This window comes from Comamonas serinivorans (assembly GCF_002158865.1).
Lineage (GTDB): Bacteria > Pseudomonadota > Gammaproteobacteria > Burkholderiales > Burkholderiaceae_C > Comamonas_E > Comamonas_E serinivorans.
Window position 1 is genome coordinate 340,270 of sequence record NZ_CP021455.1, and the last position, 57,671, is coordinate 397,940.

Genomic DNA, 57,671 nt, shown 5'->3' on the forward strand with positions numbered 1-57,671 from the left:
CAAGGACCATGGCCTGGCCGAGAACGCCCTCGACTTCGCCGACAACGATGGCGAGAACCCCGCCATCCACATCACCACCGCGCCCGGCCTGTACGGCATGTACCAGCCCGACGCCATTGCCGCCTACCAGGCCGGCGACGGCAACACCTACATCGTCAGCGCCAACGAAGGCGATGCCCGCGCCTGGGGCGAGGGCACGCCCGCCTACTTTGGCGATGGCGCGGGCGGCGTCGGCGACCCCAGCAAGGGCTTTGTCGAAGAATGGCGCATCAAGCACCTGGTGCACAAAGACGGCTTCCTGCGTCGCGCCGATGACGACCTGCCCGCCCACCTGGCGGGCCTGGCCAAGGGCGCCTTGCTCAATCCCAGCGTGTTCGCGTGGTGCGGCGCCGTGGCGGGCAACCCGGGCGACTGCCGGGCCGATGACCAACTGGGTCGCCTGAAAGTGACCTGGACCCTGGGCTACCAAACCCACGCCGACGGCAGCCCCCGCCTGTTCAACCAGGACGGTGTGGCCGATCCCGCTGGCGACCGCCTGATGTACGACCGGCTCTACACCTACGGCGGCCGCTCCATCAGCATCTGGGACGCCAACGGCCAGCAGGTCTGGGATTCGGGCTCGGCCATCGAGTCCTTCCTGGCCAGCGCTGACTGCAAACTGGGCGCTGCCCGCAACGTGCCTTGCGCCGACCACTTCAACACCGGGCACGATGAAACCGCCCAGCTCGACGCCCGCAGCAGCGCCAAAGGCCCCGAGCCCGAAGGCCTGACCGTGGGCCGCCTGGGCGACAAAACCTTGGCCTTCATTGGCCTGGAGCGCATGGGTGGCGTGCTGGTCTACGACATCACCAACCCGCGCGCCCCCATGCGCATGGACTACCTGAACACCCGCGAGAACTGGACGCAGGCCTTCAGCGAAGACGAAGCGCCCGATGCCGCCGCCCTGAGCCGGCTGGGCGACCTGGGCCCCGAAGGCCTGCATTTCATCGCCCCCAAAGATTCGCCCACGGGCGAGCCCCTGCTGATGGTGGGCAACGAGGTGAGCGGCACCACGGCGGTGTACCGGCTGAAGCTGACGTACTGAGGTCGCACACCGGCCGCCGAAGGCCTGAACATCCCGCCCAGGCATCAGCGCGCCAGGTTCCGCGACCTGCTGGACGCCCGCCGCGCCGGTTCAGGCGCACCACGCACGGCACCTGCCGTGCCGTCGTGCGCCTCAACGGGTTGAACCGGCCTCAAGCCGATGGTGGAGAAGGGCCGCGGCATGGGCCGCATGTTGCTTGAGCCGGCACATGCGCCCTCTGGCCAACCGCCCATCCGCACGGGGCATGGGTGGCTCATGTGACATGAATATTGTCAGTATCAGGTGCTTCTCGTTCATCATCAAACGGAAAATGCATGATACTGCCATCAGCTGGGGTTGGCCGTGCGGGTCGAACGCTGAGGCGGCATCCACGCCGCAGCCAGGCTCACTCGGGCAGCAAGCGGCCAGACCGGCACTGCGGGTGCTTCACCCAATCCGTTTCGCTCGCCAGACAGTCGGACGCGCGCTCCAGCACCTCGATCTCCAGCACCGGCGCCGGCACGCCCCAGACCGTGGCCGTGCCCACCACGCGCCCCTCGATGTGCAACAGGGTGAAGGGCTGGACCAGCTGCCGCGGGTAGTGGCCCGGGCCACAGGCGACGACAGGGTGCAAGCCCCTGTCGTCACGCGGCCACTGCACCCAGCCGTCGGCATCGGTGTCACCCCAGCGCAGCGTGAAACAGTCGCGCCCCGCGTCGTCCGCTTCCACGCGGTCGACGCCGCCCCACCAGCGCACGCGCGCGCCCCGGGCCTGGGGCGCCAAGGCCTGTTCGCGCGTGAGGGGCTGGACGGCTGCGGGCGCTGCCGGCGAGGCGGGCGCCTGAGGCGCTGCGCCGCTGGTCGGCATTCCCGTTGGCGCGCCTGTCGGCAAGCCTGTCGGCGTACCTGTGCGCACACCGGGTGCGCTGGCAGGAACGGGCGCCGGCACCTGCGTGCAGGCCGCCAGCGCGGCCCCGCTCAGCGCCAGCACGGCCCAACGGCTGCGGTCAAATGCCCGGCGCGGCGGAGTGGACGTGGCGATGGGCAAAACGGGGGCGGTGGAAGACATGGCGCGGGCGAGAACCTGAACGGGTGAAGGGGGCTTGCATTCTCGCGTGGCAGTGCCACCGCCCCGCAGGGGGCCCGGCCGTCGACGGTGTGTTCCTCATCCCGGGCCGCGATGCCAAGGCGCTGCGTGCGCGGCTCAAGGCTGGGCATCACCGAGGGCTTGTCGAGCGAGCGGGCTGTGGCATCGGGTCCGCCTTGTTGCCAGCCAGGATGGTCCTGGCGCGTGCGCCACCGCGCGGCTGCTGGCGACGGTGACGCCCGCTGACGACCACGATCCCCGTCGGTGCCAGGCCATCGGCCCGGTCATCGGTGAACGTGCCGCGTCACCCGGTGCGGCCGTCGCGCGCCAGTCGCCGCAGCACGCCGTGCCCGGCCCGCACGCCGCTGGCCAGGGCGGCCGTCAGCAGGTAGCCGCCCGTGGGCGCTTCCCAGTCCAGCATTTCGCCGGCGCAAAACACATCGGGCCGGCTGCGCAGCGCCAGGTCATCGGTCAGCGCCTCGAAGCGTACGCCGCCGGCGGTGCTGATGGCCTCGGCCACCGGGCGCGGCGCGCACACGGTGATGGGCAGCGCGACCAGCGCCTGCGCCACGGCCTGCGGGTCTTTCAGCGCCTCGGGCGGCAGCCGCTCGTGCAGCAGCGCCAGGTGCACGGCCGTCAGGCCCAGCCGGCCTTTCAGGTGCGACGACAGGCTGCGCCCCCCGCGCGGGCGGGCCACCTCGGCCAGCACCTGCGCGGGCGTGCGCGTGGGCAGCAGGTTCAGGTGAAACGTGGCGTGGCCGTGGCGCGCCACCTCGTCGCGCAGCAGGCTGCTGGCGGCGTAGATCAGGCTGCCCTCCACCCCGGTGGCCGTCAGCACGAACTCGCCGCGGCGCTCGAAACGCCGGCCCCGGCTGTCGGTGAAGCTCAGCACCACGTTCTTCAGCGGCTGGCCCGCACCGCGCTCGGCCAGGTAGGGCGACCAGCCGCCGGGGGCCGGCGAGCCGGTATCTGTGGCAGTGGACGTGGCTTGCCCCGCCGCCGCGTTGGCACTGGGCCCGGCCAGGAGAGACCCGGCCGGGAAGGGCTTGGCCAGAAGAGGCCCGCCCCGGGCCGCCACGTCGAAGCCGCAATTGGCCGGCACCAGCGGCGCCACCGTCGCGCCCGCCTGCGTCAGCCACGGCACCCAGGCGCCGTCCGAGCCCAGGCGCGGCCAGCTGGCGCCGCCCAGTGCCAGCACCGTGGCCCGCGGGCGCACGGTCACCGGGCCGGTCGGGGTGTCAAAACACAGCGCGCCCGCGCCCGGCGGGCTGAAGGCGTTGCCCGCTGCGGCATCGGGGCCACCCGCCGCGACGTTGGCGCCGCCCTCGGGTGCCCAGCCCACCCAGCGGTGCCGCATGAACAAGCGCACCGGTACCGCGCCGGGTTCATCGGCTGCGCCCGACCCCGCCTGCGGCTGGCGCAGGCGCAGCAGCCAGGCGCGCAGCAGGGGCGCCGCCTTCATCTCGGTCGGAAACACCCGGCCCGAGCTGCCCACAAAGGTCTCCACCCCCAGCGCCGCCGCCCAGGCGCGCACCGCATCGGGCCCAAAATCGCGCAGCCAGCCCGCCACCGCATCGGCCGCACCCTCGTCGCCCTCGCCCTGCCGAAAGCGGCCCATGAAGGGCACCAGTGGCTCGCCATGCGTCAGGTTCAGGCCCCCGCGCCCGGCCAGCAGGAACTTGCGCCCCGCCGAGGCCGAGGCGTCGAACACCTGCACGGCCACCCCGGCGCGGGACAGCACATCGGCCGCCATGAGGCCGGCGGGGCCTGCGCCGACGATGGCGACTGCGTTGGGATCGGGTGAGGGCACGGGTCAATGCGGTGAGGCTGGACAGCGGGCGATTGTCGTGCAAGACATTGTTTGTCAGTGAGAAAGGGCTATTGGTTGGGTGTTGGCCGCATGCGCGTAACATGGCCGGCGCAGACATAACTGCTAGTGCCCACTTTGCCTCATGGAAAGCGGCTGAAGTGATTCTCGCCTGTGTCGCCAGGAAGGCCAGTCGGTGGCGTTCAGTTGGGCTTGCCGAGCGCAGCGGTAGCCTTTTGCGCGGAGAATGAAAATTATTAACTTATTGTCCCAGCTATCACATCGAATAAAAGGTTAGGTTTCACGCCAAGTGCTCGCTGGCGAAGTTCTGTACAAACAAGAGCATCATCCTCACTTGCTCCATCGAATACTCCGAGAATTCACCATGGGCGGCCTTGTTGCGAATATGAGCCCAGGAAGTGATCTGTTTTTGTACGAGCTTTGAATAGACATCAGCCTTGGCCAGTTGAGTATTCAGAGGATCGATGGTCAACGGCTTGCCAGAGTCGGCCAGGAGGGGCAGACCGCCCCGCTCAGAGAGCTTTCGTAGGCCGTCCTCGAGCACGGTGCCGATGATGACTGCAGCAGCATCCTTGTATCCTTCGTCTAGGAGGTATTCGCCCATATCCAGAAAGTCTGCAAAAACTTCAGCCTGAACAAGCGCCTTAAAATCCACGACGAGTCCTTGCTTGATGTCGTGCTGAATCGCCTTGGCCACTCCAAAAAGCTGAGTGAAATGTTCGTAGTGATTGCTGTGCAGGTTGTAAAAATTATTGTTATCGAGGGCCCTGCTATAGGACGCGAAGTGCTGACTCTTCTCGCCATATAGCTTCTGGATCAGTTGCCCAAGCCGAGTAACCCACATAGCGAGTTCGGCGAGTTCATCACCACCGATGCCCCTTGACGATGTAGATACGCTTCTATTGAGTTGTTGGCCAACCTGGACCAAGTCCTTGACTTCATTAGTGATTCGTGTGTCGAGCTTCTGCATTTTTGAAACCTAACGTTGGAGTTTGGCAGCTGCCGAAGGCAGTCCGCTAATATGACGGGTTAGCCGCCGCCAGATTATGCGGCCGCCTTCGCGATGGCAGAACCTTCAATCTTGAAGCCAGCGTGATTGAGGCGTTCGGCCAAGCGCGGGACGGTTTCCTTTACGTGATCGTTAAAACCGATGTAGAGAATGCCATCGGCATCAGAAGGCACCTGAAGGTGCCCCTTCTTCAAGATTGCCACATTCGGGCGCCCAAGCGCTGAGATGAGCATGCCCATTTCAAGTACCACGTTTTGCCGCGCACGCGGCTCCACCTTTGATTCGCCATCTCGCTTTGAGTAGCCCATGTCGTCGGGAGTCATTAAGACAATGCCGAACTTCGCTGCGTCTGTAGTCCCACCGATATGGCTTTCAAGAGCTTCGATGATGGTCATTCCGCCGCCACCTGTGTTTGCCAATACATAGGGATCTAGGCCAAGCTTGTGCAGCACAAGTTCGAGTTGCTCGCGTGCGACCGTATCGTGCCCATGCACAAGGAATACCTTGCTCTTCGGTTTCGCAGCGGCCGAGGGGGCTGGTGCCACTTGGGGCTCCGATATGGTCTCGGATCCAAGCATTTGCATCAGCTTCGCCTTGGGGGCCGCAGGGCCTTGAAAGGTGACGCGGCCTGTCGCTGTGAACCAATTGAGAATGCCGCCTTCTTTGCTTTTGAATTGCTTGCCATTTGCAATGTCAGACCACTGGCCAATGCAACCTGTGGTTGTGATCGTGCCTTGCAGCTCCTCGAATGTTCCCTTGAACTCCTGCATGCTGACTCCCGAATTTAGGTGATTTTGAGTAATTCCAATGTTGGCTGGCTCTATCGATGTAAGCTAATTATGGAATAAAGGCCAATATTTTCTCTTGGATAAGAATTTCAGCCCCTCGCAGCAGCGTTCCTATTGAGATATCTTCAGGTGAAGGATGACGGTGCTGCATAAAAGTGCTTTACTGAAGTTTTGCCTTCAACACCGCATTCACCTGCCCCGGGTTCGCCTTCCCCTTGCTCGCCTTCATCACCTGACCGACCAACGCGTTGAAGGCCTTGTCCTTGCCGGCCTTGTACTGCGCGACGTTGTCGGGGTTGGCGGCGATCACGGCGTCGATGATGGCTTCGAGGGCGCCGGTGTCGTTCATCTGCTTCAGGCCCTTGGCCTCGATGAGGGCGTCGATCTGTGCGGTGGCGGTGCCGACTTCGGCTTCACCGTCTTGCTCGCTCCACAGCGCGTCGAACACCTGCTTGCCGGCGTTGTGGCTGATGGTGCCGTCGTGGATGCGGGTGATGAGCGCGGCCAGTTGCGCGGCGGACACGGGCAGCTCGTCAAAGGCCAGCTCGTCCTGGTTCAGGCGGCGCGCGACTTCGCCCATGAGCCAGTTGGCGGCGAGCTTGGGCTGGCCGCTGGTGGTGGCCACGTCTTCGAAGTATGCGGCCATCGCCGTTGATTGGGTGACGATGGTGGCATCGTACTCCGGCAGACCATGGTCGCGGACGAAGCGCTGGGCCATGGCGCGCGGCAGCTCGGGCATGGTGGCCTTGACTTGCTCAACCCACTCGGGCGCGACGACCAGCGGTGGCAGGTCGGGGTCGGGAAAGTAGCGGTAGTCGGCCGAATCCTCTTTGGTGCGCATGGCTCGGGTTTCGCCGGTGTCGGGGTTGAAGAGCACGGTGGCCTGCTGAATGGGCAGGCCGTCTTCGAGCTGCTCGATCTGCCAGCGGATCTCGTAGTCGATGGCGATCTGCATGTTCTTGAACGAGTTCAGGTTCTTGATCTCGCGCCGCGTGCCCAGGGGGCCGCCGGGCTTGCGCACCGAGACGTTGGCGTCGCAGCGGAACGAGCCTTCCTGCATGTTGCCGTCGCAAATGCCGATCCAGGTGACGATTTTGTGCAGCTCTTTGGCGTAGGCCACGGCTTCGGCGGTCGAGCGCATGTCGGGCTCGGTGACGATTTCGAGCAGCGGCGTGCCGGCGCGGTTGAGGTCGATGCCCGACTCGCCTTCGAACTGGTCGTGCACCGATTTGCCGGCGTCTTCTTCGAGGTGGGCGCGCACCAGGCGCACGGTTTTCAGCACGGTCTGTTTGTCGGCGCCTTTGCCTTCTTCGAGGAAGAAGCTGACCTCGCCGCCCTGCACCACGGGAATCTCGAACTGCGAGATCTGGTAGCCCTTGGGCAAGTCGGGGTAGAAGTAGTTTTTGCGCGCGAAGATGCTGCGCGGCGCGATGTGCGAGCCCAGCGCCAGGCCGAGCTTGATGGCGCATTCCACCGCCGTGCGGTTCATGACGGGCAGCGTGCCGGGCAGGGCCAGGTCCACGGCGCAGGCCTGGGTGTTGGGCTCGGCGCCAAAGGCGGTGCTGGCGCGGCTGAAGATCTTGCTGTGTGTGGCCAGCTGGGTGTGCGTTTCAAAGCCGATGACGACTTCGTAGCCTTGGATGAGTTTGGCGGTGGTCATGATTCGGATGATGGGTGTGGTGCAGTATGGGGTGGTTGCCGTTTTCAAATCAACGGCGATGGCCTGATACTGGCTTTTGATCGGGGATGTCGACGCGCAGGAACAGCTGCAGCGGATCGGTGCCGCGCGAGGCCTGCACCAGCTGCGCCATGGGCTGCAGCTCGGTCAGCAGCGTGTGCAGCGCGTCGGCGGGCCACGGCTCGGGCGGGGGCGGCAGGGCGGATTTGCGCCAGCGCGCCACGGCCTGGGCGATGGCGGCGGGGTCCAGGTCGGCCAGCAGCGCGGTCAGCGCATCGGGCAGCAGCATGACCCAGGGGCCAACGGGCGCCGTGGGTTCGCTGGCCGGGATGTGGGCAAAGCCCACCTCGGTGTCGTCCATGGCGCGCGCGGCGCCGGGTGGCAGCAGCACGGCGAACAGCGCCAGCAGGTGCTGGTCGGTCAGGCCGCGCAGGTCCAGGTGCGGCCAGCCGCGCTCGGGCGGGTGCTCGAGCAGCAGGCCGCCGTGGCTGGCCTGGGCCAGCACGATGTGGGTGAGCAGGCTCATGCTGCGGGCTCCGTGGGGTTGACCTGCAGGCTCACGCAATCAGTATCCGGCTGGGCGCTGCTGGTGAAAATCGGTGACGACCTGATACTGGTGCGCCACGTTCAGCAGTTTGGCCTCTTGCAGGTGGTTGCCGATGAGCTGCAGGCCCACGGGCATGCCACCGTCGCCAAAGCCCACGGGCAGGCTCATGCCGGGCAGGCCGGCCAGCGAGGCGGGCAGGGTGTAGATGTCGGCCAGGTAGGCGGCCAGCGGGTCGGCCTTGGCGCCGGCCTGCCAGGCCACGGTGGGGGCGACGGGGCCGGCGATGACGTCGCACTGGGTGAAGGCGGCCTGGAAGTCGTCGGCGATCAGGCGGCGGATCTTTTGCGCCTGCAGGTAGTAGGCGTCGTAGTAGCCGTGGGAGAGCACGTAGGTGCCGATCATGATGCGGCGCTTGACCTCGTCGCCAAAGCCCTGGGCGCGCGACTTTTTGTACATGTCGATCAGGTCGTCGTACTGGGCGGCGCGGTGGCCAAACTTCACGCCGTCGTAGCGGCTGAGGTTGGACGAGGCCTCGGCGGGCGCGATGATGTAGTAGACCGGGATGGACAGCTCGGTGCGCGGCAGCGAGATCTCGACCAGCTGGGCGCCGAGTTGCTCGTACTGCTTGAGGGCGGCGTCGATGGCGGCGCGCACGTCGGCGGCCAGGCCGTCGCCAAAGAACTCCTTGGGCAGACCAATGCGCAGGCCATCCAGGCGCTCGTTCAGGCGGGCGCTGAAGTCTTCGGCGGGCACGTCCAGGCTGGTCGAGTCGCGGTCCAGGTCGGGGCCGGTCATGTGGCTGAGCAGCAGCGCGCAGTCTTCGGCACTGTGGGCCATGGGGCCGGCCTGGTCCAGGCTGGAGGCGAAGGCGATCATGCCGTAGCGGCTGGCGCGGCCGTAGGTGGGCTTGATGCCGGTGATGCCGCAGAAGGCGGCGGGCTGGCGGATGGAGCCGCCGGTGTCGGTGCCGGTGACGCCCAGCGCCAGACCGGCGGCCACGGCGGCGGCCGAGCCGCCCGACGAGCCGCCGGGCACGCGGCTCGCGTCCCAGGGGTTGTGCACCGGGGCGTAGGCCGAGTTCTCGTTGCCCGAGCCCATGGCGAATTCGTCGCAGTTGAGCTTGCCCAGCGTGACGGCGCCGGCCTCGGCCAGCCGCGTGACCACGGTGGCGTCGAAGGGCGATTGGTAGCCCGCCAGCATCTTGCTGGCCGCCGTGGTGGGGAAGTCGCGCGTGACGAAGATGTCCTTGTGCGCGATGGGCAGGCCGTCCAGCGGCAGGGCCTGGCCAGCGGCGATGCGCGCATCGGCTGCCTGGGCCTGGGCCAGCGTGGCCGCTTCGTTGAAGGCGAGGTAGGCGCCCAGTTCGGGGCGGGCCTGGGCGCGGGCCAGGAAGTGCTGGGCGGCTTCGGTGGCCGAGACCGCCTTGGCGCGCAGCTGGGCGGCCAGCGCGGTGAGACTCAGGGTGTGCAGATCAGCGGACATGGAATGCGTGCAAGCGGAAGCGTGGAAGGGCGCGGGTCGGCCAACGGGGGCACGGCGGGCGTGGCTGGATGGGCGGCGGCCAAGGCGACGAGGCGCAGTATGGGTGGGTTGCCGTTGTTCATGAAACGGCGGTGGCCTGATACTGCCTGTCGAATGTCATTCGATGACCTTGGGCACGAGGAAGTAGCCCTGATCGGCCGCGGGGGCGTTGCGCATGTTGGCCGTGCGGTTGTCGGGCTCGCTGACGGCGTCTTCGCGCAGGCGCAAGGCCACGTCCTGCACCGCGGCCGTGGGCTGGGCCAGGGGCTCGACGCCCGTGGTGTCCACCGCGCGCATGGCCTCGACGATGTTGAAGAAACCGTTGAGCGAGGCCAGCATGCGGGCGCTTTCCTCGGGCTGCAGGTCAAGGCGCGCCAGGTTGGCGATGCGCGCGATGTCGGTGGGGGTGAGCGACATGGTTGGAGGTGGTTGTCAAGCAGAAGGCCGGCAAGGCTTTGCGCCCGCCGCTGCAGGGATGCCTGCAGGGTGATGCGGTATTATCCCGCCTTTGGCGAAAGGCACGTCGGGTGCCGGAACGCCCCCCGAATTTTGTCCAACTTGACGGCATCTGCTGTGTTTGTCGCCTCTTTTGTCGGTTTTGCGGCCGGATCGCGCGTCACGATGGACTTCCACCACACCCTTTATTGATTGGCTGGGCAAGCGGCTGCCTTGGCGCAAGGGCGCGGAAGGTGGCAGGGCTGTGCCTGAAGAGGATTTTTCATGTTTGGAGCATTCCGTCGGTACCTGTCCACCGACCTGGCGATCGACCTGGGCACCGCCAACACGCTGATTTATGCGCGCGGCAAGGGCATCGTGCTGGACGAGCCGTCGGTGGTGGCCATCCGCCACGAGGGCGGTCCCCAGGGCAAGAAGACGCTGCAGGCCGTGGGCCACGAGGCCAAGGCCATGCTGGGCAAGGTGCCGGGCAACATCGAAGCCATCCGCCCCATGAAGGACGGCGTGATCGCGGACTTCGACACCACGCACCACATGATCAAGCAGTTCATCAAGATGGTGAGCCGCCACAACTTCTTCACCGGCCCGCGCATCATCATCTGCGTGCCCTGCGGGTCGACCCAGGTGGAAAAGCGCGCCATCCGCGACGCCGCCAGCAACGCCGGCGCCAGCGAGGTCTACCTGATCGAGGAACCCATGGCTGCGGCCATCGGGGCCGGCCTGCCGGTGAGCGAGGCCTCGGGCTCGATGGTGATCGACATCGGCGGCGGCACCACCGAAGTGGGCGTGATCTCGCTGGGCGGCATGGTCTACAAGGGCAGCGTGCGCGTGGGCGGCGACCGCTTCGACGATGCCATCATCAACTACATCCGCCGCAACTACGGCATGCTGATCGGCGAGCCCACGGCCGAGCTCATCAAGAAGAACATCGGCTCGGCGTTCCCGGGCTCGGAAGTGCGCGAGATGGAAGTGCGCGGGCGCAACCTGTCGGAAGGTGTGCCGCGCAGCTTCACCGTCAGCAGCAACGAGATCCTCGAAGCCCTGACCGAGCCGATCAACAACATCGTCTCGGCCGTCAAGACGGCGCTGGAAGAAACCCCGCCCGAGCTGGGCGCCGACATCGCCGAGCGCGGCATGATGCTGACGGGCGGCGGCGCGCTGCTGCGCGACCTGGACCGCCTGTTGGCCGAGGAAACCGGCCTGCCGGTGCTGGTGGCCGAAGAGCCGCTGACCTGCGTGGTGCGCGGCTGCGGCATCGCCCTGGAGCAGATGGACCGCATGGGCACGGTGTTCACGCACTGAGTTTTTTCACGCGAGGTGTCATGACGCAAGCGAGTTCGCCGCAGCCTGACCGCTGGGGCGCGCTTCGTCTGCCATGATCGTGCGCAGTCATGGCCCAGTCTCCTCCCCCGTTGTTCGACCAAGGCCCGTCGGCGCTGTCGCGCCTGATGGTGGCGTCGGCGCTCGCCCTGTTCCTGATGGTGGCCGATGCGCGCCTGGGGCTGGTGCAGCCGCTGCGCAGCGTCATCGCCACGGCGCTGACGCCGCTGCAGTGGGTGGCGCTGCAGCCCATCGAGTGGGCCGGCGGCCTGCACGGCTATCTGGGTGACCTGCACGAGGCGCAGGCCGAGGCCGCCAGCGCCCGCCAGCAGCTGGTGGCGCTGTCGACGCGCGCCAGCCAGGTGGAGCAGCTCACGCACGAGAACGACCGCCTGCGCGCATTGCTGGGCCTGAACGAGCGCCTGGACGTCACCGGCCAGGCGGCCGAGGTGCTGTACGACACCACCGACCCCTACACCCGCCGCGTGGTGATCAACAAAGGCAGCCTGCAGCGCGTGAAGGCCGGCTCGCCCGTGCTCGACGAGTCGGGCGTGTTGGGCCAGGTGACCCGCGTCTACCCCATGCTGAGCGAGGTGACCTTGCTGATCGACCGCGACCAGGTGATTCCCGTGCTGAACACGCGCTCGGGCGTGCGCGGGCTGGCGCATGGCGAACCCACGGTGGGCAGCGGCATGCTGGACCTGCGCTTCATGCCGGCCAGCACCGATGTGCAGGCGGGCGACCTGTTCACCACCAGCGGCATGGACGGCGTCTACCCGACGGGCCTGCCCGTGGCCAAGGTGCTGACGGTGGAAAAGCGCAGCGATTCGCCCTTCTTGCGCATCCGCATGGCGCCGCTGGCCACGGCCAGCGACGTACGCCACGTGATGGTCATCCCGCCCGTGACCCGACCCGACGAGCTGGACAGCCTGGAGGCCGAAGACCGTCAGGCGGCGGCCAGCGTGGCCGAGACACCCTCGCTGAGCAAGCGCGTGGTGGGGGCAGTGGCCGGCGCGATCCGGGCCGGCGCACCGACCGGCGCGGCCTCGGCAGCCGCACCGGCCCTGCCCGCGCGCCGCGGTGGCAGCGCCGAACCGGCCACGCCTGCGCCTGCTGCCGCGCCGGCCGCAGCCAGCAGCCCGGCGCCAGCGGCGCGTGCACCGGCCTCGGCCGCGCGGCGCGCGGCGCCCGTGCGCACGCGCGCCGCCTCGGAGACCTCGCGATGATCCTGCACCCCGGCCACGAGCAGCTGCTGCTGCCCGTCAAACCCGGCCTGATCTGGTTCAGCCTGTTCGTGGCGCTGGTGCTGAACCTGCTGCCGCTGGGCCGCGTGCTGTGGATGCCCGATTTCCTGGCCGTGGTGCTGGTGTTCTGGGGCGTGCACCAGCCGCGCCGCGTCGGCATCACGGTGGCCTTCCTCTTTGGCCTCGTCATGGACGTGCACCAGGCCGCGCTGCTGGGCCAGAACGCGCTGGCCTACTCGGTGCTGACCTTCCTGGCGATGGCCGCGCACCGCCGCCTGCGGTGGTTCCCGCTGGGGGTGCAGGCCGTGCAGGTGCTGCCCATCTTCCTGCTGGCCCAGGCCATCGTGGTGGGCCTGCGCGTGCTGGGCGGCGGCGTGTTCCCGGGCTGGCTGGTGTTTGCCGGGGCGCTGGCCGAGGCGGTCGTCTGGCCGGTGATCAGCCTGTTGCTGCTGGCGCCCCAGCGCCGCCCCCCCGACCCGGACAAAAACCGGCCCTTGTGAAGCCTGGACGGCTGCGGTTCAATCGGGGCCGGCACACCACTTCGGACAATCAACAGGCCCGGGCGCGATGCGCAGGGCCGAATGGCACATCGGAATTTGAGGCGTGGCTGAGTTTCACAACCTGGAGATCGAGCAAAGGCGCTACCGCTGGCGCGCGCTCGCCATGGCGGGTCTGGTGCTGGTGTGTTTCGGCCTGGTGCTGGCACGGCTGTACTTTCTGCAGGTGATCCGCCACGAGGACCTGTTGCAGCAGGCCGAGAACAACCGCACCGCCGTGGTGCCCGTCGTGCCCACGCGGGGCGAGATCGTGGACCGCAACGGCCTGCTGCTGGCGACCAATTACTCGGCCTACACGGTCGAGGTCACGCCGTCCAAGACCGAGAACCTGGACGCCACCATCGATGAAATCGCCAAGCTGATCGACATTTCGCCACGCGACCGGCGCGTGTTCAGGCGCTTGCGCGAAGACGCGCGCAGCTTCGATTCGCTGCCGCTGCGCTCCAAGCTCAGCGACGCCGAAGTGGCCCGCATCACGGCCAACCGCTACCGCCTGCCGGGTGTGGACGTGAAGGTGCGGCTGTTCCGCACCTACCCGTTTGAAGAGGCGGCCGGCCATGTCGTGGGCTATGTGGGCCGGATCAACCAGCGCGAGAAGGAGCAGCTGGAGGATTCGGAGGACGAGGCCAACTACCGCGGCACCGACGTGATCGGCAAGGTGGGCGTGGAGCAAAGCCACGAGCGCGAGCTGCACGGCACCACCGGTTACGAGCAGCTCGAAACCTCGGCCGGCGGCCACGCCGTGCGCCAGCTGCAGAGCATGCCCGCCACCACCGGCGATTCGCTCATGCTGACCATCGACCTGGGCCTGCAGAAGATGGTGGAGGACCTGTACGGCAACCGGCGCGGCGCGCTCGTGGCCATCGACCCGAACACGGGCGAGGTGCTGGCCTTCGTCAGCAAGCCGACCTACGACCCCAACCTGTTCATCGGCGGCATCGACCAGGAAAGCTGGGCCCTGCTCAACGAGTCCATCAACAAGCCGCTGCTCAACCGCGCCCTCAAGGGCGTGTACCCGCCCGGTTCCACCTACAAGCCCTTCATGGCGCTGGCGGCGCTGGAGACGGGCACGCGCAAGGCCAGCACGGTGATTCAGGATGGCGGCTCGTGGACCTTCGGCGGCCACACCTTCCGCTCAGGCCACGCGCTGGGGCCGGTTGACCTGCACCGCTCCATCGTCAAGTCCAGCAACGTCTACTACTACACCCTGGCCAACGAAATGGGCGTGGACAAGATCCACGACTTCATGAAGCCGCTGGGCTTTGGCCAGGTCACCGGCATCGACCTGATCGGCGAGTCGCGTGGCGTGCTGCCCAGCCGCGAGTGGAAGCGCAACACCTACAAGCGCGCCGCCCAGCAGCAGTGGTACGCGGGCGAAACGATTTCGCTGGGCATCGGCCAGGGCTACAACAACTTCACCATGCTGCAGATCGCGCATGCCATGACCATCATCGCCAACGGCGGCACCAACCGCACGCCGCACCTGGTCAAGGGCAAGCGGGCCGCCGCCAGCGCGCAGTTCGTCGACCTGCCGCGCGAGGCGGGCAAGCGCATGCCCTACCAGAGCGAGAACATGGCGCTGGTGCGGCGCGGCATGGTCGGGGTGACGCAGGAAGGCACGTCGCGCCGGGTGTTCGCGGGCGCTGCCTACACCAGCGGCGGCAAGACCGGCACGGCGCAGGCGGTGACCGTGGGTCAGAAGTCCAAGTACAACGCGGCCAAGCTGACGGAGTTCCAGCGCGACCACTCGCTGTACCTGGCCTTTGCACCGGCCGAGCACCCCCAGATCGTGGTCGCCGCCATCGTCGAAAACGCCGGCTTTGGCGCCGCAGCGGCCGCCCCGCTGGCGCGCCGCGTGTTCGACTATTGGCTGCTGGGCCAGTACCCCAGCGAGGTCGACATGGCCGCCATGCAGCGCGGCCAGGCCGGCAGCCCCATCGGCACACCGCGCGACGCCAAGGCCATGCAGCCCACCCCCGTGCGCAACGAGACGGGCACCGAGACAAGCCCCGAGGCGGCAGTGGTTTCGCACTGATGGGGTATGTGGCCACTTCCGTTTGTTGAACAACGAGAGTGACCCGATACCCATTGATAGATCATCCGCTGTCCACCGTTTCCAGGCCCGGCCGTTTGCGCGAGGCCTCGGTGAACGGTTGCAGCCAGGCCTGGCGGGGCGGCCGGTACAGCACGGTCAACGTCAGGCATGCATGTCGCGTGTTCCATGGAGCGGGTCGAACGCGCGGCGTCCACGGCCCTTGGATGCCGACGGCGGCTCACCATGCGCTCGGCGGGCCGGGCGCACGAGGTGCCGCCTGACCAGCCATCGTGGGCCGCATCCGCGGGCGCAGGACCCGCATCGACAGCCAGCGACGGGCCTCAGGCCCATGCAGGGTTGAGGGGGGCTTGCTGGCGCTGCCCGCACCGATCAGCGGAAGCCGGTTGCTTGCGGGCATGCGCAGGTCAATGGTTTGCACCAGTATGGTGCGACTGCCGTTTTTCACAGGACGGCAAGGAGCCGATACCCGGTGACACCGAGGCGTGTCGGGCTCTCGCCGCACTGCGCCGTGGACGCGGCGCGACAGATGGGGTTTTTCAGCAGGTCGCGGCGCGCTGACGCGCCTTGGCGGCCCGCATCACGGTGACAATGGGTCAACCACCGGTTCACCTTTGCGCACTTCAGCCATGGACACTCGACTGATCCCCAGCACCCTTCGCCGTCGCACCGCCATCCTGGGGCTGGCGGCCGCTCCCTGGACGCCGGGTTGGGCGCAGTCCGGTGGCCGCGCGCCCATCAAGGCGGCTGGCGTGTACACCGTGCCCTTCGAGCAGCAGTGGGTCAGCCGCGTGCACCAGGCCATGCAGACGGCGCGGCAGCGCGGCGCCATCCAGTACAAGGGGATCGAGAACATCCCGGCCCACCGCTACGCCGACACCGTGCGCAAGCAGGCCGAGCAGGGCTACAAGCTCATCATCGGCGAGGCCTTCGAGGCCGAAGAGGCCGTGCGCAAGGTGGCGGCCGAGTTTCCCGGCACGGCCATCGTGATGGGGTCGTCGGGCAAGCTGCAGGCGCCCAACTTCAGCGTGTTCGACAACTACATCCACGAGCCCTCGTACCTGGCCGGCATGTTGGCCGGTGGCATGACCCGCAGCAACCACATCGGCCTGCTGGGCGGCATGGCCATCCCCGAGGTGAACCGGCTGATGAACGCCTTCATCGACGGCGCGCGCGAGGTGAACCCGCGCGCGCGGTTCAGCACCGGCGTCATCAACAGCTGGCTGAACCAGCCCCGTGCGCGCCAGATGACCATGGCCATGGTCGATCAGGGCGTGGACGCGATGTTCGCCGCCACCATGGCCGGCGTCATCGAAACCGCGGCCGAGCGCAACATCCTGGCCTTCGGCAACATCATCCACCCGCAGCCGCAGTACCCGAACACGGTGGTGGCGTCGGCGCTGTGGCACATGGAGCCTACGGTCGATGCGGTCATCGCCGCCGTCCAGGCAGGTACCTACCAGGCCCGCGACCTGGCCTCGCTGTCGTTCATGCGCGCCAAGGGCGCTTCGCTGTCGCCGCTGGGCACGTTCGAGCGCAAGGTGGCGCCCGAGCTGCTGCAGCGCGTGCGCGCCAAAGAGGCCGACATCCTCAGCGGCCGCTTCGTGGTGCCGATCAAGGACGAGATCGAGCTCACGCTGCGCTGAGCGTCCATTCGCAGTCGGGATGGGGCGCGCCGGGCCAGCACCCGATCGACACCTGAGACCAGCGGATGCAAGCGGCGCGTTGGACGTGCTGACGCCGTTGCGGTCTGTCTGCTCGGTCAGACCTCGAGCTGAACCCGCCAGACCGGATGGCTCGTCCTCGTGGGGAGGCCGGCATGAACCGGGCGCAAAAAAGGGGCCGCTGGAGCCCCTGATCGTTGCGCCATTCGGCGGGTCAACGGTTCTTGGTGTTCTTCCGGGTGGCCTTTTTGGGCGCCGAGGTCTGCGAGGGTGCGGCTGCGCCGTCCACGCTCAGGCGGCCGCCGCCGCCCAGGCCCTGGCCACGGACGGTTTGCGCCTTGTAGTTGCGCAGCGAGATGACCATCTGGTTGTAGGCGTCGATGAAGGCGGCCGAGATGACCTTGCCCTGCGGCGTGTTCGAGTAGCCGCCCAGGCCACCGGCTGCGCCGCCGCCCATCAGGCCACCGAAGATGGACAGGTCGGTCTTGGAGGCGCTGCCTTGCGAGGCCGACACCTGCACGCCCGAGCGGTTGTCCACCAGGGTCAGCATGGTCGAGGCTTCGCGTGTCTTGGCGCTGCCGGCGATGGCACCCACTGCCCGCCCGCGGCTGCCGAACAAGCCGGCCAGGCCGGCCACGGCACCACCGGTGTTGTCTTCGTTGAAGATGATTTCGGGGGACAGGCCGTAGTCGGAGGCCACCATCTGGCCCTTGCCGAAATTGCTGCCCGAGCGCATTTCGCCCGATTGCATGAGGTCGCGTTCGCGGCTCATGGCGTTCATGCCGGCGGCACTGCGCTCAACCACCACGAAACAGTTGGACTGCTGCACCAGCAGACGCAACAGGTTGGCCGTGGGCGGCAGGCGGTATTCGTTGCGCAGGATGGTGTACCAGCCGGCGTTCTGGTTTTCGACCAGCGACACCGTGCCCATGGGCTCGGCACAGCGCTCGAGCGACGTGGTGGTGTTCTGGCTGCTGCTGCCCGCGGCGCCCCCGGTGACCTCGGAGTTGGGGTTGGCTGAGCCCATCTTCATGTTGGTGGTTTCGCAACCCGCCAGCAAGGCGGAGGCGCCCACCAGCGCGGCCAAGGCATACGTTCTCTTGAGCATGAGGTGTTCCTGATGAATGGCGGTGTCTGACGCGCCGGATGTCGCTGGATGTGGCGTTTGGCAACTGCCGCTGGCGCCGGGTTACTGCTTGGAAACAGTCGCAAAATTATAGGCAAGCGCCAGTCGATGCCAGGCAGGACCGCGACAGACCGCGTGGGGCCGGCCAGCGCGGCATCGCGGTCAGCCCCAGGCTGGAGACGATCGGCGCGGCGGCCTGGATGACGCTCTCGCCCGTGGCTGGCCGGGTGCCGGTCCGGTGGCGCCCATGCCGGCGCTTGCAGACGCGGCGCCCGTAAGATGCCCGGCTTGTTCAACCTGAGAGGAAACGCCATGCCCACCTACCACATCGAGATGATGGAGGGCCGCACGCTCGAGCAGAAGAAGCAGCTCGTCGAAGCCATCACCCGCGTCAGCGTCGAGGTGCTGGGCGGCTCGCCCGAATCGGTCGACATCCTCATCACCGACGTCAAGCGCGAGAACTGGGCCACCGGCGGCGTGCTGTGGTCCGAGAAGAAGTGATCGGGCCACCCGCGAACGGCCAGGGCGATCAAGTCAGCCGCTGAGGCCTCCGGGCATCGGGCCTCGCGGCCTCAATCCACCTCGATCTTTTCGCGCTGGATGACGGCCCCCCATTGCGGGATCTCCTTGGCGATGCGCTTGCCGAAGGCGTCGGCCGATTCGGTGAGCACATCGCCCTGCATGGTCAGCGTGGTCCGCACCTTGGGGTCGTGGGTGGCGGCGCGCAGGGCCTCGTTTACCTTGCTGACCACGGCGGGCGGCGTGCCGGCCGGCACGAACACGCCCATCCAGTAATTCACGTCGACGGGGTAGCCGGCTTCGGTCATGGTCGGGACGTTGGGCAGGCGGGCCACGCGCTTGGGGGCTGTGATGGCCAGCGGCTTGATCTTGCCGGTTTCAAAGTTGGGGGCCGAGTTGGGGATGTCGAACATGGCCTCGACCTCGCCGGCCATCAGCGCCATCTGCGCCGGTGCCTGGCCCTTGTAGGGCACGTGGATGGCTTCGAAGCCTTCCTTGTTGCCCAGCATGGCAAAGGTCAGGTGGGCCAGGTTGCCGAGGCCGGCCGAGGCGTAGCGCAGCTTGCCGGGGTGGGCCTTGGCCCAGGCGATCAGGTCCTTGGCCGACTCGATCTTGTTGGCCTTGGCCCAGGCCGGGTTCACCGCCAGCACGAACTGGCCTTCGATGATGGGCGTCACCGGCAGCAGGCTTTCGGCCTTGTAGCTGAGCTTGCGGTACAGCTGCGGGTTGACGGTGATGCTGCTGGAGTTGGTCATCAGCAGCGTGTGGCCGTCGGGCGCGGACCGCGCGACTTCGCTGGCCCCGATGGCGCTGTTGGCGCCGGGCTTGTTGTCCACGATGACGGTCTGGCCCAGGGCGCGCGACATGTGGTCGGCCAGCGCGCGCGTCAGCGTGTCCGAGATCGAGCCCGCCGGCCCGGCGGCCACGAACCGCACCATGTGCGTCGGCCACTTGCCGTCGGCGGGTTTGGCGTCCTGGGCCCAGGCCGGCAGGCCGATGAGGCTGACGCAGGCCGCCAGCCACAGGCGGCGGTGCAGGGCGGTGCGGGGAGCGGGGTGAGCGGGGGTGAAGCGGGTGTCCATGGCTGTCTCCTGATCTTGGGTGTGTTGTCGCATGGGGTATGGCGGCATCTGCGTTTGAGGATGAACGGCAGTACCGGCATACCGGTCTTCATGTGCGGGGTGGGGCGCAGCCCGGGCCGGCGGGCACCCGGGCGGGGGCCGTGCCTCAGTCCAGCGAAATGCCTTCGCGCTGGATGACGGCGCCCCAGGTCGGCACCTCGCTGGCGATGCGCTTGGCGAAGCTGGCGGGGTCGGTCACCACGGGGTCGCCCTGCATGCTCAGCGCGTTTTTCACAGCGGGATCGTTGGGCATCTGCTTGATGGCCGCGTAGAGCTTGTCGATCACGGCCTGCGGCGTGCCCTTGGGCGCGAGGGCGCCGAGCCAGAAGCTCACGTCGAAGCCGGGCACGCCGGCCTCGGCCATGGTGGGCACGTTGGGCAGCCTGGCCATGCGCTTGCTCGAGGTCACGGCCAGCGCCTTGAGCTTGCCGTTTTCGATCTGCGGGATGCTGGGCGGCGTGTCGAACAGGGTCTGGATCTCGCCGCCGATGGCGGCCAGCTGGGCCTGCGAGCCGGCCTTGTAGGGCACGTGCACGGTCTGCACCTGCTTGCGGTTGCTCAGCATGGCGAACGACAGGTGGGCGATGTTGCCGGGGCCGGCCGAGCCGTAGCTCAGCTGGCCGGGGTGCGCCTTGGCCCAGTTCATCAACTCGTCCAGCGTGTTCACCTTGGCGCCCTGGGCCCAAGCCGAGTTCACGACCAGGATGAAGGGCGCGTCGATGATCTGCGAGATCGGGGCGAAGTCAGCCGGCTTGTAGTTGACCTTTTTGTAGATCTGCGGGTTGATCGTCACGCTGCTGGAGTTGGTGACCAGCAGCGTGTAGCCGTCGGGCGTCGCACGCGCCACTTCGGTGGCGCCCAGCATGCCGTTGGCGCCGGGCTTGTTCTCGACCACGAAGGGCTGGCCCAGCGACTTGCTGAGCTGGTCGGCCATCAGGCGGGCGATGGCGTCGGTCACCGAGCCGGCCGGAAAGCCGACCACCACGCGCACGGCCTTGCTCGGGTACTCGGCTGCCTGGGCGGTTACGGGGCTGAGCACCGTGCACGCGGTCGCAGCGGCCAGACCCAGCAGCTGGCGTCGGGCGATGGGGGAAAGGAAGGGGTTCGACATCACGGGTCCTTGCGAATCAAGTTGGCAGTATCGGTGTCATGCCGTTGCATGAAGAACGGCGATGGCCTCATACCTCTGAAAACCATGCGGGCGTGGCGCTGCCAGCCCGGGCCTGAACGCCCGGACATGCACATGGGGATGGTGGCCGGCGCGGGCCCCGAACGCGCATCGGGGTGCCGCACGCCAGCCGGCGGCGCTCAGCCTTTGCCGACGGCCGAGGTGCCGATCACCTGCTGGGCCCGCAGCTCGGCCAGACGCTCGTCCGACAGGCCCAGGTGCTCGCGCAGCACGGCTTCGGTGTGCTCACCCAACATGGGCGAGGCGTTGTGGATGGGCATGGGCGCACCCCCTTCGCGGTAGTAGGTGGTGGTGGACACGTAGGGGCCCACCGGGCGCTCGAGCGTGCACCAGAAGCCGCGCGCCAGCAGGTGCGGGTCGCGCATCACGCTGGCGATGGGCTTGGCTTCGCCCGCCGGCACACCGGCCGCCTGCAGGGTGTACAGCGCCGCGTCGGCCGAGCGGTGGCCGCACCAGCCGGCGATGGCCTGGTCGATCTCGTCCTGACGGGCGCGGCGTCCCTCCAGGGTCTGCAGCCCGGCATCGGTGGCCCAGTCGGGCTTGCCGATCACCTCGCACAAGGCCTGCCACTGCGGCGTGGACTGGATGGACACCAGCATCCAGGCGTCGATGCCCATGGTGCGGTAGATGCCCTGCGGCACATGGCGCGCGTGGCGGTTGCCGATGCGCGGGCTGGTTTCACCGCGCACCGATTGCTCGATGATGTAGGGCGCGGCCAGCGAGAGCATGCCCTCGACCTGCGACAGGTTGATGTGCCGGCCCTTGCCGTCGCGCTGCTGCGCGATCAGGCCCAGCAACAGTGCCGAGCTGCTGTTGAAGCCACCGATGGGGTCGCCATAGGCGTAGGCCGTCATGGCGGGCGGGCCGTCGGGGTGGCCGGTGTGCAGCGGCAGGCCCGAGGCCTGTTCCAGCGTGCCGCCGTAGGCGCGGGCGTTGCTCCAGGCGTTGCCCACGCCAAAAGCCGGCATGGTCAGCATGACCAGGCGCGGGTTCACCTCGCGCAGCACCGGCCAGTCCAGGCCCAGCTTGGGCAACACCTCGGCCGAGTAGTTTTCGATCACCGCGTCGGCACCGGCCACCAGCTGCTTGAGCAGCTCGCGTCCGGTCTCGCTGGTCAGGTCCAGCGTGATGCCGCGCTTGTTGCGGTTCATCAGCAGGTAGTTGTGGTTGAACTCGTAGGTCTTGCCGCGGAAGTAGGCGTCGTTGTAGACCGCGCCGCGCCACCAGTCGGCGTACGACACGGATTCGACCTTGATGACCTCGGCCCCCAGGTCGGCCAGCTTGCGCGTGGCGAACGGTCCGGCCCAGCCCATGGTCAGGTCGATGATGCGCACCCCGGCCAGCGGCAGCGTGCCGGCTGCGGCGGGCTTCAGCGCCTCGGGCCGGCGCTCCAGGCCGGGGCCGCGGTAGTGCGCGTTGTGCTGGCCCAGCAGCGGGGCCTGGCCACCGCGCAGCGGCCCGCTTTCGCCCAGGCGCTGCGGCAGCACCGGGGCTTCGAAGCGGGCCTGGCCGTCCTGCACCGGCACGAAGGCGCCGCGATCGCGGTGCACGGTCTGCTGCATCAGCTGCTCGGTGGTGGGCACGATGACGGCAGGGTGCTTCTCGGCCGACAGGCGCTCGAACCACTCGGCCGAAGTGCGCGTGGGGAAGACCTCGCGCAGCACGGCGTCGATCTCGTCGGCGTTGGCCATGCGGTCGGGCCCGATGGCGAAGCGCGGGTCGTCGGCCATGTCGGGCCGGTCGATGGCGCGGCACAGGCCTTTCCACTGCGGCAGCGTGACGGTGAACACGCCGATGAAGCTGTCCTGCGTCTTGAAGATGCCGCCGGGCTGGGTGGAGCCGTAGCGGTTCACACCCAGGCGCGGGCCCACGCCGCTGATCTGGGCGATGCCGGCCTCCATCTCGACGACGTGGAACAGGATTTCCTGCACCGACAGCACGTAGTGGCGGCTGCCACCGCGGCGGCCCAGCCAGCCCGCGGCCACGGTGCCGAAGGTCGCCAGGCCGGTGACCACGCCCGAGTGCGAGTCGTGCGGCAGGTGGGGCGGGCCTTCGACCGGCCCGTTGCCGTGCACGGCGCCCGACATGGCGCGGGCCACGGCGTCGCCGCCCACGAAATGGCGATAGGGGCCGCTGTCGCCGAACCAGGTCAGCTGCGCGGTGAGGGGCTGGTGCGCGGCCGTGGGCGGCACCAGTGGCTGGGCCAGCGCGGCCAGGCCCTGCTCGCCCAGCGCCCGGGCGTCGAGCACGATGTCGGCCGAAGCCGCCAGCTGCGCGAGCCAGGCCTGGTCGGCCGGCTGGCCGGCGTCGGCGGTCACGCTGTGCTTGTTGGTGTTCAGCCAGGCGAAATAGGCGCTGTCCTCGCCCTGGCCGGTGTTCACCAGCGGCGGCCAGGCGCGCAGTTCATCGCCGGCCGGCGGCTCCACCTTGATGACTTCGGCGCCAAAGTCGGCGAACAGCTTGCCGGCAAAGGCCACGCCCTGGCCGGGACCGACCTCGAGCACGCGCACGCCCACAAAGGGCAGGGCATCGGCCTGGGGTGGGTGGCGAACGTCGTCGGGGCTCATGCTGTCTCCTGAAATGATGTTGGGGTATGCCTACGCTGCCGTTTCTTTGTTAACGGCAATTCACTGATACTGCTCTGAAAACAACGAAAGGACCACGCCGGGCAGGCGGCCGGAGCCGCCCGCCGCTCACCAGGTGTCGACGAAGCGGCCCCGCGGTTTGGCGGCGTGCATCTCGGTCGCGTGCAGGCCGGACACCAGCCATTTGCGCGTGTCGGCCGGGTCGATCACGGCGTCGATCTCGGTGTTGCCGGCCACGTTGATGGCATGGCCGCGCTCGTACATCTGCGCCACCAGCTGGTCGTACAGCGCGCGGCGCTCGGGGCCATCGGGCACGGCTTCCAACTCCTTCTTGAAGCCGAGCTGGATCGCGCCTTCCAGGCCCATGGGTCCGTACTCGCCCGTGGGCCACGAGACGGTGAAGTGGCTGGCGTGCCAGCCGCCGCCGGCCATGGCCATGGCGCCCAGGCCATAGCACTTGCGCAGCGTGACGGCCAGGATGGGCATGCGCAGCTTGGCCGCGGCCACGAACATGCGCGAGACGTGGCGCACCTGGGCCTTGGCCTCGATGTCGGGGCCGACCATGAAGCCGGGCGAGTCGATCAGCGACACGATGGGCAGGCCGTGCGCGTCGCACAGCTGCATGAAGCGCGCGGCCTTGTCGCCGGCGTCGGCGTCGATGGCGCCGCCCAGGTGGCGCGGGTTGTTGGCCATGATGCCGACGGGCCGGCCTTCGATGCGGGCCAGCGCGGTGTGGATGCCGATGCCGAAGCCCTCGCGCAGCATCAGCACGCTGCCCGCGTCGGCAATGCCGTGGATGGCGGCGCGCGAGTCGTAGGCGCGCAGGCGGTTCTCGGGCACCACGTTGCGCAGCGCCAGCGGGTTGGGCGCCGACCAGTCGCGCACCTTGCCCTGGAAGAACGACAGGTAGTGCTTGGCCACGGCCACGCCCTCGGTCTCGTTCTCGACCAGCACGTCGATCACGCCGTTGGCGTACTGCACCGGGGCCGGGCCCACGTCCTCGGGCTTGAAGATGCCCAGGCCGCCGCCTTCGATCATGGCCGGGCCGGCCAGGCCGATGTTGGACGACTTGTCGGCAATGATGACGTCGCAGCAGCCGACGAAGGCGGCGTTGCCCGCGAAGCAGCGGCCGGACACGATGCCGACCACCGGCACCTCGCCGCTCAGCTGGGCGAACGAGGAGAACGACGAGGTCTGGTAGCCCGAGATCGACGGGAAGTCGATGTCGCCGGGGCGGCCGCCGCCGCCTTCGCCGAACAGCACAAAGGGCAGCTTGTCGCGCAGCGCGACTTCGACGATGCGGTCGGTCTTGATGTGGTTGCGCTTGCCCTGCGTGCCGGCCAGCACGGTGGCGTCGTAGGCCATGATGGCCGTGCGGGCGCGCTCGGCCGCCACCTGGGCGCCGTTGACGTTGCCCACGCCGGTGATCAGGCCATCGGCCGGCGTGTTGGCGATCAGGTCTTCGGCGCTGCGGCGCTTGGCCTGGGCCGCGATGGCCAGGCCGCCGTACTCGACGAAGCTGCCGTCGTCATCGAGCAGGTCGGCCACGTTCTCGCGCGCCGTGCGCTGGTTGCGCGAGCGGCGGCGCTTCACGGCCTCGGGGCGGTTCTCGTCCCACAGGAAGGCCTGGCGGTCGATCAGGCGCTGCAGGTCGGGGCGGATGCGCTGTTCATCGGCTTGTTCCGAGTATTGGGCTGCTTCCGAAGTGTGATCAACGGGATCGAGTACATACAGGATGGCTTGATCGGGCACCACGTCGCCGACCTTGCCGCGCCCGTCGACCACGCGGCCGGCGGCCTGGGCCACGACTTCGTGCTGCATCTTCATGGACTCGATCACGGCCACCACCTGGCCGGCGTGCACCAGGTCGCCATCGCCCACCTGCAACTCGATCAGCGTGCCGTTGGTGGGCGCGCGCACGGCGATCAGGGTGTCGTCGTCCAGGGCCTCGGCGCTGACGGCGGCCTTGGCCGGGCCGGTGCCGATGGGGGCCAGCACCGACTTGGCCTCCTGCGCGGCGATGGCCTGCGCCTGCTCGACCAGGCCGGGCAGGGCGGTTTCCAGGTAGCGCGTGTGCACGTTCTGGGTGGCGAAGTCGGGCAGGTTCACCAGGGCACGCAGCAGCGGCAGGTTGGTGGCCACGCCGCCGATGCGGAACTCGGCCAGCGCGCCCTTGAGGCGGCGCACGGCTTCGGCGAAGTCGGCGGTGGGCGAGGTGACGATGAGCTTGGCCAGCAGCGTGTCGTACAGCGGCGAGGGCGTGTAGCCCGTGTAGCCGTGCGTGTCCACGCGCACGCCGGGGCCGGCCGGCGGGTCAAACGGCAGCAGCTGCCCGTGCGAGGGCTTGGCCTGGCCTTGGGCGTCGATGCTTTCGCCGTTCACGCGCAGCTGGATGGAGAAGCCCTTGGCCGCGGGCGGCTGCTCGGGGTTCAGGCCCAGGTCGCGCAGCGACCGGCCCTGGGCCAGCTTGAGCTGGGTTTCGACGAGGTCGACGCCGGTCACCTGCTCGGTCACCGTGTGTTCGACCTGCAGGCGCGGGTTGGCCTCGATGAACACGAAGCCGACCTGCTGGCCAGCCTCGTTCTCCTCGACCAGGAACTCGAAGGTGCCCAGGCTGCGGTAGCCCACCTGCGTGGCCATGCGGCGTGCGGCGCCGACGATCTGCTCGCGCAGCGCGGCATCGAGTCGCGGGCTGGGGGCCATCTCGACCAGCTTCTGGAAGCGGCGCTGCAGCGTGCATTCGCGCTCGCCCAGGGCGATGACCTGCTGGCCGTCGCCGACGATCTGCACCTCGATGTGGCGCGCGCGCACCACCAGGCGTTCGGCGTACACGGCGTCCAGACCGAAGGCCGATTTCGCCTCGGACTGGCAGCGTGCGTAGGCGGCCGCCAGCTCGCCGCGTTCGCGCACCACGCGCATGCCGCGCCCGCCACCGCCGCCCACGGCCTTGATGACGATGCCCGAGCCGCCCTGCGCGTCGAAGAAGGCCTCGATGTCGGCCAGCGAGGCCGCGCCCTGGGTGGAGGGCATGACCGGCACCTGGCAGGCCTTGGCCAGGTCGATGGCGATGGCTTTGTCCCCGAACTGGGCCAGTTGATCGGGCGTGGGGCCCACGAAACGGATGTCGGCCTGTTCGCAGCGCTGGGCGAAGTCGGCGCGCTCGCTGAGGAAGCCGTAGCCGGGGTGTACCGCGTCGGCCCCGGTGTGGCGCGCGGCCGCGATCACGGCGTCGATGTTCAGGTAGGCGGCAGGCCCGCTGCCGGGCAGCGCCACGGCTTCGTCGGTGATCTGCCGGTGGCGCGATTGCGCATCGTCTTCGGCGTACACGGCCACGGTGGGAATGCCGAGGTCGCGTGCGGCACGGGCCACGCGCATGGCAATCTCGCCACGGTTGGCGATCAACAACTTACGCATGCTGGTTTGTCTCCTGGGGGGCTTTGAATGGGTGCGAGCCGCCTTGCGGGCATGCTACGGCGCTCGCGGGGCAATTTCGGTCACCTGCGGCGCTTTGCCGGTGCAGGGGTGGCGGGGCTGGGCTGACCCAGCGCCTGGCTGGCGGCGGCAGAGCGGGTGGCACCGGCGGCGAACTCGGACAGCGCGGTCAGGGTCTGCAACTGATACTGCGGGGCGGCCGTGCCCAGCTGGCGTTGCTGCAGCTCGCGCAACACGTGCTCGCGGTTGTCGTCCAGCATCTTGCGCAGCCAGGCCTCGCAGGCCACGTCGTTCCAGGCGGCCATCAGCTCGCACAAGGTGGCGTAGTCATCTGTCATCTGCTGGCGCCGTTCGGGGGTCTGAAAGTCCATGGGCCGGTCGCGCCAGATCACGCCCCAGCTCGACATGTGGCCGTGGTCGCTGACCATGCGGCGCAGCACGTCCGAGCCGCAGTGGCGCAGCAAGGTCACGCCCAGGCCGTTGGCCACTTTGGCGAATTGCATGGGCGTGATGTCGGCCTGCTGATTGGCCTGAGCCAGGGCCTGTGCCACGTCCCGCAGATCGGCCAGCGCCTGCGGGTCGCGCTGGCGGGCCACGTAACGCGCGGCCAAGCCCGTCAACACGCCGCGCACGTTGAACAAGTCGGCAATCAGGTCGGGCGTGAACCCCACCACGTAGGTGCCACGGCGCGGTTCGGTGCGCACCAGGCCACGGCGTTCCAGCAGGCCGATGGCCTCGCGCACCGGGCTGCGGCTGACGCCATAGTGCGCGGCCAACTCCTCCTCGAGGATGCGCGCGCCGTCTTTCAGCTCACCGCTCACGATGGCGACGCCGATGTCGTTGGCCATGCGGTGGGCAATGCCCTGCTGCGGGTTGACCTTGGGCAGGGACTGGGACAGGCGCGTGGCCTTGCCCGGCTTGGCAAGCGGGTCCTGCAGCGCGGGGTCGTCGGTGGAGGGGAACGGCATGCGGCTAGTTTGTCGTTTGTCGACAAAATGAATTCGCGGGTTAACCCTGGCGCAGAGTCGCTGCCGTGACTCGGGTGAATGGCTCATGTCGCGTGACGGTGAACCTGCTCGTGGTCAGCGCGTTCGCGGGGTTGTTCGACGCGCCATCAGAAGCGCTGGCGATGGGCGTTGAGGGAAGAGGCTGTCGATGCCGTCGCCCAGCGCGCCACGACGCGGAGGCGGGGCTGCGGGGGCACGGCTGCAGCAAGCGCGTGTTTCTGGGGCTGGGCGTCAGGATGCGCCCGTAGGCGCTGGCCAGTCCGAGGTCGAAGGCTCACCGGCGCAGATCGCCAACCGGCGGAGGCTGGCGCCAGGAGGGGGCGGTCCGCGATGGGGTGGTGCTGATGACTTGAGGGGTATGAGGGTATCGCCGTTTTCACCGCAACGGCAATTGCCGCATACTCACCGTTTGAGTCGCTTGGACAGGTGCTGAACGCCCAGCGCCAGGGCGCCGGCCAGCACGCCCCAGAAGGCCGACCCGATGCCGGCCACCGTGACGCCCGACAGCGTGACGAGGAAGGTGATGGTGGCGGCTTCGCGGTGGTCCTCCTGCGCCATGGCCGCGGCCAGGCCGCCGCCGATGCTGCCCAGCAGCGCCAGGCCGGCGATGGCCGCCACCAACTCGGTCGGGAAGGCCAGCAGCAGGCCCGACACGGCGGCGCCGAAGAGGCCGATGACCGCGTACATCAGCCCGCAGGCCACGGCGGCCGTGTAGCGTTTGCCGGGGTCGGGGTGCGCCTGCTCGCCCATGCAGATGGCGGCCGTGATGGCGCTGAGGTTGAGCGCATAGCCGCCAAACGGCGCCAGCACCAGCGTCACCAGCCCCGTCAGGCTGATGAGCGGGCTGATGGGCATGGTGTAGCCGGCCGTGCGGATGGCGGCCACGCCGGGCAGGTTCTGCGAGGCCATGGTCACCACGAACAGGGGCAGCGCCAGGCTGAGGGTGGCCGACACGCTGAAGGCGGGCCAGGTGAAGACGGGCCGGGCCAGCGCCAGGTGCACGGCCGACCATTGCAGCTGTCCCCGGCCGGCGACCCAGGCGATGGCGACCAGCAGCGTCACGGGCACGGCATAGCGCGGCCAGAGCTGGCGCCCGACGAGGTAGCTCAGCAGCATCGCCAGCACCAGGCCCAGCTGGGTTTGCGCGGCCGTGAAGGCCTGCATGCCGAAACGCGCCAGCACGCCGGCCAGCAGCGCCGAGGCGATGGCCATGGGGATGCGGTTCATCAGGCGCTCGAACCAACCGGTCACGCCGCACAGCAGGATCAGCGCTGCACTGACCATGAAGGCGCCCACGGCGTGGGCCATGTCGTAGCCGTGGCCGGCCGCCGCGGCCGCCCCGCCGGCCACGGCCAACACGGCGGCGCCCGGTGTGCTCCAGGCAATCATCACCGGCTGCCTGAGCCACAGCGACGGGCCCACCGAGCACACGGCGATGCCGATGCCGATGGCCCACATCCACGAGCTCAGCTCGGCCTGGCTGGCGCCAAAGGCCTGCGCGGCCTGAAACACCAGCGCGATCGAGCTGGTCATGCCGACCAGCATGGCCACAAATCCTGCCGCCACGGTGGACGGACTCCAGTCGCGAAACATGCGCATGGCGAGATTGTCGGGCACGGCGTGGGCAGGTCCCCTGGGGCTTCGGGCGCCGTTCGTCGCTGTGGGGTGGAAGGGGATGCGCGGGACGTGTACCGAGCCCGGTGGCCCGGGGCAGCGATCAGGCGCGAGGAGAAAAGGACATTGGGTTGCAGTATGCGGCCATCGCCGTCAGATGGAAAACGGCAACCGACGCATACTGCTGCAACGTGGCGTCAGCGCTTCTTGCCCGACAGCAGCGGAAAGCGGTCGGCCCAGCGGCCCACGCTTTGCGCGATGCTGTTCACCAGCGAGGGGTTGTCCGGCTCGACCACGGGCTCGACCTGCAGGCGGTTGAGCAGGTTGGGCTGCTGGCGGTAGCGCATGTGCTCCTTCATGGCGGCCGACAGCGCCAGCACGAACACGCTCTTGCGCAGGGGCTTGGTGGCAAAGCGGAAGATCTGCGCGCGGTTGATGAGGCGGATCACCAGGTCGGCGTCGCCGCTGCGCGTGAGCATCACCGTGGTGATGGCCGGGTACTGCTGTTTGAGCACGCGCAGAAAGCCTTCGGTGTCTTCCTCGCCCACACGGGCCTCGGTGACGATGACGCCGACGTCGTGGTGCGAGAGGATCTGCAGGGCCTCGGTCATCGAGGTGGCGGTGTGTGTGGTGTACGACTGGCGCGCCACTTCCTCCATCGAGGCCAGGTCGCGCGGGTTGTCGTCGATCAGCAGGATGTCGGGGGTGCTGGGCTCGGCCGGGGCGGGCGCCGACGCCGCGGGCTCGGCGGCGCGGGCCGATTCCAGGAAGGCGGCGCGCGAGCTGTGGGCCGCGGCCACGGCGGCGGCCAGGGTGGTCTGGATTTCGTGGTGGTCCCAGGGCTTGTTCAGGAAGCGGAACACCTCGCCCTCGTTCACCGAGCCCACGATGGCGGCCAGGTCGGTGTAGCCCGTCAGCAGCAGGCGGATGGTGTGGGGCGACAGCTCGCGCGCCTGGGCCAGCAGCTCGATGCCGGTCATGCCCGGCATGCGCTGGTCGCTCACCAGCACATCGATGCGGTGCGCGCGCAGCAGCTCCAGCGCCTGAGCCCCGGAGGTGGCCACGAGGACCTCGTACTGCGTGCGGAAGATCATGCGCAGCAGGTTCACCACACGTTCTTCGTCATCCACGAACAGCACGGTGGCGCGGGTGGGGGTGTCTTGAGGATCCATGATCGACGGTGTCTTGTTGTGTTCAGTCGAGCAGTGCCCGAGGCCCCTGGGCGCTCGCGGGCGCTGTGTCGTCCTGGCCGGCTTCGATGGGCAGCCACACGGAGAAGGTGGTGCCCACGCCAACGGTCGATTTCACCATGATGCGACCGCCATGCTCCCGGATGATCTTGTAGGAAATGGACAATCCCATGCCGGTGCCTTGTCCAATGGGCTTGGTGGTGAAAAAGGGGTCGAAGACTTTGGGCAGGTCATCGGGTGGAATGCCTTTGCCGTTGTCTTCCACTTCGATTTGTACCATGTGCTCGTCGGCCAGCAGTCGCGTGCGCAAGCGGATGATGTTCTCCTCGACCGGCCGCTGCGGCATGGCATGCGCCGCGTTGGTGATGAGGTTGAGGAACACCTGGTTGATCTGCGAGGGTGCGCCGACCACGCGCGGCACGTGGCCGTAGTCCTTGACCACGGTGACCGTGTACTTGATGAGGTTGCGCGCCAGCAGCAGCGTGCTGTCCAGGCCGTTCTCGATCGAGAAGCCCAGCACCTTCTCGCGGTCCAGCCGGCTGAAGTTCTTCAGGTTGACGACGATTTCCGAGATCTGGTCCACGCCGTGGATGCCGTCCTGCGTCAGCGTGCCCAGCTCGTTGAAGATGCCGCCCTGGATGGCCCGCAGGGCGCCTTCGTCCACCAGCGCCACCTGCTGCTCCAGTCCCGCCGCGGCCGGCTTGCCGCGCAGCGACAGCGCGAGCACGTGGCTGTCGTTGACCACGCGCTCCAGCGGCAGCAGCTGCTCCTGGATCACGTTGAAGGTGGCCTTGAGGTAGGCCAGCGGCGTGTTGATCTCGTGGGCGATGCCGGCCACCATCTGCCCCAGGGCCGACATCTTCTCGGTCTGCACCTGGTGCACCTGCGATTCCTTCAGCTCGTCGTAGGCGTGCTCGAGTGCCGCATTGGCCTGCTGGATGTCCTGGAAATGGCGCAGGGCCTTGATGCCCATGAAGGTCAGCAGCAGCAGCAGGCCCGCGGAGTACACGGTCAAGGCGGTCTGGTAGGTCTGCAGGCGGGCCAGCTTGGCGTTGTTGGCCTCGGCATGCGCGTCGGTCAGGTCGTCGATGGCCTCGGCCGTGTTCAGGCCGGCCATGGTGTGCAGCAGCTGGGTGCTCGCATCCTGCTGCCGGATGATGGCCTTCACGTGCGCGACCACGGCGGCGGTGGCGTCGATGACCTTCTCGCCGAGTTGGGGGCATGGGCTTCCAGCTCCATCAGGGTGTCGAGGATGCCCTCGCGGCGCTGGTCGTCGGCGTTCTGCAGGTAGGTCATGACCCCGGCGTAGACCTGGCCGATCTGGCGCTCGAACGCGACCTGGGCCGGCAGCGGCGCCGGCGACACCTCGGCCTGGTGCCCGAGCGCCTGCGTGGCCGTGTGCAGGAACTGGCTGGAGTTGCGCAGGATGGCGTTCTGCGACTTGAACTGTTCGATCAGCGCGATCTTCTCGCGCATGATCTTGGAGAAGGCATCGATTCGGCCGGTGATGAGGCCCTGGGTGCCCGGCTCGCCGGCCCAGTAGCGCTGCATGGCCCGGAGCAAAGCCTGCTCCTTGTCCTCGATCACCGCCAGCGAACCCGCTTGTTCCTGGCTGATGAGGCCGGCCCGGGCGCGCAGTACCTCGACGTTCCACGCCGCGTCCATCTGCTTGAGGTCGCGCAGCTGGGCCACGATGGCGTCGTTCTCCGTCAGGTTCACCGATTGCGCCTTCCAGATCAGCGCGAGCAGCACCAGCAGCAGCACGGTGCCGATCAGGACGTACAGCCATCGCATCTGCTGGAACAACTGACTCATGAGGTTGCCTGGAGCTCGTCGGTGGAGGGCACTTGCTGCCGCGTCGTCGCCGGTTCGGCACCATCGTCGGGGGGACGTTGGGCAGGGTGCCGGCCCGTTGCCCGAGTGTGTCAAATTAATTCAAAGGGATGCAGTGTGCCATGCGCCCGGTGCCGCATGGGGGTTCCAGCGTGGCATCGGTGCAGAAATGCGACGGTTGTGCGATCAGTGCACCGGCACCGCGCGCGATGGCGACGGTGGGCCCGGAGAGGCCGCCCAGGCCGGGGCGATGCAGGCTGTGTGGGCGTGGGGTGGGGCGTGGTCAGCGCGCCCGGCTGGTCAGTGCGGCCTCGTCGTGCGTGCCAGCCTGGATGTGGTTGAGGGGGCGCGGCCAGTGGTCGACGTCGCCGGTGGCCGCGCCGGGAGGGACGTGGGCCCTGCAGGGGTGACGCGGTGACTTGCAGATTCATGCAGTATGCATCCACTGCTGTTGATCAATAATCGGAATACGGGGCATACTGGTCAAATTTCATTCACCAAGTGCGGATGGCATCCAGCCCGGTCTTCAGGATCAGCAGGCTGACCACCAGCACGAACACCCAGCGCACGAAGCCCGAGCCGTAGCGCAGCGCCAGGCGAGCGCCGAGCAGGCTGCCGGCCACGTTCGCCACGGCCATGGTCAGGCCCACGTGCCACCAGATGTAGCCCTTGCTGGCGAACAGGGCGATGGCCGCCAGGTTGGTGGCCACGTTGAGCAATTTGGCACTCGCCGAGGCGTTCAGGAAGTCGTAGCCCAGCAGGCGCACGAACAGGAAGATGAAGAAGCTGCCGGTGCCGGGGCCAAAGAAGCCGTCGTACCAGCCGATGACCAGGCCGATGGCGCAGGCCAGGGTGCGCTGCCGGGTCAGGTTGCCGCTGGGGCGGTGGTCGGTGCCGAGCTTTTTCTGCCACAGGGTGTAGGCCAGCACGGCCAGCAGGATCAGCGGCAGGGCCTTGCGCAGGAAGTCGGGGTTGATGACCGTGACCGTGTAGGCCCCGGCCAGCGAGCCCAGCAGGGCTGCACCAAAAGCGGGCAGCATGACCGGCCAGCTGATCTGGACGCGGCGCGCGTATTGCCAGGTGGCAAAGGCCGTGCCCCAGACCGACGCGGACTTGTTCGTGCCCAGCAGGGTCGGCGGCGCGGCGCTGGGGTAGACCGCAAACAGGGCCGGCACCAGGATGAGGCCGCCACCGCCCACGATGGAGTCGATGGCCCCTGCAAGCAGGGACGCCAGGCTGACGATGAACAATTCCATGGGGGCGGATTCTGTCACCACCCGGACGGGGCCAGGGCCTGGCGCGCTGGGCGGCTGAGGCGGGCGAGGGCTGGCTCAACCGATGGTGACCACCCACGGCGCCAGCGCGCAGGTTCAGGCCGTGGACGAGGCGGAACGGGGCCAACTCCCGTCCAGGCGCGAATGGGCTGTGGCAAAAAAAACGCCCTGGAAGCCAGGGCGCTGTCAATTCTTTGTGTGGGCGGCCGTCGTTGTGATGTGTACCGCCCAGGTGTCTCCTCGATCCCCCCGCGACTGCTGGCAGCCGCTGAGTGGTTGCACTATAGCGGTGCGCGGCGTGCCCCAGCATCGGGTTTTACCCTCGACACGGGTTTGTCCCAGCCCGGCGATGGGCCTTCAGCGCGGCACGAACAGGCTGAGGCCGGCGAGCAGCAGCAGGCCGCACACCAGGGCGTCGACCACGCCTTGGGGCAGGCGCAAGGGATGCTTGGCCTGCCAGCGCGTCACGCCCCACACCAGGGGCACGGCCACGGCCGTGGTCACGATCGCCGACATGCGCAGGCTGCCCGTGCCCACCACCAGCCCGGTGCGCACCAGGCTGGTCAGCAGGAATTGCACCACCAGGCACTGCCGGATCAGCTCTGCCGCCAGGGGCTGGCGGTACAGGTGGTAGACGATGGGCGGGCCCGCCGTCGAAAACAGGCCGCCCAGCAAGCCCGACGAGAGCGAGGCCAGCCACAGCGCCTGGGGCGGCGATGCTTGACGCTCGCGCTGCTGGCGCTTTTGCAGCATCAGCAGCACGGCGCAGGCCACGATGACGACGCCCAGCGCCATCCGCAGGCCGTTCAGCGTGTTGCCGTCGAGCCAGCTGAGCAGGGCCCAACCCAGTCCGACGCCCACGATGGACAGGCCGAGCATGGGCTTGAGCAGGCGCCAATCGGGCGTGAACGGGTGGTGGCGCAGGTAGGTCACGCCGTTGACCAGCGACAGCAGCATGGCCACGTTCGAGGCTTCGGCGATCGGCATCAGGCCCGTGGCGCCGGCCAGGCCCACGAGGATGAGCGAGAACGCGAACCCGGTCAGGTTCTGCGCCACGCTGGCCAGGCCGACCAGCACGAAGAACAGCAGGTATTGCGACCACTGCATGGTTCAGCGGGCCCGATTCGGTGCGCGCGCCGGGCTGGGCGTGCTCATTGCAGCGCGGCCAGCCGCTCGGGCGTGCCGACATCGGTCCAGTCGCCTGTGAACAGCTCAGCGCTCACCCGCCCCGCGGCAATCGCCCGCCGCAGCAGCGGCGCCAGCGGTGCCGATTCGCCCTGCGGGTTGCCCGGTGCGATGGCGCACCAGGGAGCGAGGAACAAGGCACAGCGGAACAGGCCCAGCGTGCTGTAGGTGTGGCGGGGCAGGCCGGCGGCCCCGGGGGCCTCGTCGGCCAGCACGCGGCCGTCGGGGGCCAGCACAAAGTCGCCGCGCGGGTTGTGCGCCGGGTTGGGCACCAGCCACAGGTGCGCCAGGTCGTCGCTGGCGGCAAACCGCTGGACGGCGGCGGCCTCGAACGCGAACTGCGGCGCGAACACGTCGCCAGCGGCCAGCCAGAAGATGCCGCGGGCGTCTTGGGCCTGCAGCCAGGGCAGGGCGCGCGCGATGCCGCCGGCGGTTTCCAGCGCATGGCCAAAGTCCAGCGCTTCGTGCGAGAAGACCAGGGCGGGCAGGCCCGACGTGGTCTCGCGGGGCGTGTGGGCCTGCAGGGCCTCCGGCATGCCGCGCGGCGGCAAGGGGGCGCCGAAATGGGCGCCGATCTGCTCGCCCAGCCAACCGGTGTTGACCAAGGCTTGGGGCACGCCCGCGCGGGCCATGGCCGCCAGCGTGCCCTGCAGCAGGGGCTGGCCGCGGACGGTCAACAGGGGTTTGGGGGTGTGGTCGGTGAGCGGGCGCATGCGCTCGCCGCGTCCGGCTGCCAGCACCATGGCCGGCGCCTGCGGCGATGAAGTGGGGTCAGGCATGGGGCCAATGGTGCCACGAGGGCGGCGCAGCCGGTCGGTGTTTCGCCAGGCGACTGTGCTTCGTACGACAATCGCTGCTTTCTGAACGAGTCGACCGCTGCCCGGGCCGCCCAGGCCACCGCGCGCCGATCCGTGCCCCACGCCGTGGCGCGGACCTACCGGCCCCTGGCCATCTCCGATGGCCGCCCCCGTCGATTTTTTGCCCGCATTGCACCATGGCTACACCCGCCCCCTCTCCCCGCCCCATCCTCAGTGCCGGCAAGCGCCGCCCTGCCGCCGACTCGGGGCCATCCGACGGCGCCGGGCCGCGCGCGCCGGGCCTCGGCCGGCCAGGTGATCGGCCCCGATCCGGGGTGCCGCGCAACGTGTACGTGGCCGGTGCCGCCCGCGAGCAATACGGTGCGGGCGAGCGCGACGAGCGCCGCCCACCCGGCAACGGCAACCCCGGGCGCTGGTCGGACGCGGGTGAGCGGCGCCCGTCGCGCGGCGCCGACGACCGTCGCACGCCTCCGGGTGCCGGCCCACGATGGGCCGAGCCGGGCCGCGAAGGGCGTCGCATGGCGCAGGGCGGCGGCGGTTCGCCGTACCGGCAGGAGGGCGAGCGGCGCGAGACGCCCTGGGGCGCTCGCCGTGACGAGGGCCGCCCGTCGGGTGCCGGGCGCGAACGCCCGCGTCAGGCGGACGACCGAGCAAGCGGCCGTGCGGGTGGCCGGGAATTCGGTCCACGCGCAGGCGACCACCGCGGCAGCGGTGCGCCACGGCCGCGCGACGACGCGTGGCGCGAGGGCGCGCGTGACGGTTTTCGGGGCAGTGCCCGCGGGGGGCCGCGCGAGGCCGGCGGGCGTCGTGACGACGGGTGGCGGAACGCGCCGCGTGACGATGCCCGCGGTCCGTCGCGGGGTCAGCCCTACGGTGCGCCCGCCCGGCCCTCATCCCGCCCGCCTCACGGCACGCCTTACGGCACGCCGCATGGCCAAGCTCGCGGCCCATCCCAGGGCGGGTCCGATGACCGGTTCTTCTCGGCCGGACGTGACGACCGGCCGGCCCGCGGGGCACCAGGCCGTTGGCGCGACGACGGCCCCCGTCGCGACGAACGCGGTGCGCGAGGCGCGATGGCCCCCGGTGGGCTGCGCGCGGTGCGCCAGCCCCTGGCGGGCCGCGATGGCGCACCGGCTGACCGCCACGAGTCCACGCGCGACCGGGGCGACGCACCCACCGAAGTGGCTGGGGCCCAGCCGGTGCCCCAGGCCCCGGCGCGGGGGGCGCCCGCCATTGGCGAGCGGCTGAACAAGCGCCTGGCCGACATGCGCCTGTGCTCGCGCCGCGAGGCCGATGCCTGGATCGAGAACGGCTGGGTGCTGGTCAACGGCCAGCCTGCCGTGGTGGGCCAGCGCGTGCGCCCCACCGACGAGGTGCAGGTGGACGAGCGCGCCAAGGTCAAGCAGGCCGAGCGCGTGACCATCCTCATCAACAAGCCCATGGGCTACGTCAGCGGCCAGGCCGAGGACGGCCACGAGCCGGCGGCCAGCCTCATCAATGCCCAGAGCCGCTGGCGCGGCGATGCCAACAGCCGCCGGTTTGCCAGTTGGCAGCTGCGCGGCCTGGCCCCTGCGGGGCGCCTGGACATCGATTCGGTGGGCCTGCTGGTGCTGACGCAGGACGGTCGCGTGGCGCGCGACATCATTGGCGAGGCGTCCGAGGTCGACAAGGAATACCTGGTGCGCGTGCATTACCCACAAGGCGACCGCGTGGTCGAGCGCGATGTGCAGGCCGTGTTCCCGCCCGAGCAGCTCGCGCGGCTGCGCCACGGCCTTGAGCTGGACGGCAAGCCCCTGCTGCCGGCCGAGGTGGAGTGGCAAAACCCCGAGCAGTTGCGCTTTGTGCTGCGCGAAGGCAAGAAGCGCCAGATCCGCCGCATGTGCGAGCTGGTCGGGCTGCACGTGGTCGGCCTCAAGCGCATCCGCATCGGCGGCGTGCTGCTGGGCAACCTGCCCACGGGGCAATGGCGCTACCTGGGGCCGCACGAGCGTTTTTGAACGCCCGTTGCTCATCTGAATGGCAGTATGGCCACTTCCCCGTTTGTTTGTGAACGGGAAGGTGGCCATACTTCATGACTACATGGCATGCGACGGCAAACGCTTCGCATGCCTGCGGCATCAGCCGCGCTTCACTTGGCGGGCTGGGTTGGGGGCTTGGGCGCGCCAGGGTGCTGCTGGCCGGGCTCGCCATGGGGGTGATGCCCTGGGTGGCCCGGGCCGTGCGGCTTGCGGGGGCCTCGGTGGTCGAATGCGCGCGCGGTTTCGGCATCGAACACCTGTTGCTGCTCGGCGTTCAGCTGGGCGTAGAACGCCTTGGTCGCGTCGCCGCGCGCCTTCATGTGTGCGGCCATCTCGTCGTGGCGCTTTTGCCGGGCGTCGATGCGCTGCGGCGTCGTCATCTTGGCGAATTGCTCGCGCTCGGCCCGGAAGGCGTCGCGGCTGGCATCCGGGCGGGCCGGCGGCTTCAGCGCGGCCTGGTAACGGTCCCAGGCGCTTTGCTGGGCGGCGCTCAGCTTGAGCTTGTCCTTGAACGCGGCCACGCGCTGGGCACGGTGCTGCTCGCGCTGGGCCGGGTCCATGCGCGGGCCGCGGTCACCGTGGCGGTGGTTGGCCTGGTGCGGGTGGCCATGGGCGCCTGCAGAGGCGGCCTGAGCCGGCGTGGCCGCCTGCTGGCCGGCCGCGGGCATCTGGGCCTGGGCCGTGGCAGCGCCCAGGGCGAGGAGGGCGGCCGCCATCCAGGCGGGAACGAACGTGCGGGTCATGTGTGCTCCTTGTCAGCGTCAATCGGCACGGCGTGCCGTCTTGCGTGAGGTGGACTGTGCGCCGGCCGTGTATCGGTGGCGTTTCGCCGCTGTCCCGCTGTGTAAAGTTTTTGTGCTGCGCGATCGCGCCGCTCACCCCAGGGCCTGCAGGCGTTGCCGGGCGGCGGCCAGCCAGTCCTGCAGGTTCTGGTGCAGCTGGCCCTGGTCGAAGGAACAGCTGGCCTCGTCGAAGGCCGCGCCGGCCTCCAGGCCGTTGAGCAGGCTGACCAGCACCTGCCCGAACCGGGGCGGCAAGGCCGTCAGCAGCGCCTGGGCGGATCGGGCCTCGCCGGCAAAGGCCGAGGGGCTCGTCTGGCCGGCGCGCAAGGCGGCCAGGCGGGCCTGCAGGTCGTCGAGTTGGGCGAGCGGAGCGGAGGAGGTCATGGGCAGGCAAGAAGAAGGCACCAATGCCGGCGTGTGCGAACAAGCCGGGGCGGGCGCAGTGTAGGGGGCTTGGGGCAAAATCCGTGTCATGAATGCCTCGAACATTGCCGATTACATGCATGGCGTCGGCCGCCAGGCCAAGCTGGCGTCGGCGCTGATGGCCGCGGCCCAGGCCGCCACCAAGAACCAGGCCCTGCGCGCGCTGGCCGCGCTGCTGCGCGCGTCCGAAGCCGACCTGGCGCGGGCCAACGCGCTCGACATCGCCCGCGCCGAGGCCAACGGCCTGGCGGCGCCCATGGTCGACCGCCTGCGCCTCACGCCCAAGGTGATCGAGACCTGCGCCCAGGGCTGCGAGCAGCTGGCCGGCATGGCCGACGTGATCGGCGAGATCATCGGCATGAAGCAGCAGCCCAGCGGCATCCGCGTGGGCCAGATGCGCGTGCCCATCGGCGTGTTCGGCATGATTTACGAGAGCCGGCCCAACGTGACCATCGAGGCCGCCAGCCTGGCCATCAAGAGCGGCAACGCCTGCGTGCTGCGTGGCGGCTCCGAGGCCATCGAGTCGAACAAGGCGCTGGCCAAGCTGGTGCGCGAGGCGCTGCTGGCCGCGGGCCTGCCCGAGCACGGCGTGCAGCTGGTGGAGACGACCGACCGCGCGGCCGTGGGGCAGCTCATCGCCATGCCGGCCTTCGTCGACGTCATCATCCCGCGCGGCGGCAAGGGCCTGATCGAGCGCATCAGCGCCGAGGCCAAAGTCCCGGTCATCAAGCACCTGGACGGCAACTGCCACAGCTACGTGGACGACCCCTGCGACATCGCGCTGGCCGTGCGCGTGGTCGAGAACGCCAAGACGCAGAAGTACAGCCCCTGCAACGCCACCGAATCGCTGCTGGTGGCCCAGGGCGTGGCCCAGGCCTTTCTGCCGCGCATGGCGGCCGTGTTCGCGGCCAAGGGCGTGGAGATGCGCTGCGACCCCCAGGCCCTGGCCATCGTGCAGGCGGCGGGCGTGGCGCAGCTGCAGGCCGTGCCGGCCAGCGAGGCGGACTGGGACGAGGAGTACCTGGCGCCCATCATCGCCGTGAAGGTGGTGGCGGGCCTGGACGAGGCCATCGCCCACATCAACCGCCATGGCAGCCACCACACCGATGCCATCCTGACCAAGGACCACCGCCATGCCCAGCGCTTCCTGCGCGAGGTCGATTCGGCCAGCGTCATGGTGAACACCAGCACCCGCTTTGCCGACGGCTTCGAGTTTGGCCTGGGGGCGGAAATCGGCATTTCGACCGACAAGTTCCACGCCCGCGGGCCGGTCGGCATCGAGGGACTGACCTCGCTGAAGTACGTGGTGCTGGGCGACGGCGAAGTGCGCCAGTGACACTGGTTGCAATCGACTCTGCATGGCGTATGGGTCGATGGCCGTTGATTTTGACAACGGCAGCGCCGAATACCCTCTTGTTGTGAATCTCGCGCTGGACGACCGGCGCGCGGCTGGCGCGGCAGCCGGCGCCAGGCCGTGTGGGAGCGGGGCTGACACGCGGTCGGCGTGAACACCGGGGCGCGAGGTGTCGGCCACGGGGGAATCCGCACACTAGAATGACCGGGCACCACAGCCAAACACCACATGGTTCCACACCTTCTCACCGCCTTGCAGGGGCCCATCAGCGAGCTGGAGCAGCGCATCCTCGAATCGACGCCAGCCATCGAACGCTGGTTTCGCCTGGAATGGATGGAGCACACGCCCGCCGTGTACAGCGCGGTCGCCATCCGCAACGCGGGCTACAAGCTGGCGCCCACGCAGGTCGACCTGTTTCCCAGCGGCTGGAATCGCCTGTCCGATGCCATGGTGCCGCTGGCGGCCCAGGCGGCGCAGGCGGCCGTTGAAAAATTCTGTCCCGATGCGCGCAACCTGCTGATCGTGCCGCACAACGGGGCCCAGCGCGATGCCGACTACCTGCTCAGCCTCTCCCGCCTGCGCCAGATCTTCAGCCAGGCGGGCCTGCACGTCCGCCTGGGCTCCATCGACCCCGATGTGTCCAAGACGCTGAGCCTGAAGCTGCCCAGCGGCGAACAACTGGCGCTCGAGCCGGCGGTGCGCAGCCAGGGCCGGCTGCAGCTCAAGCATTTCGACCCCTGCGCCATCCTGCTCAACAGCGACCTCTACGACGGCGTGCCCGGCATCCTCGAGGACCTGAACGACCAGTACATGCTGCCGCCGCTGCAGGCCAGCTGGGCCACGCGGCTGCGTTCGCGCGACCTGGTGCACTACGAGGAAATCAGCAAGCGCTTCGGCAAGATGCTGGGCATCGACCCCTGGTTGATCCACCCCATCGAAGAAGCCGTGGGCCTGGTGGACCTGAGCACCGAAGACGGCGTGGCGCGCGTGCGGGCCAGCGTGGATTCGGTGCTGGCGCGCATCCGCCGCAAGTGCAAGGAATATGGCATTGGCGAGCGCCCCTTCGTCACCGTGAAGCTGGACAACGGCGGCGATGAAGCCGGCGTGATGACGCTGCGCGACGCCAGCGAACTGCCCGGGCCGTCTGCCGTGCAGCCGCACCTGGCGCGCCTGATTGTGCAGGAAGGCCTGCAGACCAGCGAGCGCGTGGGCCAGGCCGTGGCCGAGCCGGTGATCTACACCATCGACCGCTACGTGGTGGGTGCCTACTACCGCTGCAACACCCGGTTGACCGAGTTCGACAGCTTGGACGCCGCCGACACCACGTTTGCGGCGCTGCCGTTTGCGCGCGTGGACGTGGCCGAGGCCGCCCAGGAGCCCAACCGGTTTTACATGCATGGCGTGATTGCCCGGCTGGCCATGCTGGCCACCAGCTACGAGCTGGAAGCCGCCGAGCTGGACGCGGACGGCCGATAACCCAAGGAGGGTCGGACATGACAGGTTCCGGCCAACGCCCACCACCCACCGGCAAAGCCCTGGCTGCGCTCACGCTGGGCGCCATGGGTGTGGTGTATGGCGACATCGGCACCAGCGTGCTGTATGCCGTCAAAGAGATCTTTGCCGACGGGCGGGTGAGCTTTTCGCCCGCCAACGTCTATGGCGTGCTCTCGCTGATCTTCTGGACGCTGACCACCATCGTGTCGCTGAAATACGTGACGCTGGTGCTGCGCGCCGACAACCATGGCGAAGGCGGTCTGGTGGCCATGCTGGCGCTGGCGTCGCAGTCGGTGGGCGACCGGCCGCACCTGCGCCGCGCCCTCATGCTGGTGGGCATCTTCGGCACCTGCCTGTTCTATGGCGACGGCGTCATCACCCCGGCGATCTCGGTGTTGTCGGCGGTCGAAGGCCTGCGCGAGGTCTCGCCCGAGCTGGCGCACTGGGTGCTGCCCATCACCCTGCTGGTGTTGACGGCCCTGTTCCTGGTGCAGCGCCATGGCACGGGCGGCATCGGCCGCTTCTTCGGGCCGCTCATGCTGCTGTGGTTCGCGGGCATTGCCGCCCTGGGCGTGATGCACATCGTCGGCCACCCCGAGATCCTCCAGGCCGTCTGGCCGGGTTACGCGCTGGGTTTCATCGCCCGCCAGCCGGGCACGGCCTTCATCATCCTCGGGGCGGTCATCCTGTGCGTGACGGGCGCCGAGGCCCTGTACGCCGACATGGGGCACTTCGGCCGCCTGCCGATCCGCCTGGCCTGGTTTGGCGTCGCCATGCCGGCGCTCACGCTGAACTACTTCGGCCAGGGCGCGCTGCTGCTGGCCAACCCGGCGGCCGTCAGCAACCCGTTCTTCAGCCTGGCGCCGGGCTGGCTCACGCTGCCGCTGGTGCTGCTGGCCACGGCGGCCACGGTGATCGCCTCGCAGGCGCTCATCTCGGGCGCCTTCAGCGTCACCAAGCAGGTCATCCAGCTGGGCTACCTGCCGCGCCTGCGCATCATCCACACGCATGTGCGCGACACGGGCCAGATCTACATCCCGCTGGTGAACTGGCTGCTGTTCGGTGCCATCGCGTTCGCCGTGCTCATGTTCCGCTCGTCCAGCGAGCTGGCCAGCGCCTACGGCGTGGCGGTCACCACCGACATGCTCATCACCACGGTGCTGACCTTTTTCGTCATCCGCTTTGGCTGGCGCTTGCCGCTGGCGCTGTGCGTGGCGGCGACGGGTTTTTTCCTGGTCATCGACCTGGCGTTCTGGGCCTCCAACCTCACCAAGCTGTTCGACGGCGGCTGGTTTCCGCTGCTCATCGGCGCCACGGTCTATGGCGTGATGCTGACCTGGCATGACGGGCGCGTGCTGATGAACCACGCCCTGCAGGAAGGCTCGATCGACCTGAAAAGCATGATGAGCGCGCTGTGCACCGAGTTTCCGACGCGCGTGTCGGGCACGGCCGTGTTCCTGGCCAACGTGCCCGGCGTGGCGCCCAATGCGCTGCTGCACAACCTCAAGCACAACAAGGTGCTGCACGAGACCAACCTGTTCGTCACGGTGGAGATGCACGAGGTGCCCTGGGTGGGGCTGACGGACCGCATCCAGGTCGAGAAGCTGGCCAAGAACAGCTGGCAGGTCGCCGTGCACTACGGCTTCAAGAACGACATGGACCTGCCCAAGGCCCTGGCCCTGCTGGCGCCGCAAGGCGTGAGCCTGGACCCGATGACCACCAGCTACTTCATCTCGCGCGAAAAACTCATCCCCGACGCCGAGGGCGGCATGGCCTTGTGGCGCGAGCGCCTGTTTGCCCAGATGCTGCGCAACTCGTCCAGCCTGGCGGACTACCTGAACCTGCCCAGCAATGCGGTGGTGGAATTGGGGGCGCAAGTCAAATTTTGAGGGGTATATCCCGGTTACCGTTTTGTGGTAAACGGCAATGTCTGTATACCCCTGTGTCATGAACGTTGGACAGTCTGACGCTGCCGGGCTGCCCGCTGTTGACCCGTGGTGCCGTCATCGTCCTCGAGGGCGCGCGAGGCGAGGTCCATCCGCCCTAATGGCTGCTGCAAGCGCCCCTGCCGGTGTGATCAGGCGGGCGTGGCCAGGCGGGTTGTGCGCCGCGCCGGCATGCAGAGCGGCCCGGCCTGTCGCCTGCCCACGACGTGGGCCTGGTCTTGTGTCAAGATGCCCGGCTTCTCGTCGAGTGGGTCTGCACCATGTTCCTGTTGAACCGCCTGGGTGGCGCGCTGCTGATGTTGGCACCGGTCTGGGTTGGCGCCCAGGGTCTGGTGCAGGAGGGCAATCCGAACGCCCCGGTCTCGACCGAGGTGCACAAGTGCGTGCGGGCCGGCGAGGTCTTCTACACCAACGGAGCCTGCCCAGCCGGCACCTCGTCGGCTCCGCTCAACAGGCCCTCGCCGGCCACCCGTTCCGACGCGGCACCCCTGCGTCCCTTGCCGCCGCCCAGCCGTGCCGAGCCGCCACCACGCCCGGCGCCGGCCGCGGTGCAGCGCGCCGCCCCGCGGGACACGGCCCCCGTGCCGCTGGCGGAGCCGGTCTACCAAAGTACGCTGACCACGGTGCGCGCGCATGAACTGGTGCCTGCGCGCCCGCCGGCGCCCGAGCCTGAGGCGACCCCGGGGTTCAGGCCTCTGTCGTCGTTTCCGCGCCTGCCCGAGGCGGGCGCTGGCCGGGCCAGCGGCGGGCGTGCCGGCGATCAGGACGGCGAGGCGCGTTCAGCCGCGCCCGTGGAAGCCCCCATGCGGGGCCCGACCAAGCAGGCCGAACCCGTGGCCGATGCCCGCGCCAACAACAGCGCCATGTGCGGGTTCGTGCGCGCCGAGCTGGACCGCCTGGGCGTGGAGTCCGCCGGCGCCAAGACCGAAGACGCCAAGGCCCGCATCGCGGTGCACCAGAAGCGCCTGCACGACCGGCAGGCGCAGCTCGCCTGCTGATCCGCTGGGCGCCAGGCTGGCCTCAAGAGTCGTGTGCTGAAGGCGCTGACGCCACGATGGTTAGCGGGCGCTCAGACGCAGCACATCGTTCTGCTTGTTCGGGGCATCGGAAGCCGGTTGGGTCGCTGCGCTCTGGTGGATCGCGAAGGCGATGTGGTCGGCGTTGCTTCACCCCTGCAAGCCAAGAACGTGCTGCTGGCCAGGGGTGGATGGCGGTCTGCGACTTGCGCGGCCGTCCGCGGGAACCGAAAACAACAGGGCCCGATGGGCGGTCATGCGACACGCCCATCGGGCCCTGCAGGGTTCACGCGACGGTGAACGGCTTGCCGTTCGCCCGCCCTGGCATCACTTCAGGTGTTCGGCGAAGAAGCCCAGCGTGCGCTCGCGGGCCAGCTTGGCAGCGGCGGCGTCGTAGCTGCCGCGCTGGTCGCAGTTGAAGCCGTGGTGGCCCGGGTAGACGAACATCTGCACCTCGGGGTGGGCTTGCTTGAAGGCTTCGATGGAGTCGAGCGGAATCCACTGGTCGGTGTCGGCGAAGTGGGCCATCACCGGCACCTTGGGCTTGCGGGCGATTTCCTCGGGGGTGGTCATGCCACCGCCGTAGTAGGGCGCGGCGGCCGCCAGGCCATTCAGCTCGCAGGCCGCGCGCCAGGTCAGCAGGCCGCCCCAGCAGTAGCCCACGATGCCGACCTTGCCACCGCTGGTCTTGGCGGCGTAGTCGATGGCGGCTTGCAGGTCCTGCAGCACGCCGGGCGCGGGCAGGGCGTCCACGGCGGTCTTGTAGCCAAACCCTTCGCCCATGTCGGCGTCGGTGTAGCCCAGCTCCACGTTGGGCTTCACGCGGTGGAAGGTGGACGGCGCCACGGCCAGGTAGCCGTCGGCGGCGTAGCCATCGGCCACGCTGCGGATGTGCGAGTTCACGCCAAAGATTTCCTGCGTCACCACCACGGCCCCTTTGGGGGCGCCGCTCGGGGTGGCCACGTAGGCGGGAATGGCGGTGCCGTCGGCGGCCTTGAGTTCGACAAACTGACCCATGCTGATCTCCTGATGTTGGCGGGATGGACAAAGGCATGGCCCACGGGGCCGGAGGCGTAACCCCCGGCGACTGGGCCAGCGTTGCCGGGCTATTGTGCCGAATCTGCATGCGGGGCCTGCCGGCAGGGGCATCGCCGACCCCCGGGCGAGGGATCGTGGCTCCCACATGCGCCGCGCCAACCGTGCAGGGGCCACACCGGGCGCTGCCATTTACCCGGACATCGGGGTGAACCCTGAAGGCGATTGCCGCTGGCGCACGTAGCATCTGCGCCTTTGTTTTCATTGGAGTACACCCCATGCGCCTGACCACTCGCCTGAGCCTGACCGCTGCCGCCGCCCTGGTGGCCACTGGCGCCTTCGCGCAGGATTTCCCCGCCGGCAAGACCGTGACCATCATCGTGCCCTTCGCCGCGGGCGGCCCCACCGACAAGGTGGCCCGCGACCTGGCCGAAGCCCTGCGCAAGCCGCTGGATGGCGCCACTGTGGTGATCGAAAACGCCCCCGGCGCGGGTAGCACCATCGGCATGGCCAAGGCCGCGCGTGCCAAGCCCGATGGCTACACGCTGCTGCTGACGCACATCGGCATGGCCACGGCCCCCACGCTGTACCGCAAGCTGCCCTACAACTACGCCGAGTTCGAGTACCTGGGCCTGGTCAACGACGTGCCCATGGTGGTCGTCTCCAAGCCCACGCTGCCGCCGGGCGACTTCAAGGCGCTGCGCAGCTACATCGACGCGAACAAGGGCAAGCTCAACCTGGGCCATGCTGGCCTGGGTTCCGCCTCGCACCTGTGCGGCCTGATGCTGCAGACCGCCCTCAAGTCCGACATGACCACCGTGGCCTATGGCGGCACGGCGCCGGCCATGACCGACCTGATGGGTGGCCAGATCGACGTGATGTGCGACCAGACCACCAACACCACGCAGCAGGTCGAGGGCAAGAAGATCAAGACCTTTGCCATGACCACGCAGCAGCGCATCAAGACGCCGGCGGTCTACGCCAACCTGCCCACGCTGGATGAAGCCGGCCTCAAGGGCTTCAACGTGACCATCTGGCACGGTCTGTACGCGCCCAAGGGCACGCCGGCGGCCATCACCCAGAAGATCAACGCCGCCCTGAAGCAGGCGCTGAAGGACCCCGAGTTCGTGAAGAAGGAAGAAGGCCTGGGCGCCGTGGTCGTGACCGACAAGCGCGTCGAGCCGGCCGAGCACAAGAAGTTCGTCGCCGCCGAAGTGGCCAAGTGGGCGCCCGTCATCAAGGCTGCAGGCCAGTACGCCGACTGATCGCGGTCTGCCGCGGCCTCACGACCCGGCCCTCGCGCCGGGTTTTTTGTGGGCAAGGTCGCTGCTGCACCGACGCGACGCTGACGAGTCAGGCGGTTGCCGTGGGTCACGCGCGGGCGGTGGGCCGGCGATGTCCGCGAAGCATTGGGCGGAGGCCCGCTTGCGGGGGCAGGCCGCGCGCCGCTTGCCCGTTGGGTGCCGGGCGTTGGCGACCCAGCTGCATCGCTCCGAGCGCTGTGGGTGGACACCGAGACCGATACCGCTTGTCGGATGGGCGGCAGGGTGGCCGAAGCCCGCGTGTGCTCATCCAGTGCGGTGCCGCCACCGTGTGCCGTGCTGCCTGGGTGACAGTCGGGTTCTGTGCACGGATTGGGTAGTATGAGGTCATTGCCGTTTGTCCTATATCGAGAATGGGAAGATACCCATGTCAGGGCGTGACGATGCGGTGTGACCGACGGCGGGGCTTGGGGCAAGTCCGGGTGCTCGAGCCGGGGCAAGCCGCTCAGACTGCTGCCGCGGGCCGACCGGCACCGTTCGTCCCCGCCCAGGGACCGCATGAGGCGGACTGTGCATCGCATGGACGGGCGCGGGGCCGAGCCGGCTGCGTGTTTTGAACCACCTCTGGAGAGACATCCCATGGCGTTTGCATCCCTTCGCACCCTCCCCTCTTGGCGCTGGACGGGCCTGACCGGCTTGCTCGGCTTGGCCCTGGGGGCCGCCCCGGTTCAGGCGGCGGGCATCTCCGGCGACGTGGTGCGCATCGGGGTGCTGACGGACCTTTCGGGCCAGTACGCCGACACCTCGGGCAAGAACACGATCGAGGCGGTGAAGATGGCCATCGAAGACTTCGGCGGCCAGGTCAAGGGCAAGAAGATCGAGGTGGTGACGGCCGACCACCTGAACAAGGCCGACGTGGGGGCGACCAAGGCGCGCACCTGGTTCGACCGCGACGGCGTGGACACCATCGTCGACCTGAACAACACCGCCGTCTCGCTGGCCGTCTACAACCTGGCCAAAGAGCGCAACAAGCTCATCCTGAACACCGCGGCCGCCTCGGACGTGTTGACCAACGAGCACTGCATCCCCACGGCCATCCACTACACCTTCGACACCTACGCCTTCGCCAGCGGCGCGGTGCATGGCCTGGCGGCCCAGGGCAAGAAAAACTGGTACGTGTTGGCGGTGGACTACGCCTTTGGCAAGACGGCGGCCGAAACCATCACCAAGGTGGTGGGCGAGAGCGGCGGCAAGGTGGTCGGCCGGACCTACCACCCGCTGGGCGCGAGCGATTTCTCCTCCTTCATGCTGCCGGCCCAGCAATCCAAGGCCGACGTCGTGACCTTTGCCAATGCCGGTGCCGACACGGTGAACGCCATCAAGACCGCGGCCGAATTCGGCGTCAGCCCCAAGCAGACCGTGGTGCCGCAGATCATGTTCATCAGCGACGTGAAGGCCCTGGGCCTGCAGAAGGCGCAAGGCCTGGTGTTCGCCACCGCGTTCTACTGGGACCGCACGCCCGAGACGCGCGCCTGGGCCGAGCGCTTCTTCAAGCGGACCAAGGTGATGCCGACCATGAGCCACGCCGGCGCGTATTCGGCCATCACGCAGTACCTCAAGGCCGTGGACGCCACGGGCAGCGACGACGATGGCGCGGTGCTGGCGGCCCACCTCAAGCGCACGCCCATCAACGACATGTTTGCGCAGAACGGCCAGGTGCGCGCCGACGGCCGCATGGTGCACGACATGTACCTGGTGCAGGTCAAGACGCCGGCCGAATCCAAGCGCGAGTGGGACTACTACAAGGTCCTCAACACCATCCCGGGTGACAAGGCCTTCCGGCCCCTGGCCGAGAGCAAGTGCCCGCTGGTGAAGCAGGCGAGCTGACGGGGCCACAGCGTGACGAACGGGCGAGCGGTGCGCCACCGGTCGCCCGTATTCATGGAAAAATGGGTGGGGTATAGTGGCATCTGCGTTTGTATGCCATCGAGAGTAGCGCCATACCTGATGCTGCTGGCAGAGGCTGAACGAGCGGATGGCCTGGCCCGACGCCGAAGCCCAGCAGGGGTGCAGGCCATGCCCAGGAACCCGATGGCCCAGGCCGTGCGCGTCGGCCTCACGCTCAGCGACATGCAGCGGGCACGGGCCGACGCCTAGAACGCGCGCTTGCGCGTCACCACCTCCCACCACAGGCGCCAGTCGCCCATCAGGCTGTACAGCGGGTACTGGAAGGTGGCGGGCTTGTTGTGCTCGAAGAAGAAATGGCCCACCCAGGCGAAAGCGTAGCCCTGCAGCAGCGCCACCAGCAGCCACCACGGGTTGAGCGACGCCACCGCCAGCAGCACGAAGCCCAGCGCCAGGCTGGTGCCGATCACGTGCAGGCGGCGCGAGGTCGCGTTCTGGTGCTCGCTGAGGTAGAAGGGGTAGAAGTCCCGAAACGACGGGTAGCGTGTCGGCGCGTTCATGGCAGCTCCACAAGGTCCAGCGCACCATGCTCGCGGAAGTGGGGCCTCGATGCAAGGTGGGGCCGCTGCCGGCCCTTGGAACGCAAGCGTCCCCCCGGGTTGTCTGTGGGTGCGTGAATGGGCGCACTGCTGCGCCACTCTTGTTCGGCGTGTAGGCGTCTCGGTGAGCGACCTGGTCCGGCGCACCGTTCCGTGCCGATCGGCAGTGCCGCCCCGAAGCGGGGGGCCGGCGGTTCACGCCGGTCAGATCGGTGTGGCCCAACTCGTCGGGTCCAGGCACCTCCGATGCGCTGGCCCCGACGATGCGATCTGGTTGCGGAAAGGCCTCGGCGCCTTAGCCTGACCGCCTCCGATGTGCACTGCCCCTGGTCGCTGGCGCGGGACCCGCCGTCAGAACCGGTAGGTCGCCGTCAGCAGCGCGTTGCGGCGCTCGCCATAGAAGCAGTCGCCGCGCGCCAGGCACTGGGTGATGACGACCTTGTCGGTCAGGTTGTTGATGTTGAGGGCCATGCGCCAGTTGCCGGCGTCGTAGGCCACCATGGCGTCGGCCAGCAGGCTGGAGGGCGTGTCGATGGCGCGGGTGCCCGACCACATGCGGTCGGTGTAGCGCAGGCCTGCGCCCACGGTCCAGCCGCCGCGCCCGCTCGAGGCGAAGCGGTGCATCAGCCAGGTGGAGGCGGTGTGGCGCGGGATGTTGGCCACGCGCTGGCCCTGATCGCCCGCGGTGCTGCGGCGGATCGTGGCGTCGGTGTAGGCGTAGCTGACGACCCAGTCCCAGTTGCGGGCCAGGCTGGCCTTCAGCTCGGCCTCCAGGCCTTTCATCTCGACCTGGCCGATCTGCAGGCTGTTCAGCGGGTTGGCGGGGTCGGTGGTCTTGCGGTTTTTCTCGCGCAGCTGGTAGACGGCCACGAAGCCGGCCAGGCCGCTGTCGGGCGGCATCCACTTCACCCCGGCCTCCACCTGTTGGCCGCGCTGCGGCTTGTAGGGCGTGCCGTACACGTCCACGCCGCCCAGCGGCTGGAAGGATTCGGTGTACGAGAGGTAGGGCGCCCAGGCGCCGGCCTGGTAGGTCACGCCCATGCGCTTGGTCCAGGCCGAGTCGTCCACGGCGGCCGCGGGACGGCCCTGGGTGTCGGTCTTGGCGGTGTCGTGCCGCAGGCCGACGGTGGCCGTCCAGTTGCCCCAGCGCAGCTGGTCCTGCAGGTAGAGGCCGAGCTGGCGTTGCGACACGCTGGGCTGGCGCACCAGGTCGGCCGCCGTGGGCGGCGTGAAGTTGCCGTAGACCGGGTTGTAGGCGTCGATGTCGGGGGCCACGGCGCGCCAGGTGGAGGAGGTGGTGCTGTTGCGCTGCATGTCCACGCCGGCCAGCAGCGTGTGGTCCACGGCCCCGGTCTGCAGGCGGCCTTCCAGCTGGGTGTCGACGAGCAGCATCTTGCCGCCGTTCAGGTTCCACGAGGCATCGCGCGGGAACGTGCGGTTGTCGGGGTTGAACACCGGGCGTGCGGGCCGGCCCGTCGCGGCATTGGCCGCGAAGCTGGTGTACATGGTGCGGTAGTCGACTTCCGTGATGGTGCGGCGTAGGTTCTGGCGCACGGTCCAGTCGTCGTTCAGCTTGTGGCTGAAGAGGTAGCCCCAGGACCGGTTGCGGGTGTCGAAACGGTCCCAGTCCGGCTCGCTGACGAAGGTGTTCGTCGGAATCTGGCCATAGGGGCTGGGCAGCCGCGTGCCCTGCCAGGGAAAGAAGCCGATCAGCGAGCCGCTTTTGTCGCGCTGGTAGAAGGCCTGCAGCGTGAGCGAGGTGTCGTCGTTGGGCCGCCAGGTGAGCGAGGGGGCCAGCACCACGCGGTCATCCTTCACGTGGTCGACCTGGCTGTTGCTGTCGCGGCCCACGGCCACCAGCCGGTACAGCCACTTGCCGTCGCTGTCCAGCGGGCCGGTCAGGTCGCCGGCCACCTGTTTGCGGCTGTGGCTGCCCACCTGCACCTGCACCTCGCGCCGGTTGTCGGCCAGCGGGCGCTTGCTCGTGAGGTTCAGCACACCGCCCACGCTGCCTTGGCCATAGAGCACCGATGACGGGCCGCGCAGGAACTCCACGCGCTCCAGCGTGAAGGGCTCGACCTTGTTGTTGTTGTAGGTGCCGTAGCCGCGCAGCATGCCGTCCAGGTACTGCGTGACGTCGCCGCCACGGGCCTTGAACGAGTCCACCCGGCTGTCGAAGTAGCTGGAGTTGATGCCCGCCGTGTAGCGCACGGTTTCGCGCAGCGTGGTCACGCCCTGGGCATCCATTTCGTCGCGGGTCACCACGCTGATGGCCTGCGGCGTCTCGATCAGCGGGGTGTCGGTTTTGGTGGCCGACAGCGCGCGCTTGGCCACAAAGCCCGTGACGGGCGCCGTGGCGCTGTCGCCGCCCGGGTCGGCGGTCACGGTGACCGGTGCCAGCGAGCCCTCGGCCACAGGGGCTTCCGGGGTTTGGGCCTGGGCAGCGCCCAGGTCGAGCAGGGCCAGGGTGAGCGCGCAGGCCAGAGGGGTCAGCCGCGGACGCTGCGGGCGAAAAGTCGGTGTCATGGTGTCGGTCGATGAAGGAGGAAAACGGGCGGTGACGTGCGGACCACGGCTGGCCACGATGGCGCGGGCTGGGCAACAGGCTCGCGGCCGGTGCGGGCGCACGTGGGGTCGCGCGCACGGCCGGCCACCGGTGGTGCGGCAGCCGGGGTGGCGAGCCGTCGCTCAGCCCTCGCGCAGGGGCGCGAGACACCTGGACCGGCCAGCAAGGGCAGACAGGCCGGGCTGCGGCTTGTCAATCAAATGCAAATCACTCTCATTTTTATTATTGCAAAGAAGCGTTGTTTTTTGGTAAAAATGGCGCGTGGTGTCGGATTTGCGCCACATGCTGAGCCCTGAGCCCTGAGCCCTGAGCCCTGAGCCCTGAGCCCTGAGCCCTGAGCCCTGAGCCCTGAGCCCTGAGCCCTGAGCCCTGAGCCCTGAGCCACCACCGCTACCGATCCGCCAGCAGTGATCGCACAGGCACTGCCTGGCCAAACTGCCGCAAGCCACCGCCACAGGTTGGCGCGCCACGCTGTCGGCACGACTTGCACTTTGCGGGGTTGCGCCTGGCGGGCGAGGACAGCACACCGACCTGTCTTCTCGCCGGTGACCGATGCCGGGGTGAGCGGGCGCTGGTTACGCGCGGCCAGGTTGCCGCCGACCAGGCAGTGCATGCGACATGCTTTCGACGGCGACGGCGACGGCGACGGCGACGGCGACGGCGACGGCAAGGGCAAGGGCGCGCCGTCCTGTCGGAGCGCCACCCGTTCCGCGACTCACCCGCAGGTGCCCGCGATCCCGGGCGGTTCGGCGAACCGGCAGCTGTGCCCGCCCGCGTCGCGTGGGGGCCAGGCCCGAAGTCGCACCCCCCGCCAGGGTCAAGCCGGGGCGCCTAGAATTTTTGCCCCGGCCACCTCGGCACGTCCCAGAGACCACAGCCCATGCCCCACGATCCCATCCGCATCCGCGGCGCGCGTCAGCACAACCTCAAGGCCATCGACGTGGACATCCAGCCCGGCCAGCTCACCGTGGTCACCGGACCGAGCGGCTCGGGCAAGTCCAGCCTGGTGTTCGACACGCTCTACGCCGAGGGCCAGCGGCGCTACGTGGAGACCTTTTCGGCCTATGCGCGCCAGTTCCTGGACCGCATGGACAAACCGGCCGTGGACAAGGTCGAGGGCGTGCCGCCGGCCATCGCCATCGACCAGACCAACCCCGTGCGCTCCAGCCGCTCCACCGTGGGCACCATGACGGAGCTGAACGACCACATCAAGCTGTTGTTCGCGCGCGGCGGGGCGCTGTTCGACCGCGTGACCGCGCAGGCCGTGCGGCGCGATACGCCCGAATCCATTTACGCCGACCTGCGTCTCCGCGCCGAGGCAGCGGGTGACCCGAGGCTGGTGCTGACCTTCCCGGTCGAGCTGCCGGCGAACACCACGGCCGACGAGGTGGCGCAGTGGCTGTCCGCCAGCGGCTTCACCCGCGTGCAGGCCGAGCGCGAAGAGGTGCGCCAGGTCGCCGCGGCAGACGGCGAGGCGCCGGCCAAGAAGAAAACGACCAAAGCGGCCGCGGCTGCCAAAGCCAAGGACGAGGCGCCCGGCGTGGTGAAGGTGCTCGACGTGGTGGCCGATCGTTTCCGCATCAGCCGGGCCGAGAAGGCGCGCGTGGTCGAAGCCATCGAGGTGGCCCTGCAGCGCGGGGGCCGCGTCAACGTCTACGCGCTGCCCGCCAACGAGGATGCCGCCGCCGGGCAGGCCGCTGAATCTGGCCCCGAAGCCGCGAACCCGGCAGGGCGCGTGGGGGCGTCGGCCGCCGCGAGGGGCCGCCCCGAGCAAGGCCAGCCCCTCGGGGGGGCAGCGGACCAGGCGCTTGCGCCGGGGAGCGTGGGGGCCAAGGCCGCCGCGACGGGCCGCCCCGAGCAAGGCCAGCCCCCCAGGGGGGCAGCGGACCAGGCGCAGCCGGGGAGCGTGGGGGCTTCGGCCGCCGCGACGGGCCGTCCCGAGCAAGGCCAGCCCCCCGGGGGGGCAGCGGACCAGGCGCAGCCGGGGAGCGTGGGGGCTTCATTGTGGAAATACTCCACCGGCCTGCACTGCCCCGAGAGCGAACAGCGCTACCGCGAACCGATCCCCTCCATGTTCTCGTTCAACTCGCCCGTGGGCGCGTGCGAGGCCTGCCGGGGCTTTGGCCGCGTCATCGGCGTGGACTGGGGGCTGGTGATTCCCGACGAGAAGCTCACCCTGCGCGCCGGGGCCATCAAGCCGGTGCAGACGCCGGCGTGGAAGGAGATCCAGGACGACCTGATGCGCCATGCCGAAGAAGCCGGCATCCCGCGCGACACGCCCTGGGCCCAGCTCACGGCCGCGCAGCGCGACTGGGTCATCGAGGGCACGCCGAATTTCAAGGAAGGCAACTGGAACCGGCAGTGGTACGGCATTCGGCGCTTTTTCGCCTACCTCGAAAGCAAGGCCTACAAGATGCACATCCGCGTGCTCTTGTCCAAGTACCGCAGCTACACCACCTGCCCGACCTGCGGCGGCGCGCGCCTGAAGACCGAGAGCCTGCTGTGGCGCGTGGGCAACCCGGCCCAGGCGGCCGCAGCCCTGCAGGGGGATGACGGCCAGACGCACCCGCGCTTCCTGCCCCAGGGCGCGAGCTGGACGCGCGCGCAGCTCGATGCGCTGCCCGGCCTGTGTCTGCACGACCTGATGCTGATGCCCATCGCGCGGCTGCGCCGGTTCTTCGATGCGCTGCGCGAGGAGGTGAAACGATCGAGCAGTATGGGTGATTCACCGTCAATGGATGAACGGGAACAGCCGCATACCCATCAGGATGATCGCCCGGTGGACAGCGGCGAGGCACAGGCCATGCGCCTCATCCTCGACGAGCTGTGCGCGCGCACGGGCTACCTGTGCGACGTCGGCATCGGCTACCTCACGCTGGACCGCCAAAGCCGCACGCTCTCGGGCGGCGAGGTGCAGCGCATCAACCTCACCACGGCCCTGGGCACCTCGCTGGTGAACACCTTGTTCGTGCTCGACGAGCCCAGCATCGGCCTGCACCCGCGCGACATGCAGCGCATCAACACCGCCATGCTGCGCCTGCGCGACGCCGGCAACACGCTGGTGGTGGTCGAGCACGACCCGGCCGTCATGTTCTGCGCCGACCGCGTGCTCGACTTCGGCCCGGGCCCGGGCCAGCAAGGTGGGCAGATCGTGTTCGACGGCACGCCGGCCGCGCTGCGCCGCGCCCACACGCTGACGGCCGATTACCTCTCGGGCCGCAAGCGCATCGGCATGGGCTTTGCCCGGCCTGTGCAGGCCAGCACGCCCAAGCTGATCCTGGAGGGCGCGCGCCAGCACAACCTGAAGAACGTCTCGGTCGAGTTCCCGCTCGAGCGCCTGGTCTGCGTCACCGGCGTCTCGGGCTCGGGCAAGTCCACGCTGATCCAGGACGTGCTGGCTCCGGCGCTGGCGCGCCACTTCGGCAAGCCCACCGATGCCCCGGGCCGCTTCGACCGCCTGCTGGGGGCCGAGCAGCTGGCCGATGTGGTCTTCGTCGACCAGTCGCCCATCGGCAAGACCGCGCGCTCCAACCCCGCCAGCTACGTGGGCGCCTGGGATGCGATCCGCACGCTGTTCGCCACCACGCCGCTGGCGCGCCAGCGCAGCTACACGGCGGCCAAGTTCAGCTTCAACAGCGGCGACGGGCGCTGCCCGACCTGCGGCGGCTCGGGCTTCGAGCACGTGGAGATGCAGTTCCTCTCCGACGTCTACCTGCGCTGCCCCGACTGCGACGGCCAGCGCTACCGGCCCGAAATCCTCGAGGTCCGCATCGAGCGGGGCGGCCGGCTGCTCAACGTGGCCGACGTGCTCGCGCTGACCGTGGCCGAGGCCGTGCAGCTGTTCGGGTCGGCGAAGGGCCGCACCCAAGGCGGCCCAGCCCTGGGGGGGAGCGTGGCGGCTGGCGGTGACCGCGACGTGGTGCGCGCGCTGCAGCCCATCGTCGACGTGGGCCTGGACTATGTGACGCTGGGCCAGCCCGTGCCCACGCTCAGCGGTGGCGAGGCGCAACGCCTGAAGCTGGCGGGCTTCCTGGCCGAGGCGGCCCGAAGCACCACCGCCAGCAAGCAGAAGACCGCGCGCAAGGGCACGCTGTTCCTGTTCGACGAGCCCACCACCGGCCTGCATTTCGACGACATCGCCAAGCTCATGCGCGCGCTGCGCAAGCTGCTGGATGCCGGCCACTCGCTGATCGTGATCGAGCACAACCTGGATGTGATGCGCGCCAGCGACTGGCTGATCGACCTCGGCCCCGAGGGCGGCGATGCGGGCGGCCAGGTGGTGGCGCAGGGCACGCCGGTGCAGGTGCGCGATGCCTTTGATTCGCCCACCGCCCAGGCGCTGAAGGAGTATGAGGCGATTTTCGATCAAAGCATCAATGATAAACACACCATACTGCCTGCCAATTTAACAACCCATTCCTCGCAGGCCGAAGCCGCGCTGGCCGTGGGCGAGGCGCGCGCGGCCTACGGCATCGTGCGCGTGGCGCCGGGCACGGTGCTGGCGCCCTCGGCGATCGAGGTGCGCAACGCGCGCGAGCACAACCTCAAGCACCTGGACGTGGACGTGCCCCGGGGGCAGTTCAACGTCATCACCGGCGTCAGCGGCTCGGGCAAGTCCACGCTGGCCTTCGACATCATCTTCAACGAAGGGCAGCGGCGCTACCTGGAGTCGCTGAACGCCTATGCGCGCTCCATCGTGCAGCCCGCGGGTCGGCCCGAGGTGGACGCCGTCTACGGCATCCCGCCCACCGTGGCCATCGAGCAGCGGCTGTCGCGCGGCGGCCGCAAGTCCACCGTGGGCACGACGACCGAGGTGTGGCATTACCTGCGCCTGCTGTTCGTCAAGCTCGGCGTGCAGCACTGCGTGCACGACGGGGCCGCCGTGCAGCCGCAAACGCCCGAGCGCATCGCGGCGCAGATCCTGCGCGACTACGCCGGGCAGACCATCGGCCTGCTGGCGCCGCTGGTGGTGGGGCGCAAAGGCGTGTACACCGAGCTGGCCGACTGGGCGCGCCCGCGCGGCTACACCCACCTGCGCGTCGACGGGGAGTACCTGCCGACCACGGGCTTTCCGCGCATCGACCGCTTCAAGGAACACCACATCGAGCTGCCCGTGCGCAGCCTGCGCGTGAGCACGGCCCACGAGGACGAGCTGCGCAACGCCCTGGACACGGCGCTGGACATCGGCAAGGGCGTGGTGCAGGTGATGGCCGACATCGACCGCCTGGGCGCGGCGATGGAGGCGGGCGAGTCCACCGCCGGCATCGGTCGCGTGCAGGCGTTGTCGACCCAGCGCGCCTGCCCGGTGTGCGCCACCAGCTACGCCGAGCTGGACCCGCGCCTGTTCTCGTACAACAGCAAGCACGGCTGGTGCCCCGACTGCGTGGGCACGGGCGTGCAGCTGTCCAAGGCGCAGCGCAAGCTGCTCGACGATTCGGTGCTGGCCGACGACCAGCGCGGCCGCGAGCAGACCTTCGCCGAGCCCGAGGTCGAAGACCTGGAAGACCAGCCCTGCGCGAGCTGCGGCGGCACGCGGTTGAACGCCGTGGTGCGCGCCGTGCTG

41 protein-coding genes (2 of these 41 only partly in view) are annotated in these 57,671 nt (G+C 68.9%); 15 read left to right on the top strand and 26 right to left on the bottom strand.

Annotated features, from left to right (window positions below):
- A protein-coding gene (locus CCO03_RS01485) for a choice-of-anchor I family protein (protein ID WP_087283940.1) crosses the window boundary here: on the top strand, nucleotides 1-1,084 show its 3' portion. The gene continues 833 nt to the left of window position 1, outside the view; 1,084 of the gene's 1,917 nt are visible here — the last part of the coding sequence; its start codon lies off the left edge, out of view; the stop codon is at nucleotides 1,082-1,084.
- A 385-nt stretch (nucleotides 1,085-1,469) separates the two neighbouring features.
- On the opposite strand, the gene CCO03_RS01490 is transcribed toward CCO03_RS01485, so the two are convergent.
- The 8 genes from CCO03_RS01490 to gatC all read right to left on the bottom strand — a co-directional run bounded on the left by CCO03_RS01490 (nucleotide 1,470) and on the right by gatC (nucleotide 9,938).
- The gene (locus tag CCO03_RS01490) at nucleotides 1,470-2,132 is read right to left on the bottom strand and encodes a hypothetical protein (RefSeq protein WP_157667437.1); all 663 of its coding nucleotides are present in this window, start codon (nucleotides 2,130-2,132) and stop codon (nucleotides 1,470-1,472) included.
- A gap of 322 nt (nucleotides 2,133-2,454) precedes the next feature.
- Complete coding sequence (locus CCO03_RS01495) at nucleotides 2,455-3,903, bottom strand: NAD(P)/FAD-dependent oxidoreductase (protein ID WP_087283943.1); 1,449 nt, start codon at nucleotides 3,901-3,903, stop codon at nucleotides 2,455-2,457.
- A gap of 355 nt (nucleotides 3,904-4,258) precedes the next feature.
- The gene (locus CCO03_RS01500; RefSeq protein ID WP_087276307.1) at nucleotides 4,259-4,948 is read right to left on the bottom strand and encodes a hypothetical protein; all 690 of its coding nucleotides are present in this window, start codon (nucleotides 4,946-4,948) and stop codon (nucleotides 4,259-4,261) included.
- 74 nt (nucleotides 4,949-5,022) lie between these two features.
- Nucleotides 5,023-5,757, bottom strand: a complete 735-nt coding sequence (locus CCO03_RS01505) for a TIR domain-containing protein (protein ID WP_087276310.1) — start codon at nucleotides 5,755-5,757, stop codon at nucleotides 5,023-5,025.
- A 178-nt stretch (nucleotides 5,758-5,935) separates the two neighbouring features.
- Nucleotides 5,936-7,435 carry an Asp-tRNA(Asn)/Glu-tRNA(Gln) amidotransferase subunit GatB gene (gene gatB, locus CCO03_RS01510; protein ID WP_087276312.1) on the bottom strand — a complete coding sequence of 500 codons (1,500 nt, stop codon included), beginning with the start codon at nucleotides 7,433-7,435 and terminating at the stop codon, nucleotides 5,936-5,938.
- A gap of 49 nt (nucleotides 7,436-7,484) precedes the next feature.
- Nucleotides 7,485-7,979, bottom strand: coding sequence for a hypothetical protein (locus tag CCO03_RS01515; protein WP_087276315.1), 495 nt, complete (start codon nucleotides 7,977-7,979; stop codon nucleotides 7,485-7,487).
- Between the two features lie 39 nt (nucleotides 7,980-8,018).
- Nucleotides 8,019-9,482 (bottom strand): Asp-tRNA(Asn)/Glu-tRNA(Gln) amidotransferase subunit GatA, encoded by a 1,464-nt coding sequence (gene gatA / locus CCO03_RS01520; protein WP_087276318.1) that lies wholly within the window; start codon nucleotides 9,480-9,482, stop codon nucleotides 8,019-8,021.
- A gap of 156 nt (nucleotides 9,483-9,638) precedes the next feature.
- Nucleotides 9,639-9,938, bottom strand: a complete 300-nt coding sequence (gene gatC / locus CCO03_RS01525; RefSeq protein ID WP_087276322.1) for an Asp-tRNA(Asn)/Glu-tRNA(Gln) amidotransferase subunit GatC — start codon at nucleotides 9,936-9,938, stop codon at nucleotides 9,639-9,641.
- Between the two features lie 303 nt (nucleotides 9,939-10,241).
- Between gatC and CCO03_RS01530 the strand changes: the two genes are divergently transcribed.
- The 5 genes from CCO03_RS01530 to CCO03_RS01550 all read left to right on the top strand — a co-directional run bounded on the left by CCO03_RS01530 (nucleotide 10,242) and on the right by CCO03_RS01550 (nucleotide 16,797).
- The gene (locus CCO03_RS01530) at nucleotides 10,242-11,279 is read left to right on the top strand and encodes a rod shape-determining protein (protein WP_087276326.1); all 1,038 of its coding nucleotides are present in this window, start codon (nucleotides 10,242-10,244) and stop codon (nucleotides 11,277-11,279) included.
- 89 nt (nucleotides 11,280-11,368) lie between these two features.
- Nucleotides 11,369-12,523 (top strand): rod shape-determining protein MreC, encoded by a 1,155-nt coding sequence (gene mreC, locus CCO03_RS01535; RefSeq protein ID WP_087276329.1) that lies wholly within the window; start codon nucleotides 11,369-11,371, stop codon nucleotides 12,521-12,523.
- Entirely contained in the window at nucleotides 12,520-13,041 is a 522-nt protein-coding gene (mreD, locus tag CCO03_RS01540; RefSeq protein WP_087276332.1) for a rod shape-determining protein MreD, read from the top strand. Before mreC ends, mreD begins: the two co-directional genes overlap by 4 nt.
- 163 nt (nucleotides 13,042-13,204) lie before the next feature.
- Nucleotides 13,205-15,133, top strand: a complete 1,929-nt coding sequence (gene mrdA, locus CCO03_RS01545; RefSeq protein WP_087283946.1) for a penicillin-binding protein 2 — start codon at nucleotides 13,205-13,207, stop codon at nucleotides 15,131-15,133.
- Nucleotides 15,134-15,780: 647 nt separating this feature from the next.
- Complete coding sequence (locus CCO03_RS01550; RefSeq protein ID WP_087276335.1) at nucleotides 15,781-16,797, top strand: BMP family protein; 1,017 nt, start codon at nucleotides 15,781-15,783, stop codon at nucleotides 16,795-16,797.
- Nucleotides 16,798-17,029: 232 nt separating this feature from the next.
- Here the strand turns inward: CCO03_RS01550 and CCO03_RS01555 are convergent, their stop codons facing one another.
- Nucleotides 17,030-17,923, bottom strand: coding sequence for a CsgG/HfaB family protein (locus CCO03_RS01555; protein ID WP_087276338.1), 894 nt, complete (start codon nucleotides 17,921-17,923; stop codon nucleotides 17,030-17,032).
- Between the two features lie 330 nt (nucleotides 17,924-18,253).
- Here CCO03_RS01555 and CCO03_RS01560 point away from each other — a divergent pair, with 330 nt between their 5' ends.
- Nucleotides 18,254-18,442 (top strand): 4-oxalocrotonate tautomerase, encoded by a 189-nt coding sequence (locus CCO03_RS01560; RefSeq protein WP_087283949.1) that lies wholly within the window; start codon nucleotides 18,254-18,256, stop codon nucleotides 18,440-18,442.
- 71 nt (nucleotides 18,443-18,513) lie between these two features.
- On the opposite strand, the gene CCO03_RS01565 is transcribed toward CCO03_RS01560, so the two are convergent.
- The 12 genes from CCO03_RS01565 to CCO03_RS01615 all read right to left on the bottom strand — a co-directional run bounded on the left by CCO03_RS01565 (nucleotide 18,514) and on the right by CCO03_RS01615 (nucleotide 35,669).
- On the bottom strand, nucleotides 18,514-19,542 hold the full coding sequence (locus CCO03_RS01565) for a tripartite tricarboxylate transporter substrate binding protein (RefSeq protein WP_087276340.1): 1,029 nt from the start codon (nucleotides 19,540-19,542) through the stop codon (nucleotides 18,514-18,516).
- 145 nt (nucleotides 19,543-19,687) lie between these two features.
- Nucleotides 19,688-20,692 (bottom strand): Bug family tripartite tricarboxylate transporter substrate binding protein, encoded by a 1,005-nt coding sequence (locus CCO03_RS01570; RefSeq protein WP_087276343.1) that lies wholly within the window; start codon nucleotides 20,690-20,692, stop codon nucleotides 19,688-19,690.
- A 197-nt stretch (nucleotides 20,693-20,889) separates the two neighbouring features.
- Nucleotides 20,890-23,337: a CaiB/BaiF CoA transferase family protein gene (locus tag CCO03_RS01575; RefSeq protein ID WP_087276347.1), complete on the bottom strand. Its 2,448-nt coding sequence runs from the start codon at nucleotides 23,335-23,337 to the stop codon at nucleotides 20,890-20,892.
- Between the two features lie 126 nt (nucleotides 23,338-23,463).
- Entirely contained in the window at nucleotides 23,464-26,769 is a 3,306-nt protein-coding gene (locus tag CCO03_RS01580; RefSeq protein ID WP_087276352.1) for a carboxyl transferase domain-containing protein, read from the bottom strand.
- Nucleotides 26,770-26,849: 80 nt separating this feature from the next.
- Nucleotides 26,850-27,755 (bottom strand): GntR family transcriptional regulator, encoded by a 906-nt coding sequence (locus CCO03_RS01585; protein ID WP_169717440.1) that lies wholly within the window; start codon nucleotides 27,753-27,755, stop codon nucleotides 26,850-26,852.
- 441 nt (nucleotides 27,756-28,196) lie between these two features.
- Nucleotides 28,197-29,393 (bottom strand): benzoate/H(+) symporter BenE family transporter, encoded by a 1,197-nt coding sequence (locus tag CCO03_RS01590; protein ID WP_236903984.1) that lies wholly within the window; start codon nucleotides 29,391-29,393, stop codon nucleotides 28,197-28,199.
- Nucleotides 29,394-29,605: 212 nt separating this feature from the next.
- The gene (locus CCO03_RS01595; protein WP_087276359.1) at nucleotides 29,606-30,580 is read right to left on the bottom strand and encodes a response regulator; all 975 of its coding nucleotides are present in this window, start codon (nucleotides 30,578-30,580) and stop codon (nucleotides 29,606-29,608) included.
- Nucleotides 30,581-30,602: 22 nt separating this feature from the next.
- A complete protein-coding gene (locus tag CCO03_RS20015; RefSeq protein ID WP_169717441.1) occupies nucleotides 30,603-31,778 on the bottom strand; it encodes an ATP-binding protein in 1,176 nt (391 codons plus the stop codon).
- Nucleotides 31,763-32,413 carry a DAHL domain-containing protein gene (locus CCO03_RS20020; RefSeq protein ID WP_169717442.1) on the bottom strand — a complete coding sequence of 217 codons (651 nt, stop codon included), beginning with the start codon at nucleotides 32,411-32,413 and terminating at the stop codon, nucleotides 31,763-31,765. Before CCO03_RS20020 ends, CCO03_RS20015 begins: the two co-directional genes overlap by 16 nt.
- Nucleotides 32,414-32,925: 512 nt before the next feature.
- Nucleotides 32,926-33,687 carry a sulfite exporter TauE/SafE family protein gene (locus CCO03_RS01605; RefSeq protein ID WP_087276365.1) on the bottom strand — a complete coding sequence of 254 codons (762 nt, stop codon included), beginning with the start codon at nucleotides 33,685-33,687 and terminating at the stop codon, nucleotides 32,926-32,928.
- A 375-nt stretch (nucleotides 33,688-34,062) separates the two neighbouring features.
- Nucleotides 34,063-34,812, bottom strand: coding sequence for a sulfite exporter TauE/SafE family protein (locus tag CCO03_RS01610; protein WP_087276368.1), 750 nt, complete (start codon nucleotides 34,810-34,812; stop codon nucleotides 34,063-34,065).
- A 44-nt stretch (nucleotides 34,813-34,856) separates the two neighbouring features.
- Nucleotides 34,857-35,669: a nucleotidyltransferase family protein gene (locus tag CCO03_RS01615; protein WP_236903986.1), complete on the bottom strand. Its 813-nt coding sequence runs from the start codon at nucleotides 35,667-35,669 to the stop codon at nucleotides 34,857-34,859.
- Nucleotides 35,670-35,884: 215 nt separating this feature from the next.
- Here CCO03_RS01615 and CCO03_RS01620 point away from each other — a divergent pair, with 215 nt between their 5' ends.
- Nucleotides 35,885-37,705 carry a pseudouridine synthase gene (locus CCO03_RS01620; protein WP_087276374.1) on the top strand — a complete coding sequence of 607 codons (1,821 nt, stop codon included), beginning with the start codon at nucleotides 35,885-35,887 and terminating at the stop codon, nucleotides 37,703-37,705.
- A gap of 131 nt (nucleotides 37,706-37,836) precedes the next feature.
- Here CCO03_RS01620 and CCO03_RS01625 read toward each other — a convergent pair whose 3' ends face one another.
- Nucleotides 37,837-38,469 carry a Spy/CpxP family protein refolding chaperone gene (locus CCO03_RS01625; RefSeq protein WP_087276376.1) on the bottom strand — a complete coding sequence of 211 codons (633 nt, stop codon included), beginning with the start codon at nucleotides 38,467-38,469 and terminating at the stop codon, nucleotides 37,837-37,839.
- A 132-nt stretch (nucleotides 38,470-38,601) separates the two neighbouring features.
- A complete protein-coding gene (locus CCO03_RS01630; protein ID WP_087276379.1) occupies nucleotides 38,602-38,892 on the bottom strand; it encodes a hypothetical protein in 291 nt (96 codons plus the stop codon).
- Between the two features lie 88 nt (nucleotides 38,893-38,980).
- Here CCO03_RS01630 and CCO03_RS01635 point away from each other — a divergent pair, with 88 nt between their 5' ends.
- From CCO03_RS01635 to CCO03_RS01650, 4 genes are all read left to right on the top strand, one after another.
- A complete protein-coding gene (locus CCO03_RS01635) occupies nucleotides 38,981-40,267 on the top strand; it encodes a glutamate-5-semialdehyde dehydrogenase (protein WP_087276382.1) in 1,287 nt (428 codons plus the stop codon).
- A 246-nt stretch (nucleotides 40,268-40,513) separates the two neighbouring features.
- Nucleotides 40,514-41,761 carry a glutamate--cysteine ligase gene (gene gshA / locus CCO03_RS01640; protein WP_087276385.1) on the top strand — a complete coding sequence of 416 codons (1,248 nt, stop codon included), beginning with the start codon at nucleotides 40,514-40,516 and terminating at the stop codon, nucleotides 41,759-41,761.
- 17 nt (nucleotides 41,762-41,778) lie between these two features.
- Nucleotides 41,779-43,668 carry a potassium transporter Kup gene (locus CCO03_RS01645; RefSeq protein WP_087276388.1) on the top strand — a complete coding sequence of 630 codons (1,890 nt, stop codon included), beginning with the start codon at nucleotides 41,779-41,781 and terminating at the stop codon, nucleotides 43,666-43,668.
- Nucleotides 43,669-43,985: 317 nt separating this feature from the next.
- Entirely contained in the window at nucleotides 43,986-44,723 is a 738-nt protein-coding gene (locus CCO03_RS01650; RefSeq protein WP_087276391.1) for a hypothetical protein, read from the top strand.
- A gap of 345 nt (nucleotides 44,724-45,068) precedes the next feature.
- Here the strand turns inward: CCO03_RS01650 and CCO03_RS01655 are convergent, their stop codons facing one another.
- Nucleotides 45,069-45,758 (bottom strand): dienelactone hydrolase family protein, encoded by a 690-nt coding sequence (locus tag CCO03_RS01655; RefSeq protein WP_087276394.1) that lies wholly within the window; start codon nucleotides 45,756-45,758, stop codon nucleotides 45,069-45,071.
- A gap of 296 nt (nucleotides 45,759-46,054) precedes the next feature.
- Between CCO03_RS01655 and CCO03_RS01660 the strand changes: the two genes are divergently transcribed.
- Together CCO03_RS01660 and CCO03_RS01665 are read left to right on the top strand one after the other, a co-directional pair.
- Nucleotides 46,055-47,041 carry a tripartite tricarboxylate transporter substrate-binding protein gene (locus tag CCO03_RS01660; RefSeq protein WP_087276397.1) on the top strand — a complete coding sequence of 329 codons (987 nt, stop codon included), beginning with the start codon at nucleotides 46,055-46,057 and terminating at the stop codon, nucleotides 47,039-47,041.
- 636 nt (nucleotides 47,042-47,677) lie between these two features.
- Nucleotides 47,678-48,925, top strand: coding sequence for an ABC transporter substrate-binding protein (locus CCO03_RS01665; RefSeq protein WP_087276400.1), 1,248 nt, complete (start codon nucleotides 47,678-47,680; stop codon nucleotides 48,923-48,925).
- A gap of 266 nt (nucleotides 48,926-49,191) precedes the next feature.
- Here the strand turns inward: CCO03_RS01665 and CCO03_RS01670 are convergent, their stop codons facing one another.
- A complete protein-coding gene (locus CCO03_RS01670) occupies nucleotides 49,192-49,503 on the bottom strand; it encodes an Mpo1-like protein (RefSeq protein WP_087276404.1) in 312 nt (103 codons plus the stop codon).
- Between the two features lie 390 nt (nucleotides 49,504-49,893).
- Nucleotides 49,894-52,068 (bottom strand): TonB-dependent siderophore receptor, encoded by a 2,175-nt coding sequence (locus tag CCO03_RS01675; protein WP_087276407.1) that lies wholly within the window; start codon nucleotides 52,066-52,068, stop codon nucleotides 49,894-49,896.
- A 920-nt stretch (nucleotides 52,069-52,988) separates the two neighbouring features.
- Here CCO03_RS01675 and CCO03_RS01680 point away from each other — a divergent pair.
- Nucleotides 52,989-57,671, top strand: partial view of an excinuclease ABC subunit UvrA gene (locus CCO03_RS01680; RefSeq protein ID WP_157667438.1) — the 5' portion only. 1,695 nt of this gene lie beyond the right edge of the window; the window shows 4,683 of its 6,378 coding nt (coding positions 1-4,683); the start codon lies at nucleotides 52,989-52,991; its stop codon lies beyond the right edge, outside the window.

Bases quoted from the DNA above. Each gene is read 5' to 3' on its own strand.
- gatC (WP_087276322.1), bottom strand. From the start codon at position 9,938: ATGTCGCTCACCCCCACCGACATCGCGCGCATCGCCAACCTGGCGCGC.
- CCO03_RS01625 (WP_087276376.1), bottom strand. From the start codon at position 38,469: ATGACCCGCACGTTCGTTCCCGCCTGGATGGCGGCCGCCCTCCTCGCC.
- CCO03_RS01615 (WP_236903986.1), bottom strand. From the start codon at position 35,669: ATGCCTGACCCCACTTCATCGCCGCAGGCGCCGGCCATGGTGCTGGCA.
- CCO03_RS01585 (WP_169717440.1), bottom strand. From the start codon at position 27,755: ATGCCGTTCCCCTCCACCGACGACCCCGCGCTGCAGGACCCGCTTGCC.
- CCO03_RS01570 (WP_087276343.1), bottom strand. From the start codon at position 20,692: ATGTCGAACCCCTTCCTTTCCCCCATCGCCCGACGCCAGCTGCTGGGT.
- CCO03_RS01495 (WP_087283943.1), bottom strand. From the start codon at position 3,903: ATGGCGGCCGATGTGCTGTCCCGCGCCGGGGTGGCCGTGCAGGTGTTC.
- CCO03_RS01515 (WP_087276315.1), bottom strand. From the start codon at position 7,979: ATGAGCCTGCTCACCCACATCGTGCTGGCCCAGGCCAGCCACGGCGGC.
- CCO03_RS01620 (WP_087276374.1), top strand. From the start codon at position 35,885: ATGGCTACACCCGCCCCCTCTCCCCGCCCCATCCTCAGTGCCGGCAAG.
- mreC (WP_087276329.1), top strand. From the start codon at position 11,369: ATGGCCCAGTCTCCTCCCCCGTTGTTCGACCAAGGCCCGTCGGCGCTG.
- mrdA (WP_087283946.1), top strand. From the start codon at position 13,205: ATGGCGGGTCTGGTGCTGGTGTGTTTCGGCCTGGTGCTGGCACGGCTG.
- CCO03_RS01555 (WP_087276338.1), bottom strand. From the start codon at position 17,923: ATGCTCAAGAGAACGTATGCCTTGGCCGCGCTGGTGGGCGCCTCCGCC.
- CCO03_RS01645 (WP_087276388.1), top strand. From the start codon at position 41,779: ATGACAGGTTCCGGCCAACGCCCACCACCCACCGGCAAAGCCCTGGCT.
- gshA (WP_087276385.1), top strand. From the start codon at position 40,514: ATGGTTCCACACCTTCTCACCGCCTTGCAGGGGCCCATCAGCGAGCTG.
- CCO03_RS01505 (WP_087276310.1), bottom strand. From the start codon at position 5,757: ATGCAGGAGTTCAAGGGAACATTCGAGGAGCTGCAAGGCACGATCACA.
- CCO03_RS01590 (WP_236903984.1), bottom strand. From the start codon at position 29,393: ATGCGCATGTTTCGCGACTGGAGTCCGTCCACCGTGGCGGCAGGATTT.
- CCO03_RS01660 (WP_087276397.1), top strand. From the start codon at position 46,055: ATGCGCCTGACCACTCGCCTGAGCCTGACCGCTGCCGCCGCCCTGGTG.
- CCO03_RS01610 (WP_087276368.1), bottom strand. From the start codon at position 34,812: ATGCAGTGGTCGCAATACCTGCTGTTCTTCGTGCTGGTCGGCCTGGCC.
- CCO03_RS01560 (WP_087283949.1), top strand. From the start codon at position 18,254: ATGCCCACCTACCACATCGAGATGATGGAGGGCCGCACGCTCGAGCAG.
- CCO03_RS01530 (WP_087276326.1), top strand. From the start codon at position 10,242: ATGTTTGGAGCATTCCGTCGGTACCTGTCCACCGACCTGGCGATCGAC.
- CCO03_RS01670 (WP_087276404.1), bottom strand. From the start codon at position 49,503: ATGAACGCGCCGACACGCTACCCGTCGTTTCGGGACTTCTACCCCTTC.
- CCO03_RS01635 (WP_087276382.1), top strand. From the start codon at position 38,981: ATGAATGCCTCGAACATTGCCGATTACATGCATGGCGTCGGCCGCCAG.
- mreD (WP_087276332.1), top strand. From the start codon at position 12,520: ATGATCCTGCACCCCGGCCACGAGCAGCTGCTGCTGCCCGTCAAACCC.
- CCO03_RS01550 (WP_087276335.1), top strand. From the start codon at position 15,781: ATGGACACTCGACTGATCCCCAGCACCCTTCGCCGTCGCACCGCCATC.
- CCO03_RS01650 (WP_087276391.1), top strand. From the start codon at position 43,986: ATGTTCCTGTTGAACCGCCTGGGTGGCGCGCTGCTGATGTTGGCACCG.
- CCO03_RS01565 (WP_087276340.1), bottom strand. From the start codon at position 19,542: ATGGACACCCGCTTCACCCCCGCTCACCCCGCTCCCCGCACCGCCCTG.
- CCO03_RS01490 (WP_157667437.1), bottom strand. From the start codon at position 2,132: ATGTCTTCCACCGCCCCCGTTTTGCCCATCGCCACGTCCACTCCGCCG.
- CCO03_RS01575 (WP_087276347.1), bottom strand. From the start codon at position 23,337: ATGAGCCCCGACGACGTTCGCCACCCACCCCAGGCCGATGCCCTGCCC.
- CCO03_RS01665 (WP_087276400.1), top strand. From the start codon at position 47,678: ATGGCGTTTGCATCCCTTCGCACCCTCCCCTCTTGGCGCTGGACGGGC.
- gatA (WP_087276318.1), bottom strand. From the start codon at position 9,482: ATGTCCGCTGATCTGCACACCCTGAGTCTCACCGCGCTGGCCGCCCAG.
- CCO03_RS01630 (WP_087276379.1), bottom strand. From the start codon at position 38,892: ATGACCTCCTCCGCTCCGCTCGCCCAACTCGACGACCTGCAGGCCCGC.
- CCO03_RS01675 (WP_087276407.1), bottom strand. From the start codon at position 52,068: ATGACACCGACTTTTCGCCCGCAGCGTCCGCGGCTGACCCCTCTGGCC.
- gatB (WP_087276312.1), bottom strand. From the start codon at position 7,435: ATGACCACCGCCAAACTCATCCAAGGCTACGAAGTCGTCATCGGCTTT.
- CCO03_RS01605 (WP_087276365.1), bottom strand. From the start codon at position 33,687: ATGGAATTGTTCATCGTCAGCCTGGCGTCCCTGCTTGCAGGGGCCATC.
- CCO03_RS01595 (WP_087276359.1), bottom strand. From the start codon at position 30,580: ATGGATCCTCAAGACACCCCCACCCGCGCCACCGTGCTGTTCGTGGAT.
- CCO03_RS01500 (WP_087276307.1), bottom strand. From the start codon at position 4,948: ATGCAGAAGCTCGACACACGAATCACTAATGAAGTCAAGGACTTGGTC.
- CCO03_RS01655 (WP_087276394.1), bottom strand. From the start codon at position 45,758: ATGGGTCAGTTTGTCGAACTCAAGGCCGCCGACGGCACCGCCATTCCC.
- CCO03_RS20020 (WP_169717442.1), bottom strand. From the start codon at position 32,413: ATGAGTCAGTTGTTCCAGCAGATGCGATGGCTGTACGTCCTGATCGGC.
- CCO03_RS01580 (WP_087276352.1), bottom strand. From the start codon at position 26,769: ATGCGTAAGTTGTTGATCGCCAACCGTGGCGAGATTGCCATGCGCGTG.